The sequence below is a fragment of the Solibacillus cecembensis genome (assembly GCF_050272495.1).
Lineage (GTDB): Bacteria > Bacillota > Bacilli > Bacillales_A > Planococcaceae > Solibacillus > Solibacillus cecembensis.
On sequence record NZ_JBNNMF010000004.1, the window covers coordinates 57672 to 115342 of the forward strand.

The 57671-nt window shown below is 36.1% G+C and carries 47 protein-coding genes and 2 riboswitches (2 of these 49 cut by a window edge); of the genes, 19 read left to right on the forward strand and 28 right to left on the reverse strand.

The window, feature by feature from the left end:
• The 3 genes from ACQKIH_RS05060 to ACQKIH_RS05070 all read right to left on the reverse strand — a co-directional run.
• Positions 1-1737, reverse strand: the 5' portion of a protein-coding gene (locus tag ACQKIH_RS05060; RefSeq protein ID WP_057983530.1) for an ATP-binding protein. The gene continues 3423 nt to the left of window position 1, outside the view; the window shows 1737 of its 5160 coding nt (coding positions 1-1737); the start codon lies at positions 1735-1737; the stop codon falls past the left edge of the window.
• Positions 1738-1996: 259 nt separating this feature from the next.
• Positions 1997-2746 carry an SDR family NAD(P)-dependent oxidoreductase gene (locus tag ACQKIH_RS05065; RefSeq protein WP_057983528.1) on the reverse strand — a complete coding sequence of 250 codons (750 nt, stop codon included), beginning with the start codon at positions 2744-2746 and terminating at the stop codon, positions 1997-1999.
• 79 nt (positions 2747-2825) lie between these two features.
• Complete coding sequence (locus ACQKIH_RS05070; RefSeq protein ID WP_427763765.1) at positions 2826-3578, reverse strand: SDR family NAD(P)-dependent oxidoreductase; 753 nt, start codon at positions 3576-3578, stop codon at positions 2826-2828.
• Between the two features lie 125 nt (positions 3579-3703).
• On the opposite strand from ACQKIH_RS05070, the gene ACQKIH_RS05075 reads away from it, so the two are divergent.
• The gene (locus ACQKIH_RS05075) at positions 3704-4615 is read left to right on the forward strand and encodes a LysR family transcriptional regulator (RefSeq protein WP_057983524.1); all 912 of its coding nucleotides are present in this window, start codon (positions 3704-3706) and stop codon (positions 4613-4615) included.
• Positions 4616-4849: 234 nt separating this feature from the next.
• Here ACQKIH_RS05075 and ACQKIH_RS05080 read toward each other — a convergent pair whose 3' ends face one another.
• The 3 genes from ACQKIH_RS05080 to rlmD form a co-directional block, all read right to left on the reverse strand.
• Positions 4850-5005, reverse strand: a complete 156-nt coding sequence (locus ACQKIH_RS05080) for a hypothetical protein (RefSeq protein ID WP_160320436.1) — start codon at positions 5003-5005, stop codon at positions 4850-4852.
• Positions 5006-5023: 18 nt separating this feature from the next.
• Complete coding sequence (locus ACQKIH_RS05085) at positions 5024-5581, reverse strand: class I SAM-dependent methyltransferase (protein ID WP_057983523.1); 558 nt, start codon at positions 5579-5581, stop codon at positions 5024-5026.
• Between the two features lie 280 nt (positions 5582-5861).
• The gene (rlmD, locus tag ACQKIH_RS05090; protein WP_057983521.1) at positions 5862-7253 is read right to left on the reverse strand and encodes a 23S rRNA (uracil(1939)-C(5))-methyltransferase RlmD; all 1392 of its coding nucleotides are present in this window, start codon (positions 7251-7253) and stop codon (positions 5862-5864) included.
• A gap of 483 nt (positions 7254-7736) precedes the next feature.
• On the opposite strand from rlmD, the gene ACQKIH_RS05095 reads away from it, so the two are divergent.
• From ACQKIH_RS05095 to ACQKIH_RS05105, 3 genes are all read left to right on the forward strand, one after another.
• Positions 7737-8123: a hypothetical protein gene (locus tag ACQKIH_RS05095; protein ID WP_057983519.1), complete on the forward strand. Its 387-nt coding sequence runs from the start codon at positions 7737-7739 to the stop codon at positions 8121-8123.
• A 345-nt stretch (positions 8124-8468) separates the two neighbouring features.
• Positions 8469-8554, forward strand: a riboswitch (cyclic di-GMP riboswitch).
• A gap of 130 nt (positions 8555-8684) precedes the next feature.
• Positions 8685-14591, forward strand: coding sequence for an NPCBM/NEW2 domain-containing protein (locus ACQKIH_RS05100; protein ID WP_427763769.1), 5907 nt, complete (start codon positions 8685-8687; stop codon positions 14589-14591).
• Positions 14592-14754: 163 nt separating this feature from the next.
• Positions 14755-15111, forward strand: a complete 357-nt coding sequence (locus tag ACQKIH_RS05105) for a glyoxalase superfamily protein (protein ID WP_057983515.1) — start codon at positions 14755-14757, stop codon at positions 15109-15111.
• A 123-nt stretch (positions 15112-15234) separates the two neighbouring features.
• Here ACQKIH_RS05105 and ACQKIH_RS05110 read toward each other — a convergent pair whose 3' ends face one another.
• The 3 genes from ACQKIH_RS05110 to ACQKIH_RS05120 form a co-directional block, all read right to left on the reverse strand.
• Positions 15235-15804: a TetR/AcrR family transcriptional regulator gene (locus tag ACQKIH_RS05110; RefSeq protein WP_427763772.1), complete on the reverse strand. Its 570-nt coding sequence runs from the start codon at positions 15802-15804 to the stop codon at positions 15235-15237.
• A gap of 124 nt (positions 15805-15928) precedes the next feature.
• Positions 15929-16243, reverse strand: coding sequence for a DMT family transporter (locus tag ACQKIH_RS05115; RefSeq protein WP_057983513.1), 315 nt, complete (start codon positions 16241-16243; stop codon positions 15929-15931).
• A gap of 1 nt (position 16244) precedes the next feature.
• Positions 16245-16592, reverse strand: coding sequence for a DMT family transporter (locus ACQKIH_RS05120; RefSeq protein WP_057983511.1), 348 nt, complete (start codon positions 16590-16592; stop codon positions 16245-16247).
• Positions 16593-16845: 253 nt separating this feature from the next.
• Here ACQKIH_RS05120 and ACQKIH_RS05125 point away from each other — a divergent pair, with 253 nt between their 5' ends.
• From ACQKIH_RS05125 to ACQKIH_RS05135, 3 genes are all read left to right on the forward strand, one after another.
• Positions 16846-17979 (forward strand): DUF418 domain-containing protein, encoded by a 1134-nt coding sequence (locus ACQKIH_RS05125; protein ID WP_427763777.1) that lies wholly within the window; start codon positions 16846-16848, stop codon positions 17977-17979.
• Between the two features lie 138 nt (positions 17980-18117).
• Positions 18118-19107, forward strand: coding sequence for a sensor histidine kinase (locus ACQKIH_RS05130; protein WP_427763780.1), 990 nt, complete (start codon positions 18118-18120; stop codon positions 19105-19107).
• A complete protein-coding gene (locus ACQKIH_RS05135) occupies positions 19104-19709 on the forward strand; it encodes a response regulator transcription factor (protein WP_427763782.1) in 606 nt (201 codons plus the stop codon). The genes ACQKIH_RS05130 and ACQKIH_RS05135 overlap by 4 nt, the downstream gene beginning before the upstream one ends.
• Positions 19710-20066: 357 nt before the next feature.
• On the opposite strand, the gene ACQKIH_RS05140 is transcribed toward ACQKIH_RS05135, so the two are convergent.
• From ACQKIH_RS05140 to ACQKIH_RS05160, 5 genes are all read right to left on the reverse strand, one after another.
• A complete protein-coding gene (locus tag ACQKIH_RS05140) occupies positions 20067-20699 on the reverse strand; it encodes a transmembrane-type terpene cyclase (protein ID WP_427763784.1) in 633 nt (210 codons plus the stop codon).
• Positions 20700-20934: 235 nt separating this feature from the next.
• Positions 20935-24141 carry an AAA family ATPase gene (locus ACQKIH_RS05145; protein WP_427763786.1) on the reverse strand — a complete coding sequence of 1069 codons (3207 nt, stop codon included), beginning with the start codon at positions 24139-24141 and terminating at the stop codon, positions 20935-20937.
• Positions 24138-24824: a hypothetical protein gene (locus ACQKIH_RS05150; protein WP_152982927.1), complete on the reverse strand. Its 687-nt coding sequence runs from the start codon at positions 24822-24824 to the stop codon at positions 24138-24140. Before ACQKIH_RS05150 ends, ACQKIH_RS05145 begins: the two co-directional genes overlap by 4 nt.
• Complete coding sequence (locus ACQKIH_RS05155; protein WP_057983501.1) at positions 24757-26190, reverse strand: hypothetical protein; 1434 nt, start codon at positions 26188-26190, stop codon at positions 24757-24759. The genes ACQKIH_RS05150 and ACQKIH_RS05155 overlap by 68 nt, the downstream gene beginning before the upstream one ends.
• Complete coding sequence (locus tag ACQKIH_RS05160) at positions 26166-27395, reverse strand: DUF2399 domain-containing protein (RefSeq protein ID WP_057983500.1); 1230 nt, start codon at positions 27393-27395, stop codon at positions 26166-26168. Before ACQKIH_RS05160 ends, ACQKIH_RS05155 begins: the two co-directional genes overlap by 25 nt.
• Positions 27396-27614: 219 nt before the next feature.
• On the opposite strand from ACQKIH_RS05160, the gene ACQKIH_RS05165 reads away from it, so the two are divergent.
• Entirely contained in the window at positions 27615-29696 is a 2082-nt protein-coding gene (locus ACQKIH_RS05165) for a DUF2339 domain-containing protein (protein ID WP_427763790.1), read from the forward strand.
• Positions 29697-30568: 872 nt separating this feature from the next.
• Positions 30569-31312, forward strand: coding sequence for a hypothetical protein (locus tag ACQKIH_RS05170; RefSeq protein ID WP_427763793.1), 744 nt, complete (start codon positions 30569-30571; stop codon positions 31310-31312).
• 74 nt (positions 31313-31386) lie between these two features.
• On the opposite strand, the gene ACQKIH_RS05175 is transcribed toward ACQKIH_RS05170, so the two are convergent.
• Both ACQKIH_RS05175 and ACQKIH_RS05180 read right to left on the reverse strand, forming a co-directional pair.
• Positions 31387-32883 carry a sensor histidine kinase gene (locus tag ACQKIH_RS05175; RefSeq protein ID WP_427763796.1) on the reverse strand — a complete coding sequence of 499 codons (1497 nt, stop codon included), beginning with the start codon at positions 32881-32883 and terminating at the stop codon, positions 31387-31389.
• 14 nt (positions 32884-32897) lie between these two features.
• The gene (locus ACQKIH_RS05180) at positions 32898-33542 is read right to left on the reverse strand and encodes a response regulator transcription factor (protein WP_427763798.1); all 645 of its coding nucleotides are present in this window, start codon (positions 33540-33542) and stop codon (positions 32898-32900) included.
• Positions 33543-33804: 262 nt separating this feature from the next.
• Here ACQKIH_RS05180 and ACQKIH_RS05185 point away from each other — a divergent pair, with 262 nt between their 5' ends.
• Positions 33805-34395: a GAF domain-containing protein gene (locus ACQKIH_RS05185; protein WP_427763800.1), complete on the forward strand. Its 591-nt coding sequence runs from the start codon at positions 33805-33807 to the stop codon at positions 34393-34395.
• 154 nt (positions 34396-34549) lie between these two features.
• Here the strand turns inward: ACQKIH_RS05185 and ACQKIH_RS05190 are convergent, their stop codons facing one another.
• From ACQKIH_RS05190 to thrS, 3 genes are all read right to left on the reverse strand, one after another.
• Positions 34550-35257: a hypothetical protein gene (locus ACQKIH_RS05190; protein ID WP_427763803.1), complete on the reverse strand. Its 708-nt coding sequence runs from the start codon at positions 35255-35257 to the stop codon at positions 34550-34552.
• Positions 35258-35319: 62 nt separating this feature from the next.
• Positions 35320-35622, reverse strand: coding sequence for an excinuclease (locus tag ACQKIH_RS05195; RefSeq protein ID WP_427763805.1), 303 nt, complete (start codon positions 35620-35622; stop codon positions 35320-35322).
• A gap of 312 nt (positions 35623-35934) precedes the next feature.
• Positions 35935-37860: a threonine--tRNA ligase gene (gene thrS / locus ACQKIH_RS05200; protein WP_427763808.1), complete on the reverse strand. Its 1926-nt coding sequence runs from the start codon at positions 37858-37860 to the stop codon at positions 35935-35937.
• A 615-nt stretch (positions 37861-38475) separates the two neighbouring features.
• Positions 38476-38581: riboswitch (TPP riboswitch) on the forward strand.
• Between the two features lie 79 nt (positions 38582-38660).
• On the opposite strand from thrS, the gene ACQKIH_RS05205 reads away from it, so the two are divergent.
• The 6 genes from ACQKIH_RS05205 (at position 38661) to ACQKIH_RS05230 (ending at position 45042) form a co-directional block, all read left to right on the forward strand.
• Positions 38661-39242, forward strand: a complete 582-nt coding sequence (locus tag ACQKIH_RS05205) for a YkoF family thiamine/hydroxymethylpyrimidine-binding protein (protein ID WP_427763810.1) — start codon at positions 38661-38663, stop codon at positions 39240-39242.
• 1 nt (position 39243) lies between these two features.
• Positions 39244-39825: an ECF transporter S component gene (locus ACQKIH_RS05210; protein ID WP_427763812.1), complete on the forward strand. Its 582-nt coding sequence runs from the start codon at positions 39244-39246 to the stop codon at positions 39823-39825.
• Entirely contained in the window at positions 39818-41188 is a 1371-nt protein-coding gene (locus ACQKIH_RS05215; protein WP_427763814.1) for an ABC transporter ATP-binding protein, read from the forward strand. The genes ACQKIH_RS05210 and ACQKIH_RS05215 overlap by 8 nt, the downstream gene beginning before the upstream one ends.
• Before the next feature lie 49 nt (positions 41189-41237).
• A complete protein-coding gene (locus tag ACQKIH_RS05220; protein ID WP_427763817.1) occupies positions 41238-41924 on the forward strand; it encodes an energy-coupling factor transporter transmembrane component T family protein in 687 nt (228 codons plus the stop codon).
• A gap of 400 nt (positions 41925-42324) precedes the next feature.
• Positions 42325-43284, forward strand: coding sequence for an ABC transporter substrate-binding protein (locus ACQKIH_RS05225; protein ID WP_427763820.1), 960 nt, complete (start codon positions 42325-42327; stop codon positions 43282-43284).
• Between the two features lie 99 nt (positions 43285-43383).
• A complete protein-coding gene (locus tag ACQKIH_RS05230) occupies positions 43384-45042 on the forward strand; it encodes an ABC transporter substrate-binding protein (RefSeq protein ID WP_427763823.1) in 1659 nt (552 codons plus the stop codon).
• A gap of 136 nt (positions 45043-45178) precedes the next feature.
• Here ACQKIH_RS05230 and ACQKIH_RS05235 read toward each other — a convergent pair whose 3' ends face one another.
• The 7 genes from ACQKIH_RS05235 to ACQKIH_RS05265 form a co-directional block, all read right to left on the reverse strand.
• Entirely contained in the window at positions 45179-46162 is a 984-nt protein-coding gene (locus ACQKIH_RS05235) for an ABC transporter substrate-binding protein (RefSeq protein WP_427763825.1), read from the reverse strand.
• Positions 46163-46266: 104 nt separating this feature from the next.
• Positions 46267-47862, reverse strand: a complete 1596-nt coding sequence (locus ACQKIH_RS05240) for an ABC transporter substrate-binding protein (RefSeq protein WP_427763827.1) — start codon at positions 47860-47862, stop codon at positions 46267-46269.
• A 263-nt stretch (positions 47863-48125) separates the two neighbouring features.
• Positions 48126-49181: an NAD(P)/FAD-dependent oxidoreductase gene (locus ACQKIH_RS05245; RefSeq protein WP_427764050.1), complete on the reverse strand. Its 1056-nt coding sequence runs from the start codon at positions 49179-49181 to the stop codon at positions 48126-48128.
• A 36-nt stretch (positions 49182-49217) separates the two neighbouring features.
• Complete coding sequence (locus ACQKIH_RS05250; protein ID WP_427763829.1) at positions 49218-50933, reverse strand: ABC transporter ATP-binding protein; 1716 nt, start codon at positions 50931-50933, stop codon at positions 49218-49220.
• A 422-nt stretch (positions 50934-51355) separates the two neighbouring features.
• Positions 51356-52375, reverse strand: coding sequence for a FecCD family ABC transporter permease (locus ACQKIH_RS05255; RefSeq protein WP_427764053.1), 1020 nt, complete (start codon positions 52373-52375; stop codon positions 51356-51358).
• Positions 52376-52389: 14 nt separating this feature from the next.
• Positions 52390-53445, reverse strand: coding sequence for a FecCD family ABC transporter permease (locus ACQKIH_RS05260; RefSeq protein WP_057983473.1), 1056 nt, complete (start codon positions 53443-53445; stop codon positions 52390-52392).
• Between the two features lie 69 nt (positions 53446-53514).
• Entirely contained in the window at positions 53515-54309 is a 795-nt protein-coding gene (locus tag ACQKIH_RS05265; RefSeq protein WP_427763832.1) for an ABC transporter ATP-binding protein, read from the reverse strand.
• A 427-nt stretch (positions 54310-54736) separates the two neighbouring features.
• Here ACQKIH_RS05265 and ACQKIH_RS05270 point away from each other — a divergent pair, with 427 nt between their 5' ends.
• The gene (locus ACQKIH_RS05270; protein ID WP_427763834.1) at positions 54737-54916 is read left to right on the forward strand and encodes a hypothetical protein; all 180 of its coding nucleotides are present in this window, start codon (positions 54737-54739) and stop codon (positions 54914-54916) included.
• Between the two features lie 54 nt (positions 54917-54970).
• Here the strand turns inward: ACQKIH_RS05270 and ACQKIH_RS05275 are convergent, their stop codons facing one another.
• A complete protein-coding gene (locus ACQKIH_RS05275) occupies positions 54971-55957 on the reverse strand; it encodes a DMT family transporter (RefSeq protein ID WP_427763836.1) in 987 nt (328 codons plus the stop codon).
• A 134-nt stretch (positions 55958-56091) separates the two neighbouring features.
• Here ACQKIH_RS05275 and ACQKIH_RS05280 point away from each other — a divergent pair, with 134 nt between their 5' ends.
• Both ACQKIH_RS05280 and ACQKIH_RS05285 read left to right on the forward strand, forming a co-directional pair.
• The gene (locus tag ACQKIH_RS05280; RefSeq protein WP_427763838.1) at positions 56092-56970 is read left to right on the forward strand and encodes a LysR family transcriptional regulator; all 879 of its coding nucleotides are present in this window, start codon (positions 56092-56094) and stop codon (positions 56968-56970) included.
• Positions 56971-57074: 104 nt separating this feature from the next.
• On the forward strand, positions 57075-57275 hold the full coding sequence (locus tag ACQKIH_RS05285; protein WP_427763840.1) for a hypothetical protein: 201 nt from the start codon (positions 57075-57077) through the stop codon (positions 57273-57275).
• Positions 57276-57568: 293 nt separating this feature from the next.
• Here the strand turns inward: ACQKIH_RS05285 and ACQKIH_RS05290 are convergent, their stop codons facing one another.
• Positions 57569-57671, reverse strand: partial view of an erythromycin esterase family protein gene (locus tag ACQKIH_RS05290; protein ID WP_427763843.1) — the 3' portion only. It continues 1163 nt past the right edge of the window; 103 of the gene's 1266 nt are visible here — the last part of the coding sequence; the start codon falls outside the window, past its right edge; it ends in the stop codon at positions 57569-57571.

The following is a 57671-nucleotide window of genomic DNA, read 5'->3' on the forward strand; positions in this document are numbered from 1 at the left end:
CTTTTTCAAATCAAACGTCCAACTTCTCGACTGCAAACTGTAATACAGTAAATCCAGCTTCATAAATTGATTGAATAATTCTTGAATATATACCGGATTTCCTTTCGTTAAATCAAACAGTAAACGGGCCATTTGACGTACATGCTCTGACGATTCCTTGAGCGATTCTGCAACCCAACTAAATACTTCACCTTCCGTTAGAGGAACAAGTTCAAATGTTTTATGTTCAGGTAATACATTTTGTAATTCTATTATCGTTTCATTCGTATTTTTATACGTGAAAATGAAACATATACCCGTTAATTCTCTGTTCACCGTTCGAATCCAGTCAAGCGTGCTCGAATCCATTAAATCTACGTTCGCAATCATCATAATAAGGGAGCCTTTACTTTTTAATAACGCTGAAAGAATCCCTTTTATTGCTAGGTTAAAATAGTGATTTAGTTCAACTGGAATCACTTCAACTAACAAGTTCGATTGTATTACTTCTTCCGAGAAAAACCATTCAAGCTCTGGAATCAATTTTAAAAGTTCATCGTATAAATGAATATTTTCTTTTGCAAACAATTCCTGTATTTGCTCGACGTAGCTTGCCCCTTCCATATAAATATAATTTAATTGGTTTCTAATCGATAAAATAATTGGTGCAACCTTCACATTTTGCATCGCTATTTCAATGGTTGTATCTAACACAACCGCATTTTGTTGTGTCCATTCATTTTTTAACTTATTTAGAAGCTCCTTTTCTCCGCTTCCTGTGTCCCCTTTAATGAAAATTAATGAATTCTTATTTAGATCATGCTTTGTAAACTGATCTAAAACCTCATTCGCCAATTTTATTTGACTCGGGATTTCAACATTCAATGCTATAAAACTTGGCCCATCATGCATCCCTAAATTAAATTGCGGAATTTTTTTGTTATTGATAACCAAATTCCAGCAATAAACTAAATCTTCTTTTAAGCCAGTTGCACTTTGATAACGGTCGGCTTTATTTTTGCTCAGCAATTTTTCAACAATCGCTGAAATGGCTTGGGGAACGGCGGGATTCATTTTGTAAATGGCTTTCGGCTCACTCGTCATAATTTGATAAATTAATTGTTGCGGTTCATTATTTTGAAATGGTAATTGTCCCGTAAGCATCTCATAAAATAACACACCTAAACTGTATAAATCCGTTCGAAAATCAATCGTTTCATTCAAACGTCCTGTTTCTTCAGGTGCATAATAACTTAAACGGTCGGTATCTATGTACTTTATTTCTTGATTCACTGAGGTTTCGCGATGAAATTTATAGGCATGCTCGAAATTAATTAATTTCACTTCATATGTTTTTTCATTAATGAGAAAATTTCTACGATGGACGTTTCGGTAAATTACAGAAGAATGTTGCATATCTATAAAACCATTTGTCATTTCAATCGCAATTTTTAAAAAGTTAAATATCGGTAAAGGTTTCGTGAAATATTTATTTAGTGAGATTATCTCTTCATTTTCAAAAACTAAAAGATGCTTCATATCTTCTAAAACAATTTCTACAGGTGTTAATGTAAATTGTGATTGAAGTAGTTTTATAATTTCAAACTCATAATATAAATTGGCAACAAGCTGATTATCCATTGATTCAACAACTTTATAAATTTTCGGTAAGGTACTTTTTTCATCATCACCATTGATTAAAATCCAGTTCTTGCTACTTTCAATCGTTTTCTTCTTATGTATAAATGTAACACCCAAAATAAACATCTCCATTTCGCTATATATATAATATACTATGAAAGTTGAAGTTGAGAGAAAATTCGTAATATTTTTCCAATTAAATCATTAACTTAAGCGTTCTCTTTAACATATTTTCGGGATTTGAAAAGATTATCATGACAATCAAATAACAAAAAGAACGAACTCCACTAACAGGAATTCGCTCTTTTTTCATTATATATGGTCAGTTTCCACAATGGATATATACCTCTTCAAAACAGACTGACCTGCCTTTTTATTATATAGCCGTATAGCCGCCATCAACGAGTAAGTTAGCGCCTACGATGAATGAAGCATCATCACTTGCTAGGAATAAAATAGCCTTTGCAATCTCTTCTGAGCGACCAAGTCTACCGATTGGGTGAAGTGAAATAAGATGATCTAGTGCTGCACTGCTTGCACCATTTAAAATTGGTGTTTCAACAAAACCTGGGTTTACGGCGTTAACACGAATTCCTTCTTTTGCATGTGAAACGGCTAATGATCTTGTTAAGTTCACAACCCCACCTTTTGCAGCATTATAACCAGCTAGTCCATCACGACCAGTATGCCCCATTATAGATGCAATATTGACAATAGCGCCACCTGTAGCTTGCTTTTGCATTTGTGTAATGGCATATTTATTAGACAAAAATACGCCTGTTAAGTTGATATCTATCATTTGTTGCCATTGGCTTAAAGTATAGTCCTTAACGGATGTAGCTGGGTGTCCGATTCCTGCATTAGCAATCATTATGTCCAGTTTACCGAAATGTTTTACTGCTTCGTTGACAACGTTTTGTATATCTTCTTCTTTGGATACATCTGTTTTCACAAAGATTGCTTTCTTACCTTCTTTTACAAGCCCCTCTACGTAAGCTTCTGCTTGTTTCGCAATATCAGCGACAACTACTTTCGCACCTTGCGCTAAAAATAATTCCGTTGTTTCTTTACCAATACCACTTGAACCACCTGTAACGATGGCTACTTTGCCTTCTAATTTTTTCATTATAATTTCCCTCCTGTTTCTAAATTATCTCGAATCGAAGATGTTATATTAAAAAATTTTGCTTCTATTTGTCTTCCTATTAACGAGCTGATGATCCACCGTCAATTACCATTTCAGTCCCAGTAATGAAAGTTGATTCATCTGAAGCTAAAAATACAACTAAATTTGCGATATCTTCTGGTGTACCTAAGCGTTTTAATGGGATTCCATTTGCTATTTGTTCCGTTTCAACGTTTATTCCAGCTGCAACTGCATCGCCCATTGTTGTTGAAATTACTCCCGGATGAATTGAGTTTACTCGGATTGAATCTCCTGCTACTTCAATCGCTAAATCTTTAGACATCATACGAACTGCACCTTTACTTGCACCATATAAAGTATGATTTGCACTTGCTTTAATACCCGCTAATGAAGAAGCATTAATAATCGAACCATTCTTTTGCTCACGCATAACCGGAACAACATGCTTCATCCCTAAGAAAACGCCTGTAACATTTACACCCATTACACGATTCCATTCTTCAACAGAATAGTCTACCACTGCGTTTGTACTATAAAGTCCAGCGTTGTTAAATAAGACATCTACTCGACCGAATTTTTCTATTGCTTGTTCTACAACATTTTTCCAATCTTCTTCATTTTGGAAATCATGTTTGATGAATAACACATTTTCAAATTTATTTTTCATTTCAGCTAATGTTTTTTGACCGTTAGCTTCACTAATATCTGTGAAAACTACATTTGCACCTTGTTCTAAAAATTTCTGAACAGTTTCTTTACCGATTCCGTTTGCACCACCAGTAATAATTGCTGTCTTTTCTTGTAATCGCATATCTAATCCCCCTTTTGAATTATGTTCGGATTTTGTAAGCACTTTCATTGTAGCACTGCCCTATGTATTAGTATAATTAGCTGTGCTTAATTATACTTAAGTACAGCTTATATAAGGAGACCGCCATGAACATTGACCAAATTCAATATATAGTCGAAATAGCAAAAACAAAATCCCTAAGTGCAGCAGCAAATAATTTGTATATTACCCAATCAGCGCTTAGCCAATCCATCTCGAATTTAGAAGCAGAGTTAGGAATAAAACTATTTACACGTTCTCGCAATGGCACGATACCAACAGCAAATGGGAAATTTGTCATCAAAAAAGCAATCGAAATACTAACGAACCTACAAGAAATAAAAGATGAGGCACAGGCTTGCTCAAATATTTTAAATAGTGAGTTACGCGTCGAAAGTATCCCCATTGGCATGGCATCATTAGTAAGAGCTGTTTCTCATTTCAAACAAGATTACCCTCTTACAAAGTTCCAAATTACCCAAAATAATTCAAGCATGATTTTGCAAGATTTGCGAGAAAAAAAGTCAGATCTCGGGTTAATCGCAATCAAAAAAGGGCATTTGACACATTTACATGAATTTATTTTTGAACCATTAGCAGAAGGAAAAATTGTTATTGGAGTAGGAAAGAATCATCCTTTAGCTACAAAGAATAGCATCAGTTCACAAGAGCTCTTAAAACACCCAATTGTCTTATATGAGGAAAAACATGTACAAGAATTTATTCAAGTATTCGAAAAAAAAGTAGGCTCATTGCAAGCAATGTTTACAACGAACAATTCAGCTGCCATTTTAACGACATTACAAGAGGGATTAGGTATCACTTTTGCCTATGATATTTCACTTAGCCATGCCTCCATATTTGTGAATGATGAAGTAATTCCTATTGAAATAGCTGATTTTGAGCAAGAACCAATTATATTCGGATGGGTTCAATTAAAAAATACAGAAAAATCGCTCGCTTCCAAACAATTTAAGAAGCGTTTTATGAACAACTTTATATTTCCTACTTTAGGATAAATTTATTAAGGAAGCGTCAAGCTAATCATGCCCTTCAAACAAACCAAAAAAGGGCAAAAACGGCTCAGAATTGCGCCCTTTTTTGCTCCTTTAATTACGTTTCATATTAGAAATGATAGAACTCTTACGTGTAATTTTTATGGGAAAAGCTAGGAAAACCGCGTTTCCTTGAAAAAGCGCATGTTTAACTCCAATTGGTTCAAAATAGCTGGTTTCCCCGCTACTTCCAGTGAATCATTCTTTAACGATATACTCAATCGTAAAGGTTAACCAACCCTCTTTATAATCCGCCTCAATTGTTCCGCCATGAAGCTCTAGTATTCTTTTTACAACGGCAAGTCCAATGCCAGACCCAATTGCATCGATAAAGGTAACACGGTTTGTTGTCATTGTTTTTTCCTATACCGATTAATTACTACAACAGAATACAAATGCTGGGGGCATATTTCGATACTCACGTGTTAGATAAATATGCTTAAAATAGTGATGAATAAAATCTTTCTTTAATAGCGTGTATTGGAAAGTAATAAAAACACCATCTTTCCTCAACAGCTTTTTGGTTTTATTTAAAATCACATTGGAGACATTTTTCGGCAAACTCGCAAAAGGAAGACCCGAAACGACATAATCAACATATGGGATATTAAACTCCTTTGAATACTTGTCAATATCCTCAGCAGTATCATTAATAAGTATCAGATTTTTTTCGTTCTTATACTTTTCTTTTAGTAGCGTGCAAAATTCTTTATTACTCTCTATCAATAAGACAACCGTATGTTGCATTTTGTTCTTCATAATCTGATCTGTGAAGACTCCTGTACCGGGGCCCAATTCAACGATGTATTTTGCATTTTGAAAATCAATACTTTGAACCATTTTTTCCGCAAGATATGTTGAGCTTGGCAAAACTGCACCCGTTTTCCTTGGGTTTAATAAATATTGAAAAATAAAACGAAAAGATTTCATATATACAAACACTCCATAGATTTAAATTTTTCTACTACGGCTTTTAGAATACATTTCAAACATAAAGAAACAGTATGAAAAATTCTTAAGAATCCTTAAGTTTTTATTTTTCGCTTTTTTTCATTTTCATTAATAGCATAAATCATAGATATTGAAGTAAAAAATAGCGCCAAAACCCGTATAAATCAGGGTTTTTGACGCTTTTGGTAAGCATATAATTTTTATCGTCTGCAAAAATAAATCGATTAATATAGAAGAAAAAAAATTACTAATTAATAATTTAAACTAATTCCAGCCATGTGACTAACTCTACATGTGTCGTATGTGGGAATAAGTCGACAGGTTGTACCGTTTTAAGCTTATAGCCGAATGGTAGCAATTCTGTTACGTCTTTAGCAAATGAATCTGGGTTACATGATACATAGACAATTCGTTTTGGTTGAGAGCGTCCAATACGGCGCATCACCTTTCCGCCAGCTCCAGAACGTGGTGGATCAATCAATAGTATGTCAGCGAATCCGAACTGTTCTTGCATTTCAGTTAATCCGTTGCGCGCATCACGAGCAAGGAATGTTGTGTTATGCAAATCATTATCGATTGCATTACGTTTTGCCGATTCAATCGATGTCTCGACAATCTCGATTCCAGCCAATTCCTTCACACGTGCAGCAAATGGTAATGAGAACGTGCCGACACCACAAAACAGGTCAATCATTCTCTCGTCTGCCTTTGGTTTTCCCATTTCCAACGCGAGTTCTACAAGTTTTTGAGCTTGTTTTGGATTCGTTTGGAAAAATGTATCAAACCAAAGACGATAGCGATACCCCACCATTTCATCATAAATGAAATCGCGCCCCGCTAATAAATGTGTATCTTCAGATTGTGTACGGTCTGCCCAGTCTGTGTTCACAAGCCAAAGTAGACTTTTCACATTTGGGAATTTCTTTGTGATTCGCTCAACAAGATTTTCAACAGCAGCTGCTAACTCTCCATCAGGCGTTTTTGTAGCAAATAATGCTAACATCATTTCACCAGTTGCAAATGATTCGCGCACCATCAAATGGCGAAGTAGGCCTTCATGTTTATCTTTATTATAGCCTTTAAGACCAAACTCTTTTACCCATGCACTCACTTCCAACATGCCATCGACCATATTTTGACCAGCAATTAGACATGTATCTAATGGAACAATTTTGCGGAAGTTTCCTTGTTCATGCTGTCCCATTTCCCCCTCAGGTGAAAACGTGAACTCCATCTTATTGCGGTAATGCCAAGGGTTATCTGCACCGATTGTTTCCAACACAAGCTCAGAATCCAATCCTTCACGAGCCAATGCATTTTTCACTTGCTCCGTTTTATGCTTCAACTGACCTTCGTACGTCCAGTATTGCCATACACAACCTCCGCAAAGTTCAAAATGTGGACAAGGTGCTGTTGTACGCTCTGGACTTGCTTCTAAAATTTCTTTAGGCATTGCTTTTCTGTTTCGCTTATCAGGTTCATCAACAACAACCTGCACCAACTCCCCTTTAAGCGTCTGCGGAATCGTTAATTTTAATTTTCTAGGATTGGAACCTCTATCACTCTCACGCCAAATCACAGCTCGTCCATTACCTCTATCATCTAAATGGTCAATTTTTGCAATAAGCGTTTCTTCTTTTATAGTAGTCAAGGAATATTTCCCCTTTCAATAGTAATTTCATGTATTGAAGGCTGATTTCCACAATGTTTGTGCATCCTCTTCAAAACAGATAGACATTGCCATTATAACGAATATTAGCCCGAATGAACATTAACTTCTGACAAACGTAGCAACTTATTATTCTTATGCAGGATATAGTCGAGCCTCTTTTTAACAGAGTTTATGTACATCCCAAATAGATATCTATTTAACTAAAGAATCCAACCTTTAAAAAACCTTTTGAAGAGGTGGAGTTGATTTCTATTTCAGTCCTGACGCTTTTCAGGGTTACGGCTCCCTTTCATTCCAATCAACTCTTTCTATTCAAGTTTATGCCTCTATCATGTCTATTCTCATTTCCATATAAATTTTGTTGAATTTATATAAATGATAATTTTTTTTAGCAAATTACACTATTATACAAATGTAATCGAAACACTTCCATAACTTATAAAGACGGAAGGAGGGATAACTATGAATAAATATGTCTTATCAACTGGCATATTGGAAAAAGCGCCTAGAGCCGTTAACGCGGTTATTAATCTAGTTAATTTATCTCGTAAAGATCAGGAAATTGAGATTGAAGTTTGGGATTGGTCTTCTTTTTCCCATCCTATGAAACTCCCCATTATAATAGGAAACAATATACCTGTAATATTTCCTTATCGGCTTTCTCCTGGCAATTTTGAAGAAATCTATGCACATTTAACAGGTGTATCCTTTTATGAAATTCGAATTATTCATCTGAAAGAACGAAAAATCATTGCCAATTGTTTTGGAAGAAGCATTACTTCGGTAGCACAAGAAGGAAATACCGTGTTAGATCAACAACTCATAAAAATTGATTCGAATTGTAGTTAATCAATTATACCTCAGCATAATTGCATCCAGATTTTTTTAGTTCGGGGCCACAGGACGTAGGTCAGTCAGCCGTTGTCACACGATGTGAAGTCTTTAGGCTGACTTCCTACTCCCCCTGTGACATCCGCCGTTTATTATGTACATTCTATTTATATCTACTCTCTCATTTCTATATAAGAATAATTATCAAACTACTTCTAATGAAAAAATTCGATGCGCTATCAAAACACTTTTATATAGTATACAACATGAATATTTAGCCAATTCATCCTATTTGGAGGGGTATTTTTTAGTGCTTATTGTTCTTTTGGAATAATATTCATTATGTTATCCTTCTAGATAGAATAATTGAATAGGCAAACCTAAAGAAATTTAGGGACGCAAAGCTATAGGGACTAAGGTTTATATTACTATGTCAGCCAGTTACCGAAGAGTACATTCTACTTTTTGTTTTTAAAATTTCCATAATTTTTTTATGGGAATTTTTTAGGGAAAGAAAACACTCTAATTAGGGTGTTTTTTTTATGTACTTTTTTGGAAAATCATTAGGAGGAATTTATTATGAAAGTTGTTAAAATTGCAACAGCCGCGGCTATGGCTTTAAGTTTAGTCGGTACCCCAATCAATGCATTAGCAAGTCCAGTTCAAGAAAAAAGCACTATAACGGCTCCAGTTGGAAAAACGATCAAACAAGCAAATCATGCTAGTGTCGGTAAATTTAATTTATATGGAAATGACTTACTAGATACATATAATGAAATTTTCAAAATAGCCAACGCCAATATCGTATCGATTACAAACAATGGTGGCAACTACTCTGGATCACCTCTTGAAAAGGCAATCGACGGCAATATGAATACGCACTGGGAAACAAATAAGGCTAATAATGCAACATTCACGAATGAAGTGATCTTTAATTTCAACGAAACAATTTCGTTAGATCGAATTGTTTATGCTGCTCGTCAAGCAAGCGCGAAAGGTAAAGGCTTTGCCCAAGAATTTGAAATACATAGTTCGTTAACAGATGAAGGCGATAATTTCACATTACTTTCAACTGGCGAATATAAAGGCTCTACAGGGGATATCGTCGAGATTCAGTTTCCCTCTACTGAAGTTAAAAGAGTAAAATTTGTGTTTAAGAAAGCAAATCAAGACTGGGCAAGTGCATCGGAGTTTATGTTCTATAAAGAAGATCCTGTATCTCAAAAAATGAAGACATTATTCACTGATGATACATTCAGCAAAGTAAGTGAAGCATTTAATACAGTTGAGGCTCTTAACAATTTAGAACAAGAAGCAAAAAGCCACCCACTTTATGTGGATTTTAAAGATGCGATTGCCAATGCAAAAGCATTAATTAATGGCATAAATACAGAAGCTACAAATGCCATTACAAAATCATTTACTCATTATTCAAATGAAGCCTATTCAAAGTTATTTAAAATGGATATTGGAAACATTAAGAATATCCGTAACAATGGTGGTCACTATAGTAGCGCTGTAATTGGAAATGCCGTTGATGGAAACTTAGATACTTACTGGGAAACAAATAGAAGTAATTCAAAAGATTTCACAAATGAAGTAGAAGTAGAGTTCAAAGAAGCCGTTACGTTAAATCGTATTATGTACGGAGCACGAAATTCTGACCGTAAAGGGTTTGCGGAAGAGTTTGAAATTTATGCCTCTCAAACTTCTATAGGCAATACTTATCAACTAGTAGCAACGGGTCAACATAATATGGTGGCCGGATTAGTCGAAGCTAAATTTGCACCTACAACATTTAAGCGCGTTAAATTTAAGTTTAAGAAATCAAATCAAAACTGGGCAACACTATCAGAACTTGCATTTTATAAAGAAGATGTTTTAGAAGAACAAGTGAATAATTTATTTACTAATGGTTTAATGAATAAATTAAAGCCAGAGTTTGCGTCAATGGATATCATCAATCAATTAGAAAAAGAAGTTGCAAAACATCCACTAAAAGAGCAATTACAAGTTAACTTAACGATAGCAAAAGATTTACTAAACAACGAAAATGTGACGAACGAAGCAATCGTAACAGCTTCACAACGTGGTAACTCAAATGCAGAAGCAAAAACGCACCAAATTGCAAGAACGTCATTTTCACTAGAAACTTTCGGTAAATATGCCGTACCTGGTGAAACCATTCAAGTATTTGTTGATGCCGACGAAAAAGGTGTGATGCCTAACTTAATTTTCGGCCAAATCGCTGACGATAAAAATGGCTGGATAAGAAGATATGCTTTACATCCAGGTTTAAATACAATAACGGCCCCTTCATATGCAAATATGAAACCTGCAGTTATTTATGTAGAAAACCCGGCTTTACCAAGCGAACAAGCTTATGCACCCAAAGTAAGATTAATCGGTGGGACAGCCTTCCCTGTTTACTATCATGGGAAAACAGATCCTGTAGCATTTGAAAAAGAGTTAGAACAATATGTGGCGAAAATTAGTATAAACGATAACGATTTCGCAAACGGAAAACCTAATGATGTTGTTTTCAATGTAGCGGAACTTGTTTCAGAAAATAATACAATCTCAACAAGTGCTGCAGGTGCCCTAAAAGGCATTCAGGAATTAGCGCCAACAGGAAAAACAATATCTGACACAATGGATGAATGGGAAATCATGTGGAAAGAGTTCCAGAAAGTTAGTGGGTATACAGAAAATGAGCAACGCTTTAATGCAAAGTTCACTTCAAGGGTATTCACAAAAGGTCCTTACGGCTGGTCTGACTGGGGATATACAGGCTATAACGGTGGAAATTCAGCTAAAAGAGATGATGGATTCTTCAAACAAATCGTTAAACCATTTAGCACTCCTGGAAACGATGGTTGGGCCTATTATCATGAATGGGGTCATAATATAAATAACTCCATAATGGAACATACGGAAGTAACGAACAATATTTATTCTGTTATCATGAGAAAAATATTTAATAACAGTACAGATGATCGCGTAGATTGGAACTCATTGTACAAAAGATTTTCAGGCGAAAAAGTGAATCACGGTTTCTGGACTTACTTAGGTGTACTGGAACAAGTGCAATATTATTACGGTGAAGACAGTTATGGTAAAGCTTCTCGAATCGCAAGAACAAATCCAGATGGTGTTATGGATGGTTTAGGTAGTAACTTACAAAGACTAGTTATAGGTTACTCTTTAGCGACTGAAACAGATTTAACAGAGTTCTTTGAAGAGTGGGGTTATGTAACCGCTACTGAAAAAATGAAGGAAAAGGTAGCTCATTTACCTAAACCTAATGTTAAATTAGAATATATGCATAGTTTGGGACGTGATTATAAAGGTACTGGCTTCTCAAAAGATGCGCAAGTTACTGTACAATCACTAACTTCAAATAAAGGTAAGAATGAGATTACATTAACATATGGCATCGATGCGGCTAATAAAGATGCTGCCATGGGTTATGAAATACTGAGAGATGGCGAAGTAGTTGGATATACTACAAGCACTTCATTTGTCGATAAAAATGTAGATACGAGTGGCTCTTATATTTATGAAATCGTTGCTTATGATAAAAAATTAACGAATTTAAAACCTGTAAAAGTTAATTCACAGCAACCAAACTTATCTGTAGAGGAACAAGTAACGCTAAAATTACGACAAGCGTTTGATCCAATGGATTATGTAAAAGCTTCCTCGTATCAAGGAAATGATATTACTGCAGATGTAGTTGTAAAATCGAACAATGTCGATGTTACAAAAAAAGGTGACTACGAAATTGTTTACGAAGTGAAAAACGCGAATATTGTAGAAACAAAAGCAATAAATGTTACTGTAATTAGTGATTATGACTATGTGTCTGATATGGATGCTAAATCGTCTAACATACAATATGGTGGTTTGAAGAAAGACACAGCAACTCCGGGCACTCCAATTACACTTGTGAGACAAGGGCTAGATGCGATTTATAAAAAAGGAATTGGCACACATGCGAATTCAGAAGTTGTGTATGACATCGAAGGAAAAGGCTTTGATTTCTTTGAAAGCTATATTGGAATCGACCAAGTAGCAAAAGGAAAAGCCTCTTCAGCAACATTCGAAGTGTGGGTCGATGGCGAAATGAAATTTGGTAGTGATGTATTCAAATCGAATACCGAACATGAATTTATCAAAGTTCCTGTCACTGGTGCAAAAGAAGTAAAGTTAATTACTACAGATGCCAAAAACGGTAACGAGTCTGACCATACAGTATGGGCGGATGCTAAATTTACGCAAGATTCTAGTAAGCCTATAATAACTGTTTCTGAAGAGCTTACATTCGTAAAGCTAAACAGCGACTTTGATGTACTACAAGGTGTCGAAGCATTCGATATGGAAGATGGTAATTTAATTGAACAAGTAAGCATAAAAACAAATGACTTTAATGTTAATAAAACAGGCACATATAATGTGGAATACTCTGTCACGGATGGTGATGGCAATACTGTTACGAAAGCGAAAGAAATCTATGTGTACAGTGATGCTAAATTTGCAAGTGACACAGATTGGAAGTCAGCGCAAACTGCTTGGAAAACAGTAAACAAAGATAAGGCTTCAGTTGGTGAAACGATCAAAATACTCGTTAATGGGGAAGTAAAAGAATTTGCTAAAGGTATTGGAACACATGCAAGCTCAGAAATTGTTTACGATCTTGAAGGCAAAAACTATGATTATTTCGAAACATTAATAGGTGTGGATAGAAACATTGCTGAAAATAATAAATCGAGTGTTCTATTCAAAGTTTTAGCAGATGGCGAAGAAGTTTACAATAGCGGCGTTATGAAATATAACACAGAATCGAAATTAGTAAGAGTTCCACTACAAGGTGTAAAAGAATTAACGCTTATTGCAAGTGATGCTGGTAATGGAGTTGAATCTGATCATGCTGACTTTGCAGATGCCAAGTTCTATATTTCAAATGGATTGCCTGAACTTATGATTCCAAAGTCGGTTGCAACTAAAGTAGGCACTCCAATTGACATTACCGAACAATATACTGCAATCGATGCAGAAGATGGCGATTTAACAGCCTCTGTACAAGTAACTGGAGATAATCAAGTAAACTTTAACCGAGCTGGTAAATATGAAATTACTTATTCTGTTACAGATAGCGATGGCAATGAAGCAACTGCGAAGAGAACGATTTCTGTTGTAAATATGGATGATTACAATTATTTATCTGATTTCAACTGGAATTCTACTCAAAATAGCTACACAACGCCATTGAAAGATCGATCAATTAGTAACAATACATTACGATTAACTGGAGAAGATGGCAGTGTGAAAGCCTACGAAAAAGGGATTGGTGCACATGCTACTTCAACAATCGTCTATGATTTAACAGATAAAGATGCCGAGTACTTCACTTCATTTGTAGGTGTAGACCGACATATGCATGGTTCTGTAGGTTCTATTGCTTTCCAAGTATTTGTTGATGGTGAAAAACAATTCGACAGTGGCTTAATGAATTCTAGAGACCCCCAAAAATTCATTGAAGTGAATATTGCTGGCGCTCAAGAATTGAAGTTAGTCGTTACGGATGGCGGTAATGGAATTGGCTCTGACCATGCGACATGGGGAGATGCTAAATTGCATTTCGCAAACGCAGATAGAGTGTTTACAGACGTTTTAGCAGCGGGAATTGAAGATGCGAAAGCAATTAATGTTGAAGATTATACATCAGAGAGTGTTACTGTTCTACAAGTAAGTATCGCACAAGCAGAAGAAATGCTCGCTAACAAGCAAGCGACTCAAGCAGACATTGATCAAGCAGTAGAAATGCTAAAAAGAGCAATTGATGCATTAGTAGCAATTGACTTTGATCAAGTTATTATGATTCAAGACAACATGCTAAAAACGGCGATCCAACAAACGCTTGGACTTACAGATGAAATTACATTACGTGATATGCACAATCTTACAAGCTTAAGTAGCTCGAATGCACACATCACAAGTTTAGAAGGTTTACAACATGCGATTAACTTAGTTTCACTAGACATTTCAGGAAATTCCATTACTGATTTCTCACCATTAAAAGAGCTAAGTAAATTAGATGACGTAAACGCACATCCACAAATCGTAGAAGTGAATGGCTTTACAGGACCAGTAATAACGATGGAAAACTTAGTAAAAGGCTTAGACGGCAACTATTTAAACCCTTATCAAATCGGTCTTAGAAATACTCGAACAAATAAAGAAATCTATGTAGATGTTGAGCAGCTTGCACCAAATGCAGACCAGTTTACAGTTGATCTGTCAGAAGAGGATAATGGGACTTATATGTTAGTAATCGCATATACGTTGAAAGAAGACACACTTATCCAGTTAGTTTCTTTTGTAGATAACCCAACATCAAAACAAGATGAGATGACCGTTCAACCTGAAGAAGTTATTGAGCAATTGGATGAAGAAGTTGTTGAACAATTAAATGAAAAAGAGTAAGAAATAAAATATAATAAAAAGGCATGTTCCGTTCATATCGAACCGAACATGCCTTATTTTTCTGAAGGTAAAGCTACTTCATGAAGTTGCAAAATTCGGTTCCACTTCAAAATTTATTATTTAAAATTTCAAATAACACTATAATTAATTGGAGGACGTCAATATGCAAACTGTGATTCCTGCATTTCGTATTACTGATTATTCAAGGAGTAAGGCGTTTTATATAGAAGGAATGGGTTTTAAAATCGACTGGGAGCACCGGTTTGAACCGCATTTCCCTGTTTTTGTTCAGATTACTAAAGATGATATGACAATTTATTTAACTGAACATACTGGTGACTGCCAAATTGGCGGATTAATTCACTTTTTCGTCCCTAATGTTGATAACTGGTACAACGAATTAAAGAGTAACAAAAATATCTGTATTACAGAGCCTCCAAATAACAGTCTTGAAGGGCTTCGCATGATGAATATTGTAGATCCCGATGGAAATCAAATACGTATATGTACACATTTATAATCAATTTTGGCTTTTTTCATGTAGCCGTTATGTTTCTTTTCTATTCTATATTTCCCGCTCAAATAATCTGCACCAGGTACCTGACCAATTAAATCAAGTTAAACGAAATCAAAAAAGTGCATATTATTTCAATGCACTTTTAGTAAATTCAACTAATTCTTTATATTGAGCTTTTATTTCATCATTCGAAGGTGAATCATATAAATATAATTGCTCGGCAGTGGATTCTATTAAGCCAATTAAAATACGGGATGTACGTGCACAATTAATATTCTTTCGGATTTCTCCTTTTTCCATCGATTGTTGCAAGAAAATATACATCCAATCATAGAATGGCGAATAAATAGATTCCCATTGCTTCAAATGCTCACTTTGCGCTAATCCGGCATATAGCATTGCAAATATTTCCTTCTTACTTTCGGTAATCCGAAATACGGCGCTTACCAAATCTTCAATTTTTTTGTCTAAATCATCGGATAAATCGATACTTGAATGGATCTCTTTCATAATCTCTTCAACAGCGTATTTGGCGATTTCTGGCATAACAGAAAACTTTGATGGAAAATATAAATAAAAAGTGCCTTGGGCTATACCAGCAGCCTTAACAATATCCGATATTTTTGTATTTTCAACACCTTTAAATGCAAACTGCTCAATTGTGGCTTCAATAATTTTTTGTTTTTTATCCAACATTGTATCACCTCAAATTGTTGAATGAAGTTCATTCATATTTACTTTTATCATAACGAACCTTTCAAAAAAGAACAATATTGATTACTTCTAAAAAAATGAAAAACCCTTTGTTCCCTATTACTAATTAAGAAACATATTTTAGCCCTGAAACACCTATTACAATTACCAATACCGCAGCAAATCTACCGACACTTTTAGATTCTCCAAAAAATATCATATTAATAATTACGGCAGCAGTTGTTCCTATTCCGATCCAGACCGCATAAGCAATACTCACTTGCAAATAGTCAAATGAAGCATATAAAAAATAGAAAGCACCGCTAAACCCTGAAACTAATATGATGGCATTCACTAAATTTTTGGTTGTACTAAATTTTTTTAGTCCAATTACGCCAATCGTTTCTAATATTGCAGCAAGAAATACAAATAACCATCCCATACTAAGCTGCCTCCTTTTGTTGTTTACGCTCAGACAAAGTATCTGCAATGTTTAACATCATGACACCAATTACAATGACACAAATGAATACAACTTTCATAGCAGTAAATGTTTGATCAAATAAAAATACATCCATTAACGCTGTACCAACTGTTCCCGCAGCAGCAAAAATCGCGTATACAGTTCCTGTTGGTAGCCCTTCACAAGCCTTTGCTAAAAACCAAAAATCTATAATAATAATTGGGATAATAATTGCCCAATGCCACGTTGTATTTGCCACGTTAAAACCATAAATCCACAACAACTCACACAAACTTGTCAAAATAACAAAAATCCATGATTTATTCATCATTTTTCTCCTCGTATAAAACAGTTTATTAACTCCAATCAATAATGACTGACGTTCATTCATAATTTAACATACTGAATACAGAAATTCAAATATATTTCTTTGTACCCCATCTTGCACCCTTTCCATTTTCCTCAATAATCCCTCTCAACATGACACCTGTCATAAAGTACTTTTGACTGGTGTGAATGGGATTCGTATCTATTCCTCTGTATCATTACAATTATAAGAAAACGTGAAGAGAGTGATATGGATGATGAATCGTACTGAAAGAATGCCTTTAGTCGATATTTTACGTGGATTTGCAGTTTTGGGGACGCTCGGTACAAACATTTGGATTTTTGCTTATCTTGGGAACTTATCTTACATTACGACAAGTGCTTATGCTGGTTGGTGGTCATTGAATGATTTTGTTCGAATGCTTGTGTTATTTCTCGTAAATGGTAAATTGCTCGGACTGTTAACGATCATGTTTGGTGTTGGTCTAGAATTAAAATATCAACAATCGATACGAAAAGGGAATGCTTGGCCAGGAGTTTATATTTGGACTGTTTTATTCTTGTTTGTCGAGGGCTTGATTCATTTCACACTCGTAATGGAATATGACATTTTGATGAGTTACGCGGTGACCGCAATAATCGTTGCTTTTATCATAAAGGCTGGGGATAAGGCTATTAACCGCACTTTATATTTGGTTGGCGGATTTCATGCACTCTTTATACTACTCGTTTTATTAACTGCCTTACTAGGTGCAAACGTATCTTTACCTAGCAACGATGCGATTGTTAGCATTTATCAAAATGGTACTTGGTTTGAACAAATCGACAATCGTTTAACGAATTTTTGGTTTTTTAGAACGGAAGCGATTTTTATTATACCGATGAATATTTTCTTATTTTTAATAGGTGTCAAATTCATGCGTAACGGCGTATTTGCTCAAGGTGAAAACGGCCGTCAAGCGCGCAAAAAATTACTTTCAATTGGGCTATATTTCGGTGTTCCCCTAAATCTACTTATCTTTATTCCTGGGGGCGCTTTTGATTTACCTGTGCGCTATTTATTTGCACCGATAATGGCACTTGGTTATATTGGAATTTTTGGTAAAATGATAGAATATAAAAAAGGTGATTGGCTGTGGATGCGATTAGGGCATGTTGGCAAAATGTCTTTAAGCATTTACGTGCTCCAAAACATTATGGCATCATTCATTTTCTATGGGTGGGGCTTAGGATTGGGCGGAAAATTGAATAGCATGGAGGTAATTGCCATCTGGCTATCCCTTTCCATTCTCCAACTTTTCATTGCGCAATTTTGGATCAAACATTTTCATGTTGGGCCTATGGAATGGATACGAAAGTATGTCGTTCAAGCCATTTCGAATAAATAATAAAGGTTGGTGTAACATATAAAAATTTATCCAAAAGATCAAGCCATACAATACTTAGTAATTGACGTAGTATCAATTGTTTTTTTAATCTCTATTGTATTAAGTTCGGACTCAGATTTATCGTTACCCGCCAAAATTATGATCCTCAGTTTATTGTTAGTGGCGTTTTATTTTGCATTATGGTATCGAGATTGGCGCCTTCATTTGGCAACATTAGTAGGGCTATTACTTATTGCAATTATTGCTGTTTACGAAGGTTCTGTCATGTTGACTTTTGGATTTATGTTCGCCGATTCAATTGGAAGAGCGCGACTTAAATGGCATATTGCGTCGGCTATGGTTGCAATTGTGCTCATGTTTATTATTGTTTTATGGATTGAAAGTGGCGAACTTTTTAAAATAGAAGAACCGATGATTATTCCGATTTTTATGCTGCAATTATCCTTCCCTTTACTTATTTACTTTATAGAAAAAACGAAAAGCTTAAAAGCAGAGTTAGCAACGGTGAATACGCAGCTCGTGCAACAAGACGAAAGGCAACGTATTGCAAGGGACCTTCATGATACGATTGGTCATACGTTAACGATGATCAAAATAAAAACTGAGTTGACAACAAAATTGATGGACAAAGATCCAAAAAGGGCGAAAGTTGAGCTAGACGATATATTATCCACGACACGCACAGCGTTAAAACAAGTAAGAGAAATCGTATCCGATATGAATTTTATCTCGTTAGAAAGTGAGCTTTTGCATTGTAAAAACGCATTACAGACAGCCCATATTTCTTTCAAGTTGAAGAATAAATATTCCAATATCCTATTAGCTAGTGTGGAAGAAACAATGCTCGCCTTATGTGTGAGAGAAGCCACAACCAATCTGATTAAGCATAGTCAGGCTAAAAATTGTATTTTTGAGATTGATTATATTGACCACATTTATTGTTTAAAAATAATTGATGACGGTGTTGGTCTAGAAAACCAAGGCCTCGGTAATGGTATCTCTTCTATGAAGGATCGAATGTCCGCTCTTCAAGGAACCGCCTCGGTCAACAATATAATAACGGGTGGAACGATTGTCACGTTAAAACTTCCTATCCAAAATTCCAGAAAGGTGGAGCCGTCCCTATGATACGTGTCCTAATCGCTGAAGATCAGCAAATGTTACGTGGTGCCTTAACATCCTTACTATCATTCGAGCCCGATATCCAAGTTATTGCAGAGGTAGCAGATGGCCAAAAAGCATGGGAAGTAATTCAAAGCGAAGTACCTGACGTTTGTATATTAGATATTGAAATGCCCTTTCTCACTGGACTTGAACTTGCCGAAAATATCAAAAATGACAATTTATCGTGTAAAGTCATGATTGTGACGACATTTGCACGACCTGGTTATTTACAAAAAGCGATGGATTGTAATGTGCATGGGTATTTATTAAAAGACGAACCGATTGATTATTTAATCGAAACAATTCGAAAAATAAATAATGGAGACAAAGTAGTGAGCAGAGATTTAGCCGCTACATTATTCGTGAAAGAACTCAACCCACTCAATGAACGAGAAATTGCCGTGCTCCAACTTGTAAAAGAAGGCTGCACGACAAATGAAATAAGCAAAAAACTATTTCTAACAAAAGGCACAATTCGCAACTATTTATCCACCTCTATTCAAAAGCTTCACGTTGAATCTCGCCAACAAGCTGTTAATCTGGCTAGTGAGAAGGGTTGGATTTAGCGAAAATTCGATGTTATTTAGCTAAAAGAATTGTTTTTCACCCGGTGAAGTCCATTCTTTCATACAACTTCACAAGATGGCTCGACACTATTTCAAAACCTTACTAAACAATAATCTCCCCCAGCATAAAGTTAGTAGTTAGGCAGTTTGAACACAGAAAAAAATTGGAATCATACATAACTGTATTCCAACTTTTAAAAATCTATGTTATTTTATTAGGAATAAATACAAGATTGGACTACTAATGGTTCTATTAATGTACTATAACCAATCTTTGTATAAGTCCGCGGAAAAACACAATCGATTTACCGGGCATAAACAACTAAGACCGACTAGTGCTACTAGTCGGTCTTTAAACTAATGTAAGAGTGATTTTTTTCTATTTAACTTGTAAACTAAGCCAATGTAAATCCAATCATATATTAGAATGGCAACAGAAATAATCGTAATCAAGCTGGTTTGGAAATAGATATAGAGACCAATAGATATACATAGGGTACCCAGCATTTTAAATATCGCGATTGCCAACGATTGCCCCTCCAAATTTCCTCTCCAAAACAATAAAGAGATAAACAGACCCGACATCATTAAGTTTTGTGAAAAAGCTACGTACTTCCCTTCGAAATCATTTATCTCATGTGTGATCATCAGTATTATGTAAAAACTAATGCCCAGTGTTATGAAGAAAGATAAATAAAAAAGATGCTTAGACAAATATTTTTTAAATTCCTTTCGACCATAGATTAAATATTGCATCAATATGACACTATCCAAGGCAAACCAAATCATCGTGATTTTCTGTTGAATATCATTTATTGGGTAAATGAATGCAAAAATGAATTCCCATGAAATATTTGCACAAATTGCGACCATCGGCATACCATATGCCTTATCTCGAAATCCCCGCATTATTATTAGTATGTACGTCAAAATCCAAAACAGAGCCATCCCTAATTGCAACACTAAAAACCAATTAATTTGATTCGTCAAATACACCATCCTTCTGATTAATAAGAACTAATGCTCGTCTCTTCCACTATATGATACGGTAGGTATCCCCTATTCATATTACTCAAAATGCAGAATCTCCCGTTGTAAAAAAAGAAATAAGCAGTTTTTTATTGTTCAAATAAGCTATTTTTCTATCAGGATAAAAAAAGGGCTATTGATCAAGAATTTAATTCCTGCTCAATAGCCCTAATTGTGAAAATCGCATATAAGTCTCCTAAATCCCCTGCCCCATCATCAAACTTTTCACACGACTAATTGGAATTTGTGCGTCGTGATCAATAATGAAGGCACGCGAGAAATTGCGGTAATACTGCTCATCATGTGTTTTAGGTGATAAAATAAATAATTTACGCTGTAATTCCTGATTGTATAAGGCAAATACCTTTTCTTTGCGATTTTCATCCAGTGCACTGTCGAACTCGTCTAGTAAAATAAAGCCTGGCGATGTTTGGAGGTTTTTTAGTAAAGCTAATGCAAAAAGTAGTGAGCTTAACGATTCTTCACCACCCGAAACACCTTTCCCAAACTTGCCGTTACGTGCTTTAATACTGACTTCCGTTAAATTACCACGATGCCCTTTTTTCCGTACTTTTAAAAATAGCTGGAAAATTGTGCGACCACGCTTATCGGTATAACGTTCCCATTCAATTGCTCCTTCAAAGCCAAACTCATCCATATACCCTTCAAATAAATGACGGAGTGCACGTACTTGCATACTAATCGTATTTTCAAGATTTGTAGCGAGTTCATCTGTATGTTGCTGTTGCTCTTGAATCATTTTTTCCGTTTTTAATACGGTGTCACGTTTATCTATATAATCCTTTTGAATGATCTCAAAATTTTGTGGGGCTTGTGGATTGATTTTAGCTTGGCGCGCATCGAAAAATTCAGCCTTAGCATTTACATTCATTTGCAGTATCTTTGTTTTCGAAAACTCCGTAATGACCGGCTCCATAATCGTTTCGGTGTATAAATTAGATACAATGCTCGCCAATTCAGCAAGGTTGATTTCATGTTTTGTTACTTGCTCCTGCGCCACCTCGATTGTATCTTCTAAAGACGCTTTCAAACGATTGGCGCCTTCTAAATCCTGCTCCGTATCGGTTAATTCTGATTTTAATTGATGCTGGTTATTTTTCACCTTACGAATCTCATCTTCAAACTGGTGTATTGAAGTTTCCAGCGTTCGAATATCTTTTTGCAGCTGATTGTATTGGCTTTTCTTTTCATCAAAGCTTTTCTTAAGAGCGGTATACTGATTTTGAAGCTCTGTCAAAGCACCAAGCTTCTTATAAATTTCTAGCTCCTCTAACAATTGTTTCTGCTCGAATTTCAAAACAGCGTAATCACTATTATGCGTAGCCAGCTGCTGTACTTTATCTTTCAATGTTGTTTGTAGCTGCGTAAGTTCCTGCTTCAAAACGGTTAAATACTTCTCATGATTCACAACATCGTTTGCTTGTGTGAAATAGGCTTCGGCTTTTTGAATATCTGGCAAAGCATTTCGCAACCTGCTATGCTCTGCACTATTTTGCTGATAGTTCTGTTCTAATTGCGCTAACTGCTCGGAAATTTTCATATGTTCTTTCCGCAGACGTAGCAAGCTTTGAGCGATTGATTTTTCACTTAAAATAAAGGTATCTTGCTCCTGAGTACCACGACTTCCACGCTCATCAACGAGCATATTACTCGAAATTTTGGGTGTTTGAATGAAAAATTGCTCAATCCAATACAGTATCTTTGAGGAAAAAACTTGCTCGGTTTGGGTTAAATTCCCGCGCGTTGTTAATTTCAATTGCGGTAAATCCTTAATAAATCGCGTTGGAATAATGCTTTTTAACGATACATAATACAAGTCATTGACGGGCTGAATCATTTTGGCATCGTAAAAAATACTATATTTAATCGTATCTAAACGCCTTTCATCAGCTGGCATTGCATCTTCTGTTAACTCCACTAAATCTCGCAAAGCATAGGCTACAATATTATGTTGACGAAGTTCCTGCAAGCCCTTTTGCTGGCGCTGTGAGTACACTTGATTTTGCTCAAATGAATGAATTTCAGCTTCTACTGTTTTTTTAGCAGCAACTAATTTCGAACGGTTTTCAAAATATTTTTCTAAGATTTGCTCAAACTTTTGAATTTGATCCTTCACTACATAAGAACTGCGAAATTGTTTTTTTATTCGTTCCATCTCTTCTTTTTGCTCATGAATCTGTTGAAGTTCGAACTCTTTTTTAATAGTTAATTGATTGTGCTGCTGCATTGCTTCCAACAGCTCATTTTGATCATTGTGTAAGCGATCCATCATGGTCGCACTTTCTACTAGCTGTTCGCTCTTTTGCTGATAAAGTTGTTGCGTTTCGATTTCTGAATAACGCAGTCTTTTTCGCTCTTGATCCGTTTCGGCTAACTGTTTTTGTAAATGCATTAAATCGACTTCTAATGTCGCAATTTCCTCGGTAAAACGTTGTCCCTGCCCCAGCTTCTTACTTTTTGTCGATTGCAAATCTTGAAGTTGTTGTTGCTTCATCATGAAAACTTTATGTAATCGTTCTTGCTGCGACTTAATAACCTTTATTTTTTTTGAATTATCCTCCATGTTTACGTGTATTTCCGCCATTTTTTTCTCACTAGCGGTAATCACCTGTTGTTCCATATGCTTTAATGTGTTCGTTGTTAAAATCAACTGTTTACCAGATGTAGCCATTCTTTGTTGGTTGGCATGATAATCATTTAATTCATTTTGTGCACGATTTAACTCATGGTTGGCATTATTCACAAATTGCTGTGATTCCTTCAGTACAACAGCAAGCTCACTTAGTTGAGCAATTTGCGTTTCCCATTTTTGCTGAATATCTGAAATACCGTACATATCACTAAATCGACGAAAGCGCTCTTCAGGTGAATAGGCTGCAAATTGATTGACCTCCTGCTGATACCATATTAAATAGTACATATCCGGGAAAATCTTATATTTCTTTTTCAACTGCTCCGTATACAAAGAAAAATTGCGCTGTTGACTATCACCTGAGCGGAAAATATCTTCCAACACTAAACCATCTATTGTTTCGCCATACAAAATTTCATATTCTCGTTGCGGAATGGCATTAGCACTTGGCTGGTCAATATTCACACGAAACGCAATGTATGGGGGACCATCTACTTGTGAACTACCTGTATTTTTAAACGTCAACGTAATCGAAGCACGCCATGCCTTTGTATCTGGAATATTATTCGAACGAATTCCTTCTAGCGACACACGGGATGAATTTAAAACAGCGCCAAAACAAAAGGCCAATGTCGATTTCCCTGTACCATTTGGACCTGTGATCAGCACATGCTCGAAATCATCGCCAAATGTTAATTGCGTTGCTGGAAAATCGCGTACACCTGAAAATGCTAATCGATATGGAATCATAGCTCATCCTCCTTTAAATACAAGTTATAGCGTTTGAAAAACTTCAGCACTTCTTCTTTACTAAGCTGACGTTCCTGAGAAAACTCTAGCGTTCGGCGTAAAAATGAATCAGAGAACATATGAACACCAATTGTAGTCAATTTATACGCTTCTTCAGTGGCCGAAATATCATATTTCTCCACCGCGCCAATCGATTCTAACGGCTTAATATTCGCTACCATTTTGCGTGTGGCATTGTAATTTTCGTGCCCGAAATCCGCTATTACTTGATCTAGCAGCGTAAACTCATGATTTAACACTTCCTGCTGATAAAACATGTAAAGCAAGATGGCAAGGGATTCTTTATTGAGCGTCGTTTTCGCTTCACGCGCTGGTACACGCATTAACACAACTGCCCGGTCACGCTTATCATCATAAACTACTTGGAAATAACGACCTGTTACAAGATTGACACGTTCCATAAAAGATAAAAATGCGTCATCACCTTTTATTTTAAGGATCTTTTCAATTTCATTACGCTTTAAGCCATAATTTTGACGCAGCGTCGTGGAGGAAGAAGAATACAATAGCCGCATAAATACTAATTCTTCCTCAATAGATAAATAGATTTTTAAATTATTCAGTACGTCCAGGCGGTTTTGCTCGAAGTTCTCTTGGGGAGACGGTGTATTTTCGGTCGTCATCATTAATCCACTTCCATTCTTTTTCATAGTCAATGGTCTTTTCGGTTGGGACATACGCCACTTTTTTATTCGCCTGCATGGCAGACACGACAAATAAGGACTTGATTGCATCACTCCAAGAGCTGGAAGATGTTTGAACTATGAGCTCTTCAATTTGTGTTTCACCATGCAAGGCTAAATGCTGCTCAATCTTTTCCGTATCCATTTTAGATTTCGTCACTTCCCAAGCTGCATTTTTAAAGATTTCTTCAATCGTTTGGCCTTCCACATATTGTTCTTCATATTGCTCAAGTTCCGTTTCAGGCAAAGGTTCATTTATTTTCGGTTCATAATGCTCTAGGTAATCAATGGCCAGATCTATATCCGCTCCACCAATTGGCGACGTAAATTTCACTGGCAACCAAATTCCATCCATTGCTTCATCCGCGTATAAATTTTGTTCCATAAAACTTAAAATATCTTCTACATTCGGCGTATTCGTTTCGGTTTCAGTGTTGTACATTTTGAAAATATATTGACGAAACTTTTCAGGGGAAACGTTTTGGTGAATTTCAATTTCTTGCATCGTGACAAAGCGTACATATTTCTTCAAAAGACTTGTGCTAAGTGTCGTACCTTTTGCTAATGCCACTGTGCCGCGCTGAATTAAATTTGTCATTATTAAACTTTCTTCAACCGTTTGGAACTGGGCTAGGCGCTCCTTCATTTTCTGTTCTAAATCCATCATAAGCTCATGAATAATTTGCAATTGTGGCAACGCATTTTTTTCTGCTAAAAGCTCCAACTGTCGATTTTCTAATGTTTGGACAGCATCTTCTACATTCACAATCATGGACGCAATGCGATTCCCACCAGAAACCCCTTTATCATCATAAGCTTCACTAATTTCCGCATCACGTCTTGCTTGAAATAGCGAGCGACCAATATCATCTTTCAAATAATAAGCTAGCGTATCGTTCGCTAAACGGATAAGTGCATCCATTAACCGTTTCCCACGGTCTTGTAGCTTAATTTGACGGGACTGTTTGGCAATCCAACTATTCGTTTGTAACAGACGAACGACATGCTCAATATCCTTTTGATCGGGCGGTGTCAAATCGTTATATGTCCGTACATAGCGGTAATACAGCATTTTTTCATCTTCAATCGGATCATTAATACCAAGTGCCGCTTCATTTAATAACTGAATAATATTTATAAAACGTAAAATTTCAAGCGGTGCATCATACATCTTTTCGCCACCTAGCTCTTTTAAAACACCACCTAACGAAGCCAAATCACGCATCGTCATTTTCAACTCAGGTGTATTCGCTTCACTATTAAAAATCGAAATAGGCGCACTTACATTTCCAGCCATTGGGTCCATTGTGCAACATCTCCTAACTGCTGTTCTTGTTCATGAAAAGCAATGTGTAACTCCTCTATTAACCACTTTTCATATTCCGTAAAGGTTGAAAAAATTTGCTCATTCCGGGCGACAAAACGTTTATTTGTTGCCGTGATTAACTCATCAAGCCCGCGACTAATCGACAAGCCCGCTGCATCGTAATCTGTCCAAATAAATACGGTTGTTTTCGATTGCATGAGCTGACGTATCAACATTTTATGTGCAGTTCGTAACTGACCGTCTATAGACAACACAAAACTATTCGTACGTTGTAAAAACGCCATTTCCGTACTCATCCGTGTTAAAATTGCGCGATTTTCCACCAGCCAAATATTCGTGCACGCTGTCGTAAAACGGTCATGCACCATATTTTGATCGGTCAATGCATGAATCGAGCCATAATTGTAACTGCTAAAGTTGCCACTTAATTGCCCACTGAAAAACAGTGGTGTAATCTGCCCTAAACTCACTAAACCACAGTCGCTTGTCTTCATGTCAAACCATTGCTCAAGCAGGGCAATAAATTCTTTTTTATACGAATCAAACACTTTGGAACCACCAATTGCATCAAAGTACGTCGCACCAATTTCCTTAAAATCAAACAATTGCTGGCGACTGACTAATTGGAAAAACGCAATGCAAAATTCAAGAAACGTCAGCCGCTTTGCAGTTGGCCATGTGATTGGAAATAGTGAACATTGCTTTAACTCTGTTTCTGATGTATTTCGTTGTAATAGCTCAAGAATTTCAGCATTTCCCTTTGGAAACTGATCCATGAGTTTGTTATAGGTGGCGCTAAATTGAGCATTTTTTTCGTTATTTTGGTGCTCAAAATATGTATATAAACTAATGCCCATTCTAAAATATGCTTCTTTAACGGTTTGTCCGTCTGTATGAAAACGAATTTCCTCGGTAATCCATCCCTGTTGAATCCACGTTTCGAGTGTATGAAGAGGTGCTTGTAAAGTCCTTTTATTATGATGGGTCAATTTTGCCTGTAAAATTTCAGCTGGCGGGATTCCGTCATGTAGTTCACCAAACTTTAACATGGCAATTCTTTTATATGTTCGCGCTGTTTTTTTCGTAATATACGCTTCAAATATAGCTGGTCTAATTTCGACAGGCGCTTCAAGAATTTCGTTTGATTTCAAAAAATAGCGGTCAAAAAATAAATCATTATTCATCGTTCACGCCCCCCTATTCTATATAATCCCATCATAACAAATATTGAAATGAAGCGGTGAGTATTGTGTGCGTTTGATTGATAGCGGGTATGGTATTTTGGGGAAGTAATGAATACATGTAAAAGATGAAATTTACAGGTAACATTTTACATATATTGAAGCGAAGTGTAAAATTATGCTAATAACATGTCATTACTTTCATTGAGAGAGGTGGTTTATATGGAAAAGGACTCCAAGTTGCTCGAACGAATTGAGACACTGGAACGAGAACTCCACACATTGCGTACAGAAGTGCAGCATTTAAAAAAACATATAAAGTTTGAGCAAACTGTACCTATTCCAAAAATAGTAGCACAAACAATCGTTCCACCAAAACAACCCGTCCCAAAAGAAATATCTATCGTCGAAAAACAAGATGCGCCTAAATTGGAGAAACGCTCACTTGAAGAAATGTTTACACGGGCATTGCCAAGAATTTTTATGGTCATTTTAGTACTCGGTGTTTTGTGGGGCTTAAAGCTTGTGAGTGATTACGGTTTTTTATCAGACAGTATAAAAATCATCGGTGGCTTTGCGATATCTATTGGTCTCGGTATATGTGCATATATAATGGAAAAAAGGCAAAAAGGATCACGCGTTGTCGCTTTGTCACTCTATGGTGGTGCGTTCATTGTCGGCATTTTAGTGACCGCGGCTGGTGCCATTTTATATGATGTCCTTCATCTATATGTTGCACTTATGATCGCACTTGTCTACATTGCTTACGGTGTTTTCATTAGTTATGTAAAAGGAAATGAAGCATTAACCGCGCTCGTTATCTTTACTTCATTATTACTACCGTATTTACTTGAATATATGAAATTTAGCGCACTGATTATTGGCATTTTCATCGTATTGCTGTTCGCTGTTGTGCAAGTTGTTATTTGGAAACATATACAACGTAAAGCACTGTATATCGGGATGGCGTTTTCGATTTTGGCATTTGGTTTTGTTTTTATATTCAATAATGAGCACAACGTCTTTATCGCACTCGCCGTTGTTACGTTGTATAGCGTCTTTTTAGGCAGCTATTTACACTTATCTTCTAGTGAAAGTAAAAAAAATGCGGGTATGCTCTTTAGCTTTACGATCATTATTTTATCTTTAATAAACGCGATGCTTTTACAAAAAGAGGTCGTCTTGCTTATGGTGCTCGTTCTCTTACTTGGTATTTTAGCAATTTCTTTATACATCGTATTTAAACGTAAGGATCGACTATTAATCGACATGTTCGGTACATTATCAACCCTTACAATTTTAAACTTTATTGCGCAGCTCAATATTTCAAACGAGGTCATATTACTGCTAATGATTGTCGTATCATTTGCTGGGTTGATCCTTGCCGTGAAGCATGCGATTGTAGTCATGAAATATTTGCAAGGCATTACGTTTTCAATACTTTCATTTTTCGTTCTTGTCTATTATTTAGTTCAGCCATTTTTCTCTATTGAGCATTTGACGATTGTAGTCGTCACTGTCATGCTGTTTGCATTATATTGGATACTTCGCCACTATGAGCAGACATCCAGTGAAGATAAAAATTGGGAGATTGGTTTAGAGGATGTTTACCCCAGTCTTTTATATGTGGTCGTTCTTCTGTACATTTGGAAATTAGATTGGGCATATATGCCAACAGGATTTACTTCCTACTTCTTGTTTAGTGCGATTGCAATTGGGCTGGCATTGGTTCTTACCTTTAATCGTACACAGATTGGTCGGTCGCTTCCAGTCCTTGCTACGGTAATTTACGGATTTGCAGCACTCGTATTAATGATGACTCTATGGATCGATGTACGAGCAATTACAGTTGCACTCATCATCCGTATTATATATATCGTGATTTACTGGGCTGTTATAGCAGACTTATGGAGGCATGGCAGAATTTCCAAACAATACGAACCTCTTTCCACTAAGTATACAGAGCCATTTACGCTTGTTGGAATGATACTTTCCGTTGTTTGGCTCTTTAGCACAACATACTTCATGAATTTTCATGAACTCATTAATTGGAGCACAGCTGTTATTTTGAATACCGTTTCGATTTTCGTTATTGCTTGCTTGTCGCTGTTTTTAGCAGCACAACGAAGCTACCAACAGCTGAAATTAACCGGTATTGTTCTACTCTTTTTGGGGATTATTAAAATGATTTTCTTTGATTTATCTACACTCGACATTCTGATTCGTTCGATTTTATTTATGTTAATCGGTGCAATCGGGCTGGTGATTTCTAATAAGCTTTTAGGAAAAGGGAAAAACGATTAAATGCATATTTTACAGTAGCCTTGACACTTTTGTCGGGGCTATTTTTTATAACTGGATATATAATTAATTAATGAATCTATCATTAAAAATTCCCCTGAAAAAGGGGTAGTTGATTTCCATTCCGGTCCGGACGCTTTCCACGGGCACGGCTCCAACTAACTTATTTCGAGAGGTGTCTCAAAATAAGTGGATTTTCCGCACGTGCTGTTCCCGTAGGAGTCGCCTCCCCTCCATTCCAATCAACCCTTCTATTCAAGTTTGTCCCAATACAATTCCTAATCATTTTTATGAATATGAAGTTAGTTTCAGATATTCAATCTCTTTATTGAAATATGCGTTTGACAATAAAATTCGTTCCTACAATACCGTTGAGAATGGAAAATATGCCGTTCGCCCCACTTTTATGGCATGTTTTCCTACTTATAAGGTTCAGCTTTGCACAAAGGTTGTATGATTTTTGCTCCTCAACAGCAAAAAGATAGGATAGGTTTTTCCTAATGGGATAAAAATCAATTGAGGATAACGCCGCCTCCCACGGTAGCGGCGCAATAAATCCAGAAAGTTTCAGTAGGCAAAACGTTATAAAGGCTGGCCTTGCACAAAGCACACAGATGAGTCGTATAGATTTGTGCAACAAAGCTGTGCGCCTCATGTGCTTAGCCAGCCTAAACTAGCCCATACTTTATTAGAAGCTTTATTAGAAAACTTACATCACAAGGATAGATTCTTTTATTGAACTTATATAGATGCCTTTTCACCTATCTTAAGTAAATTTTCAAAAATATAGGGAAAACCCCTATAGATTATTACTTTGAATTTGCGCGATAATTGAATCGTACTATGAAAATACATGTTAGGCGGGAGTGTGCTTAGTGGCGAACCGTTTTGATGACATCCAACCACTGATTCAAGATTATCGAAACAAGATTATCAGTAATGAACCTGAATTACTTACTAACATCTTGAATGACTATGAAGAACTCCTACAGTTGTTCAAACAAAAAAATGATTTAATTAATCAAATTTGGAATATCCATGAAAATAAAAACTATCAATTAGCTCAAGATACATTGGATCCACTTGAACAAATTTTATATAGCTCTTTATTAGGTGTCCGTACGTTAGATCAAGAAGCTCAATCCGACTCTGCAAAAGAGTATTTAACATCACTAAAAAAAGAAATTGAAAAACAATTAATCCAGTTAAAAGAAGCTTCGATTAGTGTATATCCTATATGTATGCAAGATTTGGGACCTTACGGGGCAATTAAATCTTACTACGAACTACTTAAAGAAGGTAATAACATAACGACCGACATTAACTTTAAAGGAACACTTAAAAGGCAGCCCCATAAAGTTGAGGTTAATATATTTCGATTCATTCAACATCTAATTCAAATAATTGACAACCTTAATACTGTTAACTCATTAAGTATCTCTATTAATGAAATAGATGGTCGAATCACTTTAACATTTGAGGGACAGGCTTTAGTAGAACGACTAAACGACTGTTCTAAATATCAACTATTTAAAGAGTTAGTTGATAGTATAGAAGATGTTGAGATTCTAGAGAAAACTGAATGTGAATTGAATTTAGTACTACAAGCAAACAATTAGACATCTAAAAAAAATCATTTGTAGAAGACTTACAACAATGTCTTCTACAAATGAGTAATGTTTTAAGGGATTAATCACTTAGATCTCGGGACGGAAATTTCAATCGTCGTTCCTTCATTTACTTTAGAATGAAATTGTGCAGAACCACCTACTCCTTCTGCCCGCTCCTTAATACTATATAAACCAATCCCTTTTCGCTGTGCGTTTTTTAAATACTCTCCTATGACAAACCCTAAACCATTATCTTTAATCATTAAATCGGTTGAATTTTCATCCATATTGAGAGATACATAAACTTTACTAGCTTTCGCGTATTTTGCTGTATTCGTTAACGCTTCTTGACAGATACGATAGAGAGCTGTTTCAACTTCTGGCTCTAACCTACCCGCTTTCCCTTTGATTTCAAAGTGAACGGAGATATTGTGAATCTGTTCGTACGTTTCAAGGTAGGCCCTCATAGCTGGAATAAACCCTAAATCATCTAATGTACTCGGTCTTAATGAACGGGCAATTTCTTTTACTTCTTTCATTGCCTCTTGTGTCATCATCTTTATCGTTCGTAGGCTTTCTTCATTCTTTTCTACTGGTTGATCTTTATTGACCGTATTTAACGTAACTAAAATACTAAATAGCGATTGCCCGATACTATCATGTAACTCTCTAGATACCCGCTTTCTTTCCTCTTCATGTGCCTTAAACACTTGTCTGGATAAGCTTTTTTCAACCTCATATAACTTCAGCTCTGCTTCCATTTGTTGCTTTTCCGCAATTTTTTTGTCAGTGATGATTTGCTGAATCTCAGGGAAATAGATTGCACGATAAATATAAATGTAGCCGATAAATTTGAAACAGTGCCCTAATAAATTTTCAATCGCATATACATGTGTATAAAGGGTAAAAAAGAGCTCCCCCACCATCATGATAAATAAGGCAAAAATCATACGAAGCAAATCAATATTTCGTTGTGACTTTTTTAAATACCTTTTGAATAAAATAGCAAGTGTAATAAAAATCGTTATACTGATTACATATTCAAGCGAAACTTTAAGACCTGTAACCCCATGTTCATTAAGTAGTACTGGAAGTTGACCAGGTATTGTCAAAATAATCGCTGTACAAATACTCACAAATAGGATGGTTACATATAGACCCCAACGACGTTTAATAAATTGCATTTGGCTTGGTCTAAAGATAAATAGCGCAACACCAATACTTTCTATTAATCGAGCTACAATCCAAAACCATGTGGCACGAGCGGTAGAGAATTCGTCGGCAATAAAGGGCATTCCCTTATAAGTAAACGTATGAGCTAAATCAAAAAAACCTACCGCTAAAAACACTAACCCTATAAAATATTGAGATTTAAGTCGGTGGGAAGAGTAAGTTGTCCACGCTTGTACAAATATAGAAAAGGACACAAATATACTAAATAACTCCATTAATGTATGTAGTAATAAAAAATGATCATCTACCTCAGCAGGTACGTGTCCAATTTGAAAGCGGAACAGTAAAAGTAAGACAAGAATTGCAAAAAATATATATTTAATTTCCTGTTTTTTTAAGGCTGCCATCTTTTTATGCTCCCTTAATCAAAATCTAAATAGCCATTTTTCACTGCAAATTTCACTAAATCTGGACGTGTTTTCAGTTGTAACTTATCCATGATTTTCGATTTATGAGATTCTATCGTTTTTACTGACAGAAACAACTTCTCCCCTACTTCCCGGTTCGTATAGCCCTTAGCCAAATAGGATAATACCTCTTGTTCGCGGCCCGTTAATTTTTGCAAGTCACTCACATTAACATCTGACTTTTTCATATATTCTTCTAATAAAAGTTTTGTCGCATTCGGATATAAGTAAGCTTCTCCGCGGTAAACTGTACGAATTGCTTCTATTAAATCATTTTCATGATAACTTTTTAATAAGTAGCTAGAAGCCCCCGCCTGCAATGCATGGAATAAATATTCTTTCCCTTCGTGCATTGTTAAAACGATAATCTTCACATTATTATTCGCTTCATTAATTTGCTTTGTTGCTACAAGACCGCTTTTCTTTGGCATATTTAAATCCATGATAATCACATCAGGTTTTTTTTCTAGTGCTTTTTGAACAACTTCTTCCCCGTTCTCGGCTTCATCTATTACCTTCATATCCGTTTGACTATTAATCATATGTTTAATGCCAGAGCGTACAATGGCATGATCATCGGCAAGTAATACTGAAATCATACTTGCACCTCCTAATTTTAGAATCTCTAAAAATACTATAGCACATTTATCACAGGTATTGGATAAACATAGGCTATTTTGATTAAATTTACATATTAAGGTTTATAGCTCGCTTCACATAGGAAATGCACTAGATGCGTATAGGGTTTTTTATAAAAACAGTTAGGGGTTTTCCTTATAGTGATTATTATTATTTATTGTAATAATAGTAAATAAGATTACTCCGACAAAACCATTATTAATTTGAAAAGAGGGCATAATGATGATTACAATTCAGAAATCCTTATTTGACAATCAAACAACTATTATTCAAATGATTTCATCTGGTATACCATTAAAAAAAATATTAACTTTTATTGTGAATAGTATGGAAAATTCCTGTGATTCTGTTAATTTGTATGGGTCGATTATGCTGTATAACCCTATACTAAACCAATTAGGAGAAACGGTGTTTTCCGCCCTCCCTGCAAACTTTGTTAACTCGATTGAACCAGCAGACGTTAGTCTCTATGGTGGTTCATGTGGAACTGCTGCCTTTTTAAAACAACCTGTTACCGTATCGGATATTGAAAATAATCCACTTTGTGAAAAGTACCGTCATAGCGCAATTGTACATGGACTTCGTGCTTGTTATTCAACACCTTTGCTCACTTCAAAAAATGAATTATTAGGAACAATGGCAGTTTATAGTAGTGTAGTAGGAACACCAGATGAAAAAACATTGGAATTAGTCGATTTTTATAGCATACTCGCTTCTTTGGCCATAGAGGTTTCAAACGGTAGTACTGTGACTCCCCTTTATTCATTTGTAGTAGATACACGTTTAAATGAAAGACTATCAAAATTATTATAACGCTAGGTTATCATGTGAATATTATCTCTCAAGGTGTTAAAATGTTATCGTTTGTCGCGCAATGGGTGCACAAACAATAAAAGATGGCTCCTGTGCAATACAAGAAACCATCTTTTAGTTGATTCATATGTTTTAAAACCTGTCACATTACCGCCTAACTTATATTTTCTAACTTATAATGCATAACTTTAGGTGCTGTGGAGTCACATAAAATATACGGCTTTGTTACTTCTTTGTTCATTTTCCCTGAATTTTTATGGCTTGTGAAGGCTGTTGAATACAGTATGTTTGTATGCTTTGAGCACGCTTGACGAATTTTTTCGAATGGACCTGTACCATCTACCACCTCTACCTCATAACCTAGCTCGCCGAAGTAGCTTTTGTAACGCTCAGAAATACGAATATTGCCAATGACAAGGAGATCCTTCGTTTTTTCCACTTGTTCTTTCGATGCTTTACGTGTTACTTTGCGACCGCACTCTAGTAACTTTTTCTCGATTGTATCAGTCGGTACAAATTGCGTCTCGACTTTCACTCCATCAATATAACGATTAAATTCATCAACCCAAATCATATCACCTAAATCAAGTTCATCACCCTGTGGTACATTGTGTAGCTGCACGTATTCTTGATTTTCCTTCAGCACATAAATTTCCTCATCAATTTCCGATACTGAGGCAAGCTGCTTTTTCGTATACTTGCTTGAAAGCTTTAGCATAAGACCAGATGCATCCTTATACATCACTCTTTCCTGATCATCCGTAATAATAAAACTATGCGCAAATAGCTGCTCCTCTAATTGAATAAAGCGCTCTTGACCAGCTACATCACGCACAACATAACCGTTCTGAACCATCTTCAAATTCGATGTAATTATAGCAAACCGGACATTGCTCTTGTTTCGACATATTTCTGACCACCTGATTATCCTTCAATATAATTCGCTTCAAGTAAACGCGCAATTTCCAACGTTTTTTCTAAAACAATCGGCTGTGAAACGGCTACATAAATTTCACCTTCAAAAAATCGAAACGGAATTTTTACATCTTCTAATTGCCACATGAAAAAGTGACCTTTAATTTTCATATGTACCCCGTCTTGGCTAGCACCAAATGAATCATTGTACTCGAAATCCGATTTTGTCGCGAAGAAGCTTTGGCATTCCTCTAAGCTTAATGTTGGATTCCCTTCTTTATCAAGACGTGTAATTTTGTATCGTGTATTCATCAAACAAACTCCTCCTGAAATCCTGACTATCGCTTCATTATAAACGGTCGAATTTGATTAGGCAAAACGAGAGCTAGTTAATCAAAACAACCGAACCTTCCATCTTGAAATTTGATGGTAAGGTTCGGTTATTTACTAAAATTCTACAGTTTAATACTTGAAATATGAAAAAGCAGAAGCCTTTAAAGTTTGCTCATCGTATAGAACGATTAGAATAATAGTTCAACTCATTACAGTAATAACGGACTTGTGCATATGATAACCATACACACAAGTTCCTTTCGTTTTCTCCTTACGCTTCTATTGTTTCATTCAGACATCCCGTGTCATTTGCTTCCCCTCTATCTCTCGCTGCAACTGTTGCGCAAATTCCTCAAAGGACATTGTTTTCAATCCAACTTGTTTATATGCTCTTACAGTCACTGTCCCGTTCTCAAGCTCTTGATCACCGAGTACAACAATATACGGTACCTTTTGCAGTTGTGCATCGCGGATTTTACGTCCGAGCTTTTCATTTCTGCCATCGATGGCAACACGGATATTTGCCTGACGAAGCTCACTAGCAACTTTTTGAACATAGGCTGTCTGTACATCCGAAACGCCAATAATTTGCACTTGCTTTGGAGCAAGCCATAATGGGAATGCTCCACCAAAATGCTCGATTAATATTCCTAAGAAGCGATCAATTGAACCAAATACAGCCCGGTGAATGACAACTGGACGTACCTTTTCGTTATCCTCATTCACATACGTTAAATCAAACTTCTCTGGTAGTTGGAAATCTAACTGTACCGTTGCACATTGATGACTTCGCTTAATGGCATCTTGTATATGAATATCGATTTTTGGTCCATAAAATGCCCCGTCACCCACATTAATTTTATAAGGGAAATTTAAACGATTTAACACATTTTCAAGCGCTTGTTCCGCCTTATCCCACAGCGAAAGTTCCCCCATATAGTCATCAGGTCGTGTCGATAATTCAATTTCATATTCAAATCCAAATACCTTATAAACACGGTCAATAATTTGTAAGGCTAATGTAATTTCATCCTCAATTTGCTCTGGCGTCACAAAAATATGAGCATCATCCTGACAAAATGTACGAACGCGTAGTAGCCCGTTTAATGCCCCACTAAATTCATGACGGTGCACCTGACCGAACTCAGTCATACGTATCGGTAAATCACGGTACGAATGTAAGTCGTTTTTATAAATAAGCATATGACCAGGACAGTTCATCGGCTTTAAAGCAAACTTTTGTTCATCTACTTGTGTGAAATACATATTTTCTTTGTAGTGCTGCCAATGTCCTGATTGCTCCCATAAACGTTGATTCATCATCAGCGGTGTACGCACTTCTTTATAATCATAGCTTGTTTGCAAACCACGTAAGAAATTTTCTAATTCATTTCGGATAATCTGACCATTTGCTAAATAAAATGGCATGCCTGGTGCTTCTTCCGAAAACATAAACAGTTCAAGCTCTTTTCCTAGTTTACGATGATTACGCTTTTCGGCTTCTTCCAAAAACACAAAGTATTCATCCATATCCTCTTTCGTTGCAAACGCCACCCCGTAAATCCGTTGTAGCATTTGGTTATTGCTATCACCACGCCAATACGCACCTGAAATGTTCATTAGTTTGAATTGCTGTAATTTATTTGTAGATGGCACATGTGGTCCTCTACATAAATCGATAAATTCCCCTTGCTCATAAATCGTTACAAGTTCTTCGGCAGGAATTGCTTCTAAAAGCTCAAGCTTTAAATAGTCATGCTCAAACATTTGACTCGCTTCTTCTCTCGTTACTTCCTTGCGAACAACTTGGAAGTTCTCGCTTACAATCTTTTTCATTTCACGTTCAATTACATCTAAATCTTCTGGCACTAACGTATGAGTCATTTCAATATCATAATAAAACCCGTTTTCAATTACTGGACCTACACCAAATTTTGCATCTGGATATAAACGTTTTACCGCTTGTGCTAACAAATGCGCTGTTGAATGACGGATTACCTCTAAGCCCTCTTTTGACGCAACATCATATAGAGAAATTTCAGCATCCACTAGAATTGGTCGTGTCAAATCAGTTGTTGTCGTATTTACACTACCTACAATTGATTTTTTTGCTAAGCTAGGACTAATCGACTTGGCAATTTCGGTTAGCGTAACACCTTTAGCAAAACGTTTTTGTTCGCCATTTGGAAATTGAATTGTAACTTCTTGATTTGACATACTACCACTCCTTTTCTTTTTTTGGTAAATAAAAAAAACACATATTCGTCCACAAAGGGACGAGTATGTGTTTGAATACCCGTGGTTCCACCCAAATTCCTACTGTACTGTTGCATCAGTAGCTCATTGATACAGATAACGCCTGTATACGTCACTAGTTTCCTAGCACAGCTCCAAGGGAGTAAATCGAATTGTCCAATCAGGAATCTTTCAGCCGGTGATTTCCCTCTCTTTTGATCTTCACTAAAACGATTCATATCCTTATCATTGCTTTTTAAATTGAAATTAGTATTTAATCTAACCTATGCCCAAAATATTGTCAATGACTGTTTTTTTAGAATAAATAGAATATACAACCTGTAATCGTTGCTATGCTTAATTTTACTTGGTTCATAAATTTCCTTACAATAGTGCCCACATATCTCGTAAAATCCCCATACGAATGGAATATTATTTGTGCACTCTGTGCAAAACACAACACGCACGATATTCTTTGTAAATTCCCAATACTTTAACATATCAACCATGGACGAAAGTATGAAATAATAAAACTTCATTTACAATGATAATATTGGTAGGTTATACTGATGGCACATTAAAAAAACTACATACCGTTTTCTGCACTAGGGGTGCCCACTTTGGCTGAGATGCGAGCTTTTGCTCCGATCCCTTATAACTCGATCAGGATAATACCTGCGTGAGGAAGTGCGGTGACTTTCCTATTTTTTCATTTTGGATAAGTGGCTGCATCTTCACGGATGTGGTCTTTTTTTATGAAAATTTTTCGGGAGGTTTTTAATATGCAATGCGGTTTAAGCCCTATCGTTGGATTTCGTTTTTCTCTTCATCCAATGACCAATGATTTTATTTCGGTAATTAAAGGTGCACTTCTAGAAACAGATACATCAAATGTGTGGATGCATACGGATGACGTATCTACTGTTATTCGTGGAAAACAGGTGCATGTATTTAATGTGGCAAAAGCCATCACTTTACATGCTGCTAAAACGGGAGAGCATATTGCATTATCTGGTACTTTTTCTGCTGGTTGTCCAGGTGACTCTGCAGGAGATGTATTTTTGGATAAAGGAGATGAAGTAGCAAATACAGATACTACGAAACAATATGTTTCTTCTCAATTTGCTCTTTATCCGATGAATAATCCTGATTATATGAATGTTATTTACAGAGAAATAGATCGTGCAAAAACGCATGGTGTTTTCAATGAGTCGATGCATTATGCAAGTGGTATTCACGGAGATATACATGATGTATTTGAATTTTACGAAGAATCTTTCACACATGCACGATCAGAAGAACATAAACATCTTGTCATGACGGTTTCAATGAGTATTAATAGCCCTTCTCACGGAGGTTTTTAATATGTTGAAATCTTGGAAGCTAAAAGAGATTGTACTTATGTCTTTATTTTCTGTTGTGTTTGGTATTGTCTATTTACTATTTCTACATGCAGGAAATATTTGGGCAGGGTTTATTGGTCCTATTGCGTATGAATGGATCTTCGGCATTTGGTTTATCGTATCGATTATTTGCATGTATATTATTCGTAAACCTGGAGCAGCAGTCATTTCTGAAACAATCGCAGCAGCAATAGAGGTTTTATTGGGTAATGCCATTGGTCCACGTTTAATTCTTACAGGTCTTATTCAAGGATTGGGAGCAGAAGCAGTTTTTGCCGCAACACGCTACAAACGCTTTGACTTGTGGGTATTAATGTTAGCTGGTGTTGGCTCAGCCGTTTTCAGCTTTGTATATGGATACTTTTTAGGGGGCTTTGCCGTGTACAGCACAGGTTACGTAGCATTAATGTTAGGACTTCGCATATTAAGTGGTGCTCTAATTGCCGGTGTCGGTGGAAAAGCTTTATCAGACGGATTACTCGCTACTGGTTCACTCCGCGGATATGCCATTTCACGATCAAAAAAAGGTGAATCACATGCCTAATGTTATCTGCTTTAACAATGTAACGTTCTCTTATCCCGACGAAGAACAGTCAATACTCAAGAATCTTTCATTGTCCATCCGCCGCGGGGAGCGTGTTGTCATTACAGGTCCTAGCGGGTGTGGAAAAACAACATTACTGTATTTATGTAATAGACTTTTTCCAGACAATTGTGATGGCATATTAACCGGTTCATTGGAGTTGTTCGGGAAAGACAGTTTTTCTTATATCCCTGGGGAGATAAATCACCGGATAGCAACTGTTTTCCAAGATCCCGATGCTCAGTTTTGCATGCAAACGGTAGAAGAAGAACTTGCATTTACACTGGAAAACTTACATTTACCACGAGAAGAAATGGAATTTCGTATTTATGAGGTGTTGCATTTGACGGGCTTAAGTGAGTTTCGTCATGCAATTATTCAAAAGCTTTCTGGTGGGCAAAAGCAGCGAATTGCTACTGCTTGTGCACTTATTATGGAGCCTGAAGTTTTGTTGTTAGACGAACCGATTGCCCACTTAGACCCTTACACTGCAATAAAATATGTGGAATGGTTGGATCAGCTTCAGATAAAACGAAAAATAACAATCATTGCAATTGAGCATCGGTTAGATCTATGGGGAGATTTTTTTGAGCGAAACATCCCGTTAAATAAAACCGAGGATACTACTCCTTTACAAAAAAGGAATACCTCCATACAAGAAAATGCTTCTTTCCTTGCAAATAGCATAAGTGCAAAGCCGTTCCTCCAAGAAGTTTCTTTCACTTTAAATCGTGGTGAAATAACGGTTCTGGCTGGTCCAAATGGTAGTGGAAAGTCTACATTATTAAAAGCATTATGTCAGCTGATTCCTTTTAATGGAACGGTTCAACCTGAACGTTTAGGATATGTACCACAGTCGCCAGAGTTTTTATTCCTGACGAAAAGTGTGCACGAAGAAGTTGCATTTGGTGGAGGAAATGATGTCGATAAAATGTTGACTCGGCTAAAATTAATACCCATTTCTGATGCTCACCCATTTGCAGTTAGTCATGGGCAAAAGCGAAGAGTAGCTATCGCAGCGATGCTTTCAGATGGACGTGAAGTTATCTTGATGGACGAGCCTACTTCTGGTCAAGACACCGCAGCATTATCTGAGTTATTTCAATTACTAGATGAACGATCCCGCGCTGGTACAACCTTTTTAATCGTCACACATGATATGGAGTTCGCTTATTGCTTAGCAGATTCGATTTTATTACTAAATAATGGGCGTCTGACAGGAAAGTTTCCGGCTGCCGATGTTTGGCGAAATGAAAACCTACTATTAACTCATCACTTACTACCACCGAAAGGATTGATGGAACGTGAAGCATGCTTTACATAAAATGAATCCTTCACTGAAGTTTTTATTGGTCACAGTTTGTATGTTCACGATGGCTTTCTTTTTCGATCCGTGGACTCCGCTCGTGTTTTGGAATGGAATACTTGTGCTGCAAATTTTGTTTAGTCGGATTGATTGGAAGAAATGGTTTTTATTTATGATTCCTTTTTTTGTGACGGCTATCGGGTATTTTTGGACAACGATTATTTTTGCTGAAGATCAATCTGGACCTGTTATTTGGTCTTTTTGGATGCTTAACGTTACAGAAACACAATTACATCATGCTTTTTCATTAAGCTTTCGAGTATTGGCATTTTCAAGCCTTTCACTCTTGTTCGCTTTTACGACTAATCCAATTACTTTCATCATGAGTTTGATGCAGCAATTAAAACTATCTCCTAAAATTGCATATGGCGTAATGGTTGGATATCAGTTTCTGCCTGTATTAAAGGATGAATTTATTCATATTCAACAAGCACATAGATTAAGAGGAGCGACTCCAGAAAAGAATGCTTTGCAACGACTTCTTGGCGTTCGGAGAGTTTTAATCCCTATGCTAGCAGGTGCTGTTCGCAAAGCCGAGCGAGCTGCATTTGCGATGGAAGCAAGAGGCTTTACAGGCGAACGAAGAAGTAGTTATTTTCAAGTTATATCAATGAGCAAAATAGATGGCATTTGTGCCGCGTTATTCCTAATCGTGCTTCTTTTAAGCTGTACGAATCGTTTGTGGATTAGTTAACACAGAAATTCAAATAGTAAGGAAAAGTTTCCGCCTCACCATTTATGGGAAGGTGGAATCTTTTTTGTGTATTTAGTTTGTAATTTGTTCACGATCCAGAATGGAAAGCAATTGCATTTGGGTTTGTTATTTTACAAGGACACTTGTGCAAAATAGTCTATTATCCTCACTCAATGTATTATTATAAATTGTAGAAAATTGTGTTTGCACCCGGTGCAGGATTTATCAAACCAATTACACATGTCCCATTGGATTTATATAGATTTTATTCTTTTTTGTACAAAAAAAAGAACCTATATTAATATTTGTCCATTGAAATAGATATTCCGTTCCATTATTCTTGTATTGTATGATAATGATTATCATTATCATACAATACAATTTGAGGAGTAACGATATAATGCGCAAACAGAAAAGAATGATTGTATTTTGTATTTTGTTAATAGTAGCTATACTAAGTGCTTGTAATTCACAAGATCAACCAAAAGAAGCTGAAGCAAAAGAAAAGGACAATCCTAGCGAAACAGAATATAGAACTTATACAGACTATTTAGGTCATAAAATAGAAATCCCAAATTCGCCAAAGAAAGTGATTTATCAAGGGGAAAATTATGGAGATCTACTACCTCTTAATGCGGATATTATTGGCGGTTCGTATTCCTGGATTACAGGATTAATTTTTGAAGATCAGGTAAAGAATGTGGAAGATGTTGGGTTTCCAATTAATTTTGAAAAAGTATTAGAATTAAAACCCGATTTAATTATTATTGCAGATACTGATGAAAAGGTTTTCGAACAGCTATCTAAAATTGCTCCAACAGTAGTATTTGATACTTTCGCACCTTTAGACAATCGTTTTATGGAACTTGGAGATATAGTCAATAAGAAACAAGAAGCAACTGAGTGGCTAAAGGAATACAAACAAAAAGAAGAGGCAATGTGGAAACAACTCTTGGACCAAGGAATTCTAGAATCAGGAGAAACTGCTTCAGTCTTTACCTACTATCCTGGAGACCGATTATTTGTAATGGCTTCAACAGGGCTTTCACAAGTACTGTATCATCCATCTGGGTTTAAACCTGGGGATAAAATTCAGCCAATCCTAGATCAAGGAAAAGGATTTGAACAGATTTCATTAGAATTGCTTCCTGAATTTGCAGGTGATCGAATTTTCATTCTTACACCAGAAACAGATGAAGCTATTCAATCTACAAAAGATATGTTGAACAGCCCAGTCTGGAAAGGACTACCCGCTGTAAAAAATGGAAAAGTATATTCGCTAGACATTCTTAAAACTTCTAGTGATGCATCTACTAGAGAATGGCTGATCGAGGAAATTCCATCTTTACTAAATAAATAGTTTAAGAGGCATTTCAGCTATTGTTGAAATGCCTCTTTTTCTTGTATACAATAGTAATTGATAATCATTTTCATTTGTATAAAGGAGAGTTGTAAATTGATGGCTAAACAAATCCCCCCTTTTTCATCGTTACTTTTTCATTTATCTCAAATCGAATACATAACTTTCTATAAACGTTTGAACTTTCAAGAAGTAACTACTCAACAGTATACTTTAATCATTGTTGGTGATAACGGGAATGGAACATTTTCTATTGATGACAAGCCTTACTTTGTAAAACAATACAAGAGTATTTTACTTAATCCTGGATCAGTTTTGGAACTGTTAGATATGAAAGAAGATAGCTTATCTTTCTATAAAATTTCATTTAATATTATTCAGTTAAAGGATCAAATACCTGATTTGTATACCGATACTATCTGTTCAGATCATGTAGATTTCCCTATCTATTCATCTTCCCGTTTCTACCGTCTTGCTGAAGACTTAAATAATCTAATGGATCAAGTAGGCATTCATATTCATTTTCAACAGCAAAAATTATTCAATGAGTTGATTTGTATGTTATTTGAACATAAACAGCATATAGAAGATCCCTTAGACGTCTCAAATACAGTTGAACAATCGATCGAATATATGCATCAACACTATCAACAGCAACTAACAATTAACGAACTGGCTAAAAATGCTAATGTTGCACCGTGGCAATATAGCGCTATTTTCCAAACGATAACTGGACAAAAGCCAATTGATTATTTAACAAGATTACGAATAGAGCATGCGAAAGATCTACTGCAACGAACAAACGACACTTTGAGAAATATTGCCTTAAAGGTTGGATTTAATGATGAATATTATTTTAATCGCCGTTTTAAACAAGTCGAAGGCATACCTCCTAAACAATTTGCTCGTATTAGAAAACAAAAGGTTATTGTAAAAGATTGGACTGGTCATGAAGTGGAGATTCCTTCCTTCCCTAGGAGAATTATTTACCATGGGGAAGCATTTGGCGATTTATTAGTTTTTGATGTGCAGCCAATTGGTGGATACAAAGAAGATATTGATAATAGTTTTTATAAAAATCATGTTCCATATGTAAAAGACGTGGCCTTCCCAATTGACATAGATAAATCTACTAAACTAAATCCCGATTTAATAATCTTTACAAATTCTGATGAACAACAATATAAAGAAATCTGTAAAATAGCTCCAACGGTTACACATAACTCATGGGGAACGTTAAACGAACGTATTTTAATTTTAGGAAAAATGCTAGGAAAAGAAAAAGAAGCAGAAAATTGGCTTGATGATTTCAATAAGAAAGAAAACATGATGTGGAAAAATCTTCAAACCACAATAAAAAATGGAGAAACTGCATCGGTTTTTATATTTGATCATGGTGCTCGCTTATTTGTTATGGGAGTTACTGGTTTACCTACTTCCCTTTATCATCCACTTGGATTCCAACCTGGAGAATTGATTCAAAAAATAATAGATGATAAAAAAGGCTACGAGGAAATAGCTGTAGATACTTTACCTGATTATGCCGGTGACCGGATATTTATGCTACTTTCTGAAAATCCTGAGTCTAAATTGGCTACTGAAGAACTGATGAAGAGTACTTTGTGGTCTAATCTTCCAGCTGTAAAAAATGGATATGTATATCTAGTCGATGCAACGAAATGGAATTCTAGTGATGCCTTTACAAGAGAAAAATTACTTGGAGCATTACCAAGATTACTCACCTCAAAGCGTAAATAATACTGATTATTGATATTAGGAGACAATACCATTCTAGAAATTTTGGGTTTTACTAAAGGAATTCTCAAAATTTTAAGTGGAAGAAAAATAACAAGAAAATAGATGCGCCCATGTCAGAAACATAGGCGCATCTATTCTATTCCTTAAGATTGGTAAGCCAAGTAGTTAGTTCTTCCACCTGAGCAAGGACTGCAATTGGATCATAATACCATGAACGTTCTTCAGGCCAAACGTAGAGATGATTATTCTTCACTGCTGGAAGACTACCCCAAACAGGATCTGCCTTGAAATCTTCAACCGTTCTATTGTTAGAAGTCATAATGATATAATCACCAGCGTAACTTTCTATCATTTCCTCAGAAAGTTCTGCCCACTGTTTCTCCATTATCTCATCAGCAATTTTATTGGGTGGCTTACGTCCAAGAGCCTGATAAATAGGCTGTCCACCGCGTCCGAAATTATCACCATACACCCATGTCGATTTTCCACCATCCTCCAAAATTGAAAAGCTTGCGTCGTCTGCTATTGCAGCATCGACCTTTGCCTTGGCATCCGAAATTTTCGCATCGTAATCTAATAGCCAAGCCTTTGCTTCCTCCTGCTTATTAAGTAGGTTACCAAAATAGGTTAGCTCCTCATGAACTCCTTTTAAATCACCATAGGGAATAACAACAGTAGGTGCTATTTTACTTAGCTTTTCGTAATTGTCGCCATTTCCGGTAATTATGAGGTCTGGACTAAGGGCAAGGATATTTTCTACGGATGGTTTACCATATACCCCTGTATCTGATACACCTGTAAGTCCATCTTTGAAATAGTAGTTATTAATAGTCAGTTCTGGTGCTCCAACAGGAATAATATCCAAGGCAATAAGACTTCCCAAGTAATCTTCCGCTACTATACGCTGGGGATTAACAGGAATTTCAATCTCTCCGTTTACTGTGGTGATCATTTTCACTTTGTTATCAGTGGTAGTACCTGTATTCTCGGTTACTTCTTCTTTCTTTCTATCCAAAGCTGTAGTCGTCTCTCCACAAGCGGAAAGTAGTAGAATTAGAGCTAGTAAAGCGGGGAAAACTAATCCTATCTTCTTTTTAATATTGTCTTGTTGTAAATGCAACTGAAAAACCTCCGTATGCCATAGTGATAATCATTCTCATTAACTATTGTAAGATGTCTTTCTAAATGTGTCTATGAAGTAATGTGATTTCTCTTCATACACATTTATGATGTTAACAATCGCATTAGTTCATGTACCTGAGCTTGCGACGATAACGGGTCGTAACCGTAGAATAAATCTGGTTTATCTATTAAATAGACTTTATCTTCTCTGAATGCTTTCATATTCCTCCATGAATATGACTGAAATAGACGGTTCATACGTTCCATCCCCTCTGGATTTGAAGGCATTCCCGTAATAAAGATATAATCAGCAGGATAGTCTTTAATAGCTTCGATTTCCATCTCAATGTAGCCCCTATTTGCAATACCATGATTAAGTAGGGATACTGGGAGACTAAATCCGATGTCTTCATACAAAATTTGACTACCTCTACCATGACTACTATTGATGCAGAAAGCCGAGTTTGTGCCAATTTCCCATACAATAGCCGTTCCTCTTTCTACAAGCTGACGATCTAGTTTCTGATTAAAGATCCAAACCAATTTATCGTAATCCTTAATCCATTCATCTGCCTGCTGTTGCCTTTCCACAATATCGGCTATGAGACGCAATTGTTCTCGCCAGCCCATTTCTATAAAAGGAAGTGCAATCATCGGGGCCAAAGATAGCAAGTTTTTGTTCTCTCTTTCTGTTTTATAATCGAGGATTAAATCAGGGTGAACAGCAGCGATATTCTCATATATTGACGTTTCGCTATTTTCCCATATATTTAACTTTTGCTCTGGGTTTACTTGATTCACATGTTCCATCCATGTGGAATATACACCAAGTTCAGGAGTAATACCTAGTGCTAACAAACTTGCTGTATGATTTATATTGAGGGCAACCACTCTCTTGCGTTTTTTATGATACGAAGTAGGAGACAAACCAACCACTTGCTTAAATTTTCTACTTAAATACGTACCATCTTTGTAGCCAACATCTTGTGCTAGTTTATCTAATTTTGGCATTTCATATAAAAGTCTTTTTTGGGATGTACGTATCCTTATCAAGGAGAGATATTCACTAAACGTCTGACCCGTACACTGACGAAAAGTACGAGATAAATGCTCTGGGCTTACCTGTGCAAGCGAAGCCATCTCTTCTCGCGTCAAATCTTCCTTATAGTGAGTGTCAATATAGCTTACTACTTGATCAATCCAAGGACTAACCGAGTTATTTTTTTCCGTTAGTTCGTCATGCATTTCTGTCAAGAGTTCGTTGAACAATAGTTGTATGTAGAATGGTGCTCTACTAATTTGGTTATTCCAAGCATTTTTAAATTCTAATGCCAACCTTACTATTTTAGCTTTATTTAGAATAGGTTTACCACTCTGTAAGAACTGAGGTTTAGAACCGTCTGTAGTTATGCAACGATAACCTATCGAAATACCCTGAAGCGGAAAAGGCTTGCAAGAATTTAACTGATATTCTATTACCGTAGAGGAGTCACAAAGTAGTACACTTCCCCGAGAGACTACTTGTTGATTTTCATCTAGACGAAGTAAACCATTCCCTTCGAAAACGATTAGAATTTTGGGAAGTGGTTCTATTTCTTCAAAGTTGTTGTCCACAAGTTCATCTAGACTTTTTAAACTAATTGGTATATAAAATGTATGGGGATGTAATATCATATTATCTAAAATAGGGTTGATCATGATTTCACTCCTTCTAGCCTTGTTATAGATTATTTGGATTTATTAAAATACGAAAGAGATCACTATCTATATAATGTGGATAGTGATCTGATATCTTATAGGGGTTTTTAGCGTATGATTAATGTGAATCTATCCATTTTGAACATTTGTATAACACTTCTGCTTTACTCCCATCAAAATTTTACTGCTGTATCTTTATATGGGGAATTTTTCTATATCTTCTAAAAGGAATGGCTTTTGTTCTATATCCATAAAGCGGTCACCTAACTTCTTACTTTCCTATAGTTGTTGTCATCCAAACCAAATTTTTTATTCTTTTCTTTGAACCGAATATTATGTGAGGATACATACGCCACTTTCGGTGCATCTGGTTCAATATATAACTTTGCACTATTGAGGGCAAGTACTCCATCTGTAAATGCACCAGCAATTAACCTTACCTTGCTTTCATGGTCGATGAAATCTCCTGCACCATAAATACCAGGTATGTTAGTTTCTCGTTTGTTATTCACAACAGCTACATCATTTGTCATTTCCAAACCCCATTCAACTAATGGACCATAATCACATTTCAGACCATGATTAACGATGACTGCGTCCACTCTGATTTTCTCAACTTCCCCTGTCTCAATTTGAGAAATAGACACTTGGTTTATGGAATCCCCAGTCCCATGTAACTGGACTACTTCATATGGGGTACGCACATCTACTGAAGACTCTCTCATTTTAAGAACATTCTTCTCATGTCCACCAAATTCATCACGTCGGTGAACGACTATTACACTTGCTGCTATCCGTTCAAGTTCATTTGCCCAGTCTACTGCTGAGTTTCCCCCACCAGAGATCAATACGTGTTTGTCACGAAAAACCTCAAGTTCTTGTACTGTATAATGTAAGTTTGTAACTTCATAACGGTCTGCACCCTCGATTTCTAGCTTTTGCATAGTTAAAACGCCATAACCTACAGCTAAAATAACAGTCTTCGAATAATGCTTTTCTCCAGATGCTGTAGTCAAAATAAATGTTTCGTCCTCTAATCTTTCCAATCCCACTACCTGTTGATTTAATACAATATTTGCATCGAAAGTTTTTGCCTGTTCTTCAAGCTGAGAAATTAATTGTTCCCCTTTAATGGGGGTTACCCCACCAACATCCCAAATCATTTTTTCTGGATAAATGAGCATTCTTCCTCCTAGCTTTGGTCCACATTCAATAATTTTCGTTTTTAAATCACGCATTCCACTATAAAAAGCAGTATACATACCTGCTGGGCCACCACCAATAATGGTTACATCGTATAATTCTAATTCTTCCATTATGTTCTATTCCTCCAAACAACTTATCTATTTTTTCAATTAGGCCCCAAATTGAGCAAGGTGAAGTTTTCTATATGCCCCTTTTAAAGCTAATAACTCTTCATGATTTCCTTGCTCTACTATGCCATCCTCCGTCACGACTACAATGCGATCTGCATTTTTAATCGTTGCTAATCGATGCGCTATAACAAGGGTAGTACGTCCTTGTGATAATTTTGTTAGAGCCTGTTGAATTGCTACTTCCGTTTCAGTATCAAGCGCAGATGTTGCTTCATCTAAAATAAGAATGGATGGATTTTTAAGAAACATGCGAGCAATAGAAAGACGTTGTTTTTGACCACCTGACAGTTTGACGCCACGTTCTCCAATCAATGTGTCCATCCCTTCTGATTGAGAAAGAATAATGTTTTCTAACTGAGCTCTTCTTGCAGCTTCCCATATCTCTTCATCTGAAGCACTGAGTTTACCGTAAGCTATATTTTCTCGAATCGTTCCGTCAAAAAGGAATACATCCTGTTGTACAATTCCAATTTGGGAGCGAAGTGATTCAAGAGTCATTTGTCGAGTATCAATACCATCAATCATTAATGATCCGCTGTTAACATCATAAAAACGAGGTAAAAGACTACAAATAGTCGTTTTTCCTGCACCCGATGGTCCAACAAGGGCTACTGTTTCACCTGCACGGACCATTAAGTTAATGTTATCCAAAACATTTTCCTTGCCTTCATAACTAAACGAAACACCTTGGTACTCTATATTTCCTTTTAAATGTTGAACATTAATTGCACCCGGAGCATCTGCTACATCTGGTGCTGTCTCAAGCATTTCAATATAACGCTTAAAGCCCGCAATTCCTTTCGGGTACATTTCAATTACAGCATTGATTTGTTGAATAGGGCCTAAAAATACATTTGATAAGAGAACAAAAGCAATAAACTCTCCGTATGTCATTTGTTTATTTATAACGAACCAAGTCCCGCATAGTAAAACAAACAAAGTTACAACCTTCATAAGGATATAGCTAACGGATGAATTCCAAGCCATAATTCTATAAGCTACTAACTTTGACTTACGAAATCGATTATTATTTTCATTGAATTGAGCAATTTCATGTTCTTCATTCACAAATGCTTGAACAACTCGCATACCACTCACATTATTTTCTACACGTGCATTAAAATCAGCAATATCTGCAAAAAAACGATTAAATGCTACGGTCATCTTTTTACTGAAATATAGGGATAAACAAATAATTAGTGGAACAATAATAAATGTAAGAACGGCCAATTGCGGATTTATTGAAAACATTAAAGCAAATGCCCCTGTGAGCGTCATGATAGCGATAAACAAATCTTCAGGTCCATGGTGTGCAATTTCACCGATATCCATTAAATCATTTGTCATTCTTGAAACTAAATGCCCAGTCTTATTGTTATCAAAAAAGCGGAACGACAACTTCTGCACATGAGTAAATAGCTCTTTACGCATATCCGTTTCAATACTAATCCCAAGTTTATGTCCCCAATAAGTGACGATATAATGGAGTGCTGAGCTAATAATATATATTCCAAATAACGTAAGACATCCCCATAAAATCCATTTCCAATTTGAGCTAGGTAATAGATCATCCACTACACGATTAACTGCTAGTGGGAAAGCAAGCTCCAATACAGCAGCTATTATCGCGCAGGAAAAGTCTAGAATAAATAGCCCTTTATATGGCTGATAGTAAGAAAAGAATCGCTTTAACAATCTCAACCACACTCCTAAAAGTTTGTAGAAGTATTATTTTCTACATTCTGAAATCTTTCATTGAAAGATACCACTTACCTAATTAACAGAATTAACCCCCTATCGAAATTGATAATCATTCTCATTTATTTCAGTTTAACATATTACCCTATTTCAAATAAATGGACAAAATCCAGAGTTTCTTTGTACAAATTCAAGGATTTATTCTGATGGTATTAGTATGTAAATATACAAAAAAGAGACTTTATCTTACATCTATAAAGATTCAGATTCAGTCTCTTACTTAAGCATTCTATTTAAAACCATTTTGATTAACTTTTATTTCCACAATCTACTTTGCACCAAACAAACCGTCAACTTCACCAGTTTGAGCAATTACAGCAATAGGATCATATGATTGTGGTCTATGCTTCTTTAAACTTCTAATCCTTTATTCTTGATAATAAATATAGGAAATACGGTGCTCCTATAACTGCGACTACAATTCCTGCTGGTATTTCCGAAGGTTGCAAAATCCAACGACCAATAGTATCGGCAATAAGAACTAAAAGACCTCCCGTTAAAGCTGCAGTTGGTATTACATATTGATGTCTAGAACCAACTAATTGGCGAGCTAAATGCGGCCCAATAAGTCCGACAAAGCCAATGCCACCACTGATGGACACACTTGCTCCTGCTAATCCAACTGCTGCAGCAAGTAACACACGTCTCTCTTTTTCAATAGATGCCCCTAGTCCTGTAGCAGTTAAATCACCTAAATTTAATACATTTAATACACGTGCTTTTGAAAAAATAAATGGAATTAATACAACAATCCATGGTAACAAGGAAAAGACAAATTTCCAATTTGATCCCCAAATACTACCTGCTAACCAAGTCGCGACAAATTGATAATTATCTGGACTTAGACGAAGCGTTAAAACAATCATGGCAGAACTAATTCCTGCTGCAATCGCCACACCCGTCAGTATTAATCTCATAGGTGAAATTCCTTCATTACGTTTATAAGATAATGCATAAATGATTATCGCTGTTATGCCTGCACCTGTGAATGCCAATATCGGAAGTAAAAATACTGGTGCTGCGGTAGTTGATGAAAAAAAAGAGATGAAAAGCATAACAGCTAATCCCGCTCCAGCATTAATCCCTAGAATTCCAGGGTCTGCCAATGCATTCTGTGAAATTCCCTGTAAAACACATCCAGATACTGCAAGTCCCATACCAACTAATACTGCAATTATTATTCGCGGCAATCTAAATTCAAATAAAATAAGATGCTGCTTTTCAGTTCCAGATCCAAATAGTGTTTGGATGACTTCTAATGGTGATAATCTAATAAAGCCTGTATTCATGCTAATCATAAAAACTATGACAATGAGCAAACAAAGAATGCCGATAATAAAAAGATTTTTCCTCATTGACTTTCGCTGGCTATTTGTCATATACGTTTGTTCTTTCATAGTTCTTTGCCTCCCTTTCTTGCGAGATAAAGGAAGAATGGAACCCCGATTAATGCAATTAATGCGCCAATTGGTGTCTCATAAGGAGGATTAATCATTCTTGCAGCTAAATCCGCTAGTACAACTAACAAGCCTCCAAGGACAATCGAGCAAGGAATAATCCAGCGGTAATCATGACCTATTAAAAAACGAGTAAGATGAGGAACGATTAACCCTACAAAACCTACAGCTCCTACGACAGAAACAGCAGTACCAGCCAAAACTAAAACTATAATCATGCCAAACAATTTAATCGTTTTTGTCTTTTGACCGAGTCCAATAGCAACCTCTTCCCCAAGGCTCAATAAAGTAATAGATCGAGAGAGTATCACAGCACCTATCATGGCAACAATAATCCAAGGAGCCATAATTTGAAGATTAATCCACTTCGTCCCTGATACCCCACCTGCATACCAAAATGCTAAATCTTGCCCTATTTGAAAGTAAAGAGCGATCCCTTCACTAAGTGCACCTAACAAAGCGCTAACTGCTGCGCCAGCAAGTACAAGACGTATAGGTGTTAAACCGCCTCGTGACAGTGAACCTACACCGTATACAATGAGTACACCTAGACCAGCTCCTAAAAAGGAAAACATTATTAAGTACATATAAGGGAGTCCAGGAAAAAATGCAAAACACAGTGCCAGCATAAATGAAGCACCAGCATTTAAACCTAGTAGACCAGAGTCAGCTAATGGATTCCGAGTCATTCCTTGCATAAGTGCACCAGCTACCGCAAAACATGAACCGACCATTGCGGCACCTAGAACACGTGGCATACGTATATCTCGAATAATTTGATGTGATGTGATTTCCGGATTGAAATTAAACACAGCGGTCCAAACAGTAGCAAGCTTTATGTCAGCAGCACCGAGTGAAATGGATAGACCAATTGCAAAAAGTAAAGCAGTCATACCTCCAAACAATATAACTATAGCTATTAGTGGATGCGAATGTTTTTTTATTTCTTCTAATGTTTCTATTTCTGCAGATTCTTCTGCTGGCGTAGACATACTTTTCCTCCTTCATACCAAACTAAACTTAGTCTGGTATCCTACTTGTATTGATCTTTGATAAAAAAATCATTCATTCTTCTGATTTAATTGATAGGAAAGACATATTGGATTTTTACTAAAAGGACAAGTTGTCATTCTAGCATCGATATTAAATACACTTTGTAAATTTAGACAAGTCATGACTTCCTCTGGACTTCCTTCTTTTATCAATGTGCCATTCTTCATTGAGATCATATTGTGCGAGAATCGAGATGCGTGATTTAAGTCATGAAGCACCATTACAATTGTTCTGCCTTCCTCTTCATTTAACCGTTGTAAGAGTATCAAAACTTCCAGTTGGTGAGCCAAATCCAGATAGGTTGTCGGCTCATCAAGAATTAGTATTTCAGTTCCTTGCGCAAGTGCCATCGCAATCCAAACTCGCTGCCTTTGTCCACCCGATAATGCTTCAACAGAACGATCCTTAAACTCATTCAACCCAGTTACAAAAATTGCCCAATTAATATGTTCATAATCTTCTTTTTTTAATGTACCAAAGCCACTCTGATGCGGGAATCGACCATATGACACCAGTTCGAATACGGTTAAACCACCAGGTGCATTTGCGGATTGCGGTAAAATCGCCATACGTTTTGCAACTTCCTTCGTTTGTAACTGATGAATCGCTCGTCCATCAAGGTATACAGCACCACTTTGGGTTTTTAACACCCTAGAAATCGCTTTTAATAATGTTGATTTACCACATCCATTTGGCCCAATTATCGTCGTAATTTTCCCTTTCGGAATAGACACACTTAAATCCTCTACAATTAGTGAGTTTGCATAACCTACTGCCACATGATCAATAGTTAAAACTGTCATATTAAGTACTTCCTTCCTTTTACTTTGTCTATAATCTTTTAGTAATTTTTTTTAGCTGGCTTTCACCTTAATGTAAAATTGTCTATTCTTATAAGTAACATTTAGATATCAATCGTATTTTCTTGATACATATAAAGAGAATCAGAACTTTATTTAAACCTTCAAATGATAATGATTATCAATCCCATCTTTTAATACTAGATACTTTATTTGTAAATGTCAATATGAAGAATGACTAGAATTTAAATAGTAGAAAATTTTTTATTGAATACTTGGTGGATTGTGTGGTGTGGGAATGATCTGCACCTGGCGCAAAAATAATTTAGAAAATTACCTAAAAATTCAAATACTGAGTAAAATTTAATGTACTGTGTTATCTAACCATTCTAGAAAGAAATTTCATCCAGTTAAGTAAAAGGTAGTTTAAATGGATATGAATGATACTTTAAAACAAGACATCAATGAAGAATATAAAAAGCATAACTTAGATAGGCATTTAATCGTAGCTATCGGCGGGTTAGGTGGTGCAGGAAAAACTACGCTTGTTTATCAATTTAAAACGTTTCTTCCTCAATGTTTGTTAAACAACGAAGCAACAGAAAAATGAAAAAGCGTCTTCTCTACAAACTACTGTGTAGAAAAGACGCTCGAATACATCCCTTTATTCACTTAGTAACTTTCTAGTTTTCAGCACTTTGCTCCTCGGAGACAATTGCTCTGACAACTTTTTCTTCTGATTCATTCGAATATATATATTATTCGATACGAGAGAGAAAAGGATAAAAATGATTCCAATAATCTCATAGGAAGTTACTTGATTACCTTGAACAATTGAAATAACAAGTGTTGTTACCGGAACAAAGTTAATAAACAAAAGTCCGTTCAATGGAGTTAGAATACTGACCCCTATGTTCCACCCTACTAATGCAATAACACCTGGGAAAATAATCATAAATAATAAATGTGGACTTACAATTTTAATCGTTTCAACTGTTGGTGGAGTAACATATCCCATAAGCGTTAATGTAAACACAATTACAACTGCAGTCAAAGTTCCCATTAAACAACTTAATGTGGAATAGCGGAGCGCAGACCACCCTCTAAACTGATTTCCTCCCATTGTGTATATTACCCATCCAATAACCGCGATTAAGATAAGGAAAGATGGTATAATATCATCCGTTGCAGAAAGAAACGATACTAAATTACCTTTTGTAATAACAAGCATTGCGCCGATAAATGCTACTAAAACACATAACAGGGTAAATGTATAAGGGCGGCGTCTATGTAAAACCCATACAATAACAATGGAGATCATCGGCATTAAAGATTCCATAATAGATGCAACCATTACGCCTGGCTCACCTAATAAATCTTCTCCCCAGAAAATGAGTAAATTATAAACAGTAAATGCCATTGTACCGAAAAACCAAAGCGATGCTGCTTTTCCTTCTAATTGAAAAGCCTCTTTCCCTTCCTTCCAATAGAGAATTACAACTAAGATAACCGTCACTGCTCCATAACGGAAAATAGTAAAGTAGAATGGATCAATATATTGAAAAGCATGATGAGCAATAGGAAACATCGCTCCCCATGACACACTTGCAATAAAACATAAAATAACACCTAATAAAACATTATTTTTCATAACATACCAATCTCCTTCACAATATTGCCTTATTCATTAAACTCCATAATCACCCATCATGTAAAATGAACAAAAATGATGTTTGTTATCATTTTTAGTGATACCATTAAGAAAATGAATGATGAGGTAAAATAATGGAATTAAAAGATTTAGAGATTTTCCAAAAGGTCGCTGAAAAAGGTACCGTTACAGAAGCAGCAAAAGAGTTAAGTTATGTGCAGTCAAATATTACATCGAGGATCCAAAAGCTTGAAACGGAGCTAAATACGCCATTGTTCAACCGACATAATCGAGGAATGAGTTTAACACCAGAAGGAAAAAAACTATTAGCATATTGCGAAAAGATATTATCATTAACAAACGAAATGGTAAAAGTTGTGCAAAGTAGAGAAGAACCTTCTGGTAAATTAGAAATAGGCACAGTTGAAACTGTCATTAAACTACCGACAATTCTATCAACGTACACTAAAAAATATAAGCATGTGGATTTGTCGCTATTCTCTGGAGTGACTGAAAAGCTGCAAGAAGATGTATTAAATCATCAGATTGATGGAGCTTTTGTGACTGAGATAGCCCCTCACCCAGATCTTGTGTACCATAATGTTTTTCAAGAAGAGCTTGTATTAATATCAGATGTAAACACAACATCCATCGAACAATTAATACATGAGCCATTCTTATGTTTTAGTAAGGGGTGTGGTTACCGCGCAAGACTTGAAGCCTGGTATAAAGATCAACATATTATCCCTCAAAAAGTAATGGAGTTTGGCACTTTAGAAACGATATTAAGCAGTGTTGTCGTCGGTCTTGGTATCACATTTGTTCCAAAATCAACCGTTTTACATTTGGAAAAAAAGGGACTCATTCTCTGCCATTCTCTTCCTGAAAAATATAGCAAAATCAACACAGTTTTCGTGAGAAGATCCAATTCATACCTTACCTCAACAATCGAAAAATTTATCGAAACAATTGAATTGAGTAAAAGTGAAACGTCTGAACTTCAGTCTTTTTAACAATTGTAAGCGGTCAAATACACATAACACCGTCCATAAAAATCTGAACGGTGTTGATGTTATTTCCTCTGAACTACTTCCCCGATATTTAATACATAACAGAAGTGCAGCATTTAAAAGAGCATGTAAGGTTCGAGCAAATTGTACCTATTAAAAAAGAAGTAGCAAAAGCAATCGTTCCACCAAAACAGCCCGTCCAAAAAGAAACATCTATAGTCCAAGAAAATATCGCTCCCCAAAAAGAAAAACGCTCACTTGAAGATTCGTCTATACGGGCATTGCCAAGAATTTTATTGGCGATTTAGAAAAAGGATTAAGGAAATATCAAAATAAATATTGGTTAGCAGTGGATTATTATATTAAAGAGCTGAATCCTTTAAAATTCGCTCATCGTATTCACCGTTTATAATAATTGGCCAGTCACATTAATAGCCTACCCCAGTACATCACTTTAGGACTTGTGCATATTATCATCAATACACACAAGTCCTTTCATTTTTGCTATCTCTCTACTGCTTTGTTCGCGGACCAGGCAACTTGAATGGTTTACCTATACTTCATTATTGTTATAAGACGCCTGCACCGATTGCAAAAAAAATTACTCAATAACAGTCGTTGGTGTCGCCTCTTTCACAATGATTAAACCGTCGTATGCTTCATTCGGTATCATTTCAATCGTATAAAACATCTTCGCGAACTTA

Excerpts from the sequence above, each read along its gene's own strand:
- ACQKIH_RS05120 (WP_057983511.1), bottom strand. The coding sequence starts at position 16,592 with ATGAATAAATCATGGATTTTTGTTATTTTGACAAGTTTGTGTGAGTTG.
- ACQKIH_RS05230 (WP_427763823.1), top strand. The coding sequence starts at position 43,384 with ATGGCTAAACAAATCCCCCCTTTTTCATCGTTACTTTTTCATTTATCT.
- ACQKIH_RS05085 (WP_057983523.1), bottom strand. The coding sequence starts at position 5,581 with ATGAAATCTTTTCGTTTTATTTTTCAATATTTATTAAACCCAAGGAAA.
- ACQKIH_RS05080 (WP_160320436.1), bottom strand. The coding sequence starts at position 5,005 with ATGACAACAAACCGTGTTACCTTTATCGATGCAATTGGGTCTGGCATT.
- ACQKIH_RS05195 (WP_427763805.1), bottom strand. The coding sequence starts at position 35,622 with ATGAATACACGATACAAAATTACACGTCTTGATAAAGAAGGGAATCCA.
- ACQKIH_RS05110 (WP_427763772.1), bottom strand. The coding sequence starts at position 15,804 with ATGTTGGATAAAAAACAAAAAATTATTGAAGCCACAATTGAGCAGTTT.
- ACQKIH_RS05145 (WP_427763786.1), bottom strand. The coding sequence starts at position 24,141 with ATGATTCCATATCGATTAGCATTTTCAGGTGTACGCGATTTTCCAGCA.
- thrS (WP_427763808.1), bottom strand. The coding sequence starts at position 37,860 with ATGTCAAATCAAGAAGTTACAATTCAATTTCCAAATGGCGAACAAAAA.
- ACQKIH_RS05210 (WP_427763812.1), top strand. The coding sequence starts at position 39,244 with ATGTTGAAATCTTGGAAGCTAAAAGAGATTGTACTTATGTCTTTATTT.
- ACQKIH_RS05185 (WP_427763800.1), top strand. The coding sequence starts at position 33,805 with ATGATTACAATTCAGAAATCCTTATTTGACAATCAAACAACTATTATT.
- ACQKIH_RS05175 (WP_427763796.1), bottom strand. The coding sequence starts at position 32,883 with ATGGCAGCCTTAAAAAAACAGGAAATTAAATATATATTTTTTGCAATT.
- ACQKIH_RS05150 (WP_152982927.1), bottom strand. The coding sequence starts at position 24,824 with ATGACGACCGAAAATACACCGTCTCCCCAAGAGAACTTCGAGCAAAAC.
- ACQKIH_RS05130 (WP_427763780.1), top strand. The coding sequence starts at position 18,118 with ATGATCCTCAGTTTATTGTTAGTGGCGTTTTATTTTGCATTATGGTAT.
- ACQKIH_RS05265 (WP_427763832.1), bottom strand. The coding sequence starts at position 54,309 with ATGACAGTTTTAACTATTGATCATGTGGCAGTAGGTTATGCAAACTCA.
- ACQKIH_RS05160 (WP_057983500.1), bottom strand. The coding sequence starts at position 27,395 with ATGAATAATGATTTATTTTTTGACCGCTATTTTTTGAAATCAAACGAA.
- ACQKIH_RS05205 (WP_427763810.1), top strand. The coding sequence starts at position 38,661 with ATGCAATGCGGTTTAAGCCCTATCGTTGGATTTCGTTTTTCTCTTCAT.
- ACQKIH_RS05070 (WP_427763765.1), bottom strand. The coding sequence starts at position 3,578 with ATGCGATTACAAGAAAAGACAGCAATTATTACTGGTGGTGCAAACGGA.
- ACQKIH_RS05275 (WP_427763836.1), bottom strand. The coding sequence starts at position 55,957 with ATGAAAAATAATGTTTTATTAGGTGTTATTTTATGTTTTATTGCAAGT.
- ACQKIH_RS05065 (WP_057983528.1), bottom strand. The coding sequence starts at position 2,746 with ATGAAAAAATTAGAAGGCAAAGTAGCCATCGTTACAGGTGGTTCAAGT.
- ACQKIH_RS05260 (WP_057983473.1), bottom strand. The coding sequence starts at position 53,445 with ATGTCTACGCCAGCAGAAGAATCTGCAGAAATAGAAACATTAGAAGAA.
- ACQKIH_RS05095 (WP_057983519.1), top strand. The coding sequence starts at position 7,737 with ATGAATAAATATGTCTTATCAACTGGCATATTGGAAAAAGCGCCTAGA.
- ACQKIH_RS05220 (WP_427763817.1), top strand. The coding sequence starts at position 41,238 with ATGGCTTTCTTTTTCGATCCGTGGACTCCGCTCGTGTTTTGGAATGGA.
- ACQKIH_RS05180 (WP_427763798.1), bottom strand. The coding sequence starts at position 33,542 with ATGATTTCAGTATTACTTGCCGATGATCATGCCATTGTACGCTCTGGC.
- ACQKIH_RS05225 (WP_427763820.1), top strand. The coding sequence starts at position 42,325 with ATGCGCAAACAGAAAAGAATGATTGTATTTTGTATTTTGTTAATAGTA.
- ACQKIH_RS05165 (WP_427763790.1), top strand. The coding sequence starts at position 27,615 with ATGGAAAAGGACTCCAAGTTGCTCGAACGAATTGAGACACTGGAACGA.
- ACQKIH_RS05280 (WP_427763838.1), top strand. The coding sequence starts at position 56,092 with ATGGAATTAAAAGATTTAGAGATTTTCCAAAAGGTCGCTGAAAAAGGT.
- ACQKIH_RS05215 (WP_427763814.1), top strand. The coding sequence starts at position 39,818 with ATGCCTAATGTTATCTGCTTTAACAATGTAACGTTCTCTTATCCCGAC.
- ACQKIH_RS05125 (WP_427763777.1), top strand. The coding sequence starts at position 16,846 with ATGATGAATCGTACTGAAAGAATGCCTTTAGTCGATATTTTACGTGGA.
- ACQKIH_RS05075 (WP_057983524.1), top strand. The coding sequence starts at position 3,704 with ATGAACATTGACCAAATTCAATATATAGTCGAAATAGCAAAAACAAAA.
- ACQKIH_RS05155 (WP_057983501.1), bottom strand. The coding sequence starts at position 26,190 with ATGGACCCAATGGCTGGAAATGTAAGTGCGCCTATTTCGATTTTTAAT.
- ACQKIH_RS05100 (WP_427763769.1), top strand. The coding sequence starts at position 8,685 with ATGAAAGTTGTTAAAATTGCAACAGCCGCGGCTATGGCTTTAAGTTTA.
- ACQKIH_RS05270 (WP_427763834.1), top strand. The coding sequence starts at position 54,737 with ATGGATATGAATGATACTTTAAAACAAGACATCAATGAAGAATATAAA.
- ACQKIH_RS05105 (WP_057983515.1), top strand. The coding sequence starts at position 14,755 with ATGCAAACTGTGATTCCTGCATTTCGTATTACTGATTATTCAAGGAGT.
- ACQKIH_RS05135 (WP_427763782.1), top strand. The coding sequence starts at position 19,104 with ATGATACGTGTCCTAATCGCTGAAGATCAGCAAATGTTACGTGGTGCC.
- ACQKIH_RS05255 (WP_427764053.1), bottom strand. The coding sequence starts at position 52,375 with ATGACAAATAGCCAGCGAAAGTCAATGAGGAAAAATCTTTTTATTATC.
- ACQKIH_RS05240 (WP_427763827.1), bottom strand. The coding sequence starts at position 47,862 with ATGATCAACCCTATTTTAGATAATATGATATTACATCCCCATACATTT.
- ACQKIH_RS05115 (WP_057983513.1), bottom strand. The coding sequence starts at position 16,243 with ATGGGATGGTTATTTGTATTTCTTGCTGCAATATTAGAAACGATTGGC.